This window comes from Gordonia sp. YY1, from assembly GCF_009872315.1.
In the GTDB taxonomy this organism is placed as follows: Bacteria; Actinomycetota; Actinomycetes; order Mycobacteriales; family Mycobacteriaceae; genus Gordonia; species Gordonia amicalis.
The window spans coordinates 83668-141116 of sequence record NZ_WXYI01000013.1 but is presented as its reverse complement, the minus strand read 5'-3'; the positions used below and the strand labels follow the sequence as shown (position 1 = coordinate 141116).

Sequence of the window (57449 nt, the reverse complement as noted above, 5' to 3'; positions counted from 1 at the left end):
AGACGTTTCCCGCGCCCGAAGTACAACGGGATCGCGGTGGCGTCTTTGAACACCGTCAGCCAGGGTTGGGCGTCGGCGGCCATCGTGATCAGGTCGGGGATGGGGATGAGGGTGCCGGTGGCGGTGGTGGCGAACCCGGCTTCACGTATCAGATCGGTCAGATCGGCCTTGACGATCATCTGCACAGGCAGCCCACGGTGACTCTTGCCGAGCATGCCGTCCTCGAACACCGCTGTCAGCAGCGCGTTGAACGCATCGTGGTTCAACTGCGCGGGGCTGCGGTCATCGCGCTCGGCCGCGGCGGCCACCTGGTCGGGGTCGGCGTTCTCGATCGAGCCGTGGGGTGAATCGGGATCGGTGGGGTTGTTCATGCCGGGTTTGGCCCACACCGCGAGGAACATGCTGATGCGCGCGAGGAGTTCGGGGGTGAGGGTGGCGGTGAGTTGGGCGGTGCCGTCGGCGCGTTGGCGGTTGACCCACAGTTGGCGGCGTCGCTGGCGATCCGAATCGTCGGTCAGGATGCCGTCGGGATCGAGTTGCGCCAGAAGCCGTGCGCCGAGCGCGGTGATGTCGGCGGGGGTGTGGTCGACAGCGATCTCGGCCATCTGGCGTTCGGCGGCGACCTGCATATCGTGTGGGGTGGCGTGGGGGATCTGGTCGAGGACCTCCATCACCGCGTGCACGTGCGCGGACCCGACGCGGCCGTCGGCGAAGGCCTTGGCCAGGGTGGGGTGGGCGGGTTCGAGGGGTTCGCCGGTGGTGAGGTCGGGAAAGGTTGCAGTGGCCCGAGTTTGTTTGAGTCGTTTGCCCGGGTAGGCGATGCGCAAGCGGTGGGTCATGAACTGGATGACACTGCGATGACCGGTCTTACGTGGCAGATCACGTTCGGTGGCTTCGACGACCTGACGGTCACCGGCGAAACTCAGTCGCGCGATCGCGCGTTCGGTCTCGGCGGCGACATCGACCAGCTCGGCATCCGGACACTGTGCCAGGCTCGCCGTCTGCAGTTGATCGATGAGGGTGTGGATCTGACCGATCAACGCGGCGGGGTTGGACGGTGGCGGTGTGGTGGTGCCATCGTGCAGTGCGTGATCGGCCATGGTCACCCCCCCGGAGACATTGACTCGAATGTGTGTTCGATAACTCGACAGTACCCGCAGTTCGACTACCTCGCAACGACTTTCGGTACTTGGCTTCGTCGCGTGACTTGTCGGTGGGGTCTGGTAGAGGGCGGTGGGCGGGGGCTTCGACGTGGTGCCTCGCTGCGCTCGGTACCGGCTCAGCCGGCGGGGTGGATGCCGGGGGCTTCGCTCGGTACCGGCTCAGCCGGCGGGGTAGATGCCGGGGGCTTCGCTCGGTACCGGCTCAGCCGGCGGGGTGGATGCCGGGGGCTTCGCTCGGTACCGGCTCAGCCGGCGGGGCGGGGTGGATGCCGGGGCTTCGACGCGGTGCCTCGCTGCGCTCGGTACCGGCTCAGCCGGCGGGGGCTGTCGACTCAGCCCGCCTCGAGCGCACCGGTGAACTGGCTCTCGTAGAGACGGCAGTACGCACCGCGGGCGGCGAGGAGTTCCTCGTGGTTGCCCTGCTCGACGATGTGGCCGTTCTCCATCACCACGATCACGTCGGCGTCGCGCACCGTCGAGAGTCGGTGTGCGATCACGAAACTCGTGCGATCGGTACGCAGGTTGGCCATCGCCTTCTGGATGAGCAGCTCGGTGCGGGTGTCGACGGAACTGGTCGCCTCGTCGAGGATGAGGATCGTGGGCTTGGCGAGGAACGCCCGGGCGATCGTGATGAGCTGCCGCTCACCGGCACTCACGCCGCCCCCCTCGTCGTCGAGGACGGTCTCGTAACCGTCTGGAAGGGTGCGGACGAAGTGGTCGACGTGGCTCATCCGCGCGGCCTCGAGCACCTCCTCGCGGGATGCCGAGGGGTCGCCGTAGGCGATGTTGTCGTAGATGGTCCCGCCGAACAGCCACGAGTCCTGCAACACCATGCCGGTGCGCTCCCGCAGGTCGTCGCGGGTCATCTCGGCCGAGTCCACACCGTCGACGCGGATGGTTCCGGAGTCGACGTCGTAGAACCGCATGATCAGGTTGACCAGGGTGGTCTTGCCGGCGCCGGTCGGCCCGACGATCGCGACCATGTGTCCGGGACGCGCTGTCAGGGTGAGGTTCTCGATCAGCGGCTTGTCCTCGACGTAGCGGAACGAGACGTCGTCGAACTCGATGAGACCGTTGTCGACCGCGGGGGTCTTCGGGTTCGCCGCGTCCGGGGTCTGCTCGTCGGCGTCGAGGATGTCGAAGATGCGCTCGGCCGAGGCGACACCGCTCTGCATCAGGTTGATCATCGACCCGATCTGGGTCAGCGGCTGAGTGAACTGGCGTGAGTACTGGATGAACGCCTGCACCTCGCCGAGGCTCAGGGAACCCGACGCCACCCGCAGGCCACCGACGACGGCGACGGCCACGTAGTTGAGGTTCCCGAGGAACATGATGGTCGGCATGATGACGCCGGAGATGAACTGCGCGCGCCAACTCGACTCGTACAGCTTCTCGTTGCGCTCGTCGAAGGTCGCCTCGATCTCGCGCTGACGCCCGAATGCAGTCACCAGCTCGTGACCGGTGAAGGCCTCCTCGACCTGGGCGTTCAGTGCCCCGGTCGATGCCCACTGCGCGGAGAAGTGCGGCTTGGAACGCTTCGCGATGACGGCGGTGGCGAGGACCGCCAGCGGGACCGTCGTCACCGCGATCAGCGCGAGCAACGGCGAGATCCAGATCATCATCACCAGCAGTGCGATCACCGTCAGCGCCGAGTTCACGAACTGGGCGATGGTCTGCTGCAGGCTCTGCGAGAGGTTGTCGAGGTCGTTGGTGACCCGGCTGAGCAGCTCACCGCGCGGCATCGTGTCGTAGTAGCGCAGGGGCAGACGGTGGACCTTCTCCTCGACCTGGGCACGGAGCTCCCGGATGGTCTCCACGACGACGATGTTCAGCAGATAGGCGGCCAGCCAGCCGAGTCCCGACGCCACGACGTACATCACGAAGGTGATGAAGAGGACTCGGCCGACGTCGCCGAAATCGACTCCGACGCCGGGTGTCACGTCCATCGACGACACCATGTCGGCGAACGTGTCGTCACCGCTTGCACGCAGGCCCGCGACCGCCTGGTCCTTCGTCTGGCCCGCGGGCAGCATCCGGCCGATGACCCCGTTGAAGACGAGGTCGGTGGCGTGCCCGAGGACGCGCGGGGCGATGGCCAGCAGGACGACCGAACCCACGATCGAGGAGAGCGTGACCGTCATCAGGCCCCGGTACGAACCGAGTTGGGCGACAACTCGTCTGATCGACGGCCAGAACGAGCGCGGCTTGGACTCGGGGCTGCCGGCCGCCGGTGGCCCACCTGGGCGGGTCATGCGCGCTCCTCCATGGCCATCTGCGATTCGGCGATCTCGGCGTAGGTGGGACACGAGGCCAGCAGGTCGTCGTGGGTGCCGATGCCCACGACGCGTCCGCGGTCGAGGACGACGATCTGCTCGGCGTCGACGATGGTCGAGACGCGTTGGGCGACGACGATCACCGAAGCGTCCCGGGTGGCCGGGCGCAGGGCCGCGCGCAGTCTGGCGTCAGTGGTGAGGTCGAGGGCCGAGAACGAGTCGTCGAACAGATAGATGGCGGGACGCCGGACGAGAGCTCGGGCGATCGCCAGCCGCTGCCGCTGCCCGCCGGAGACCGTGGTGCCGCCCTGCGAGACCTTCGTGTCGAGGCCGTCGGGCATCGCCGAGACGAACTCGTCGGCCTGCGCGATGCGCAGTGCCTCCCAGATCTCGTCGTCGGTCGCGTCGGCCTTGCCGTGCAGGATGTTGGACCGGATGGTTCCGGAGAACAGGTACGGCCGCTGGGGGACGAGACCGACCACCGCCCTCAGCTCGTCGGGATCGAGACGTTTGACGTCGGTGCCGCCGACCCTGACCTCCCCGGCGGTCGCGTCGATGAGTCGGGGGACGAGTCCCAGGAGCGTTGTCTTGCCCGAACCGGTCGAACCGACGATGGCGGTCGTGGTCCCGGGCGTCACGCCGAAGCTGATGCCGCTCAGCACCGGATCGTCGGCGCCGGGGTAGCGGAACTCGGCGTCGTCGAACTGCACGGTGCCCGGATGGCCGGCGAAACCGACCGGATCGGTCGTCGGATGCACCGAGGTCTCGGTGTCGAGGACCTCGGAGATGCGCTCGGCGCAGACCGCGGCGCGTGGCGCCATCATGGCCAGGAACGACGCCATCATCACCGACATCAGGATCTGCATGACGTAGGTCATCAGCGCGGTGAGCGCGCCGATCTCGACGGTGCCGTCGGCGACGGCGTGCCCGCCGAACCAGATGACCGCGACGACCGTGACATTGGTGATCACCATGACCAGCGGGAACATCAGGGCCATCAGCTTGCCGACCCGCAGGGTGGCGTCGGCGAGGCGGTCGTTGGCGACGCCGAAGCGCTGCCGCTCGTGGTCCTCGCGCACGAAGGCGCGCACGACGCGGATACCGGTGATCTGTTCGCGCAGAACCCGGTTCACCGCGTCGATGCGCTCCTGCATCGAGCGGAAACCGGGGATCATGCGGGCGATGACGAGCCCCATCGACAGGCCGAGGACCGGCACGGCCACCGCGATGACCCACCACAGTGCGGGGGCCTCGCGGATGCCCATGATGATCCCGCCGAAGCACATGATCGGCGCCATCACGAGGATCGCGCTGCTCATGACGATCAGCATCTGTACCTGCTGGACGTCGTTGGTCGTGCGCGTGATCAGTGACGGTGCGCCGAAGGTGCCGACCTCGCGGGCGGAGAACGAGTTCACCCGGTGCAGCAGGTCGCTGCGGATGTCGCGGCCCGCACCGAGGGCGGCGCGTGCGCCGAAGAACTGCGCGATGACCGTCGCGACGATCTGCACGATGCTCACGAGCAGCATCCAGCCGCCGATACGCAGGATGTAACCGGTGTCGCCGGTCGCCACGCCGTTGTCGATGATGTCGGCGTTGAGACTGGGCAGGTACAGCATCGCCGCGGTCGCCACGAGCTGCAGCGACACCACCATGACGATGTTGATGCGGTACCGCTGCAGGTACGTGCGGATGAGTCGGGTCAGCATCCCGGCGCCGGGAGCGTGGCGAGCGGGCCGAGGTCATGGCCCGGCGCCGGGAGCGTAGCCCGCGTGGCGAGCGGGGCGGAGGTCACTGCGATCACCTGCGTCAGACTAGTTGCCCCGGCTAAGTGAGGTGCGTCGGTCTCCGTCGATCAACCGCCGAACAGCGCGACGGCCGCCTCCCCGGTGTGGGTGAGGTAGGTGAACGACTCCTGGAAGTAGAGGTTCACGACGTCGGCGTCGTGGGAGTCGTAGCCGATCGAGACGTCCTGCCCGATCGTCAGCTCGAAGTCGCCACCACGGGTGCTCATGACGAACGCGCCACGGATGGCGGGCGCCCACACGATGTCGCCGGTGACCAGCCGCTTGATGTGGTCGCGGATCGGGTAGCCGTGGTTGGACGTCTCGTTGACCTGCGTGTACACCTCCGCCGACATGGCGACCGAGTACGGCCCGTCGACCGAGGCGAGTCGCAACGTGGTCAGTGCCTGGCTGACGGCCTCGGGGTAGTCGCGGACGTCCTCGGGCAGCTGGATCGGGGTCGCCGTGGCCTCGGAGCGGATACCGGCGATCGAGGCAGCCGCGTAGCCCTCGAAGATCGCCCGGTCCTCGGCGAGCGCGAGCTGGCGCGCGGCCTCGACGACCGGATCCCAGTCGGAGTCCTGGGCGCCGCGGTCCACATCGTCGATGGCCTCACGGGAGACGGTGAACGGCACCTTCAACTCGACCAGCGACTGTGTGCGCCGGATGAACGCCTGGATGCCGTCGGCCGGCGAGTCGATCTTGCTGCGATGGCCCAGGGTGACCGCCGCGGTGTCCTGACCCATCGGCCCCTTCACGTCGACGAGTCGACGGCCCGCGATGTTCCGCTTGAACGACCGGGTCGCCTCCTCCTCGATCTCCGCCCAGGCTGCCTCGGAGATGGGCGCGAGTTCGCGGTGCAGGTTGTTCATGGTGGCCTCCTGATGCGGTGGTGTCGGGCGGTGGGTCTGTCTGCAGGGACTGGTTCCCGGGGGGACTAGCGTAGGGAGCCGATCCCCAGGGAACCGTCGCCGCGGCGGGGCGGGACCTGGGCGGCGGGTTCGGATGTCTGGGGTGCGGGCGGCAGATCCTCGAGGAAGTCGATGGTCGGGGTGAAGAACTGCGCACCGGTGACGGCGGTGGTGAAGTCGAGAAGGCGGTCGTAGGTCCCCGGCGGATCGCCGATGAACATCTTGCGCAGCATCTCCTCGGTGACGTCGGGTCCGGCGGAGTAGGCGATGTAGAAGGTGCCGTTCTCGCCGGCCCCGGAGACGTCGCCGTAGGGCATGTTGTCGCGGACGACGTCGATCTCCTCGCCGTTCTCGTCCTCGACCTTGTTGAGCGCGATGTGGGAGTTCGCCGGCTTCACGTCGTCGGACATCTCCACGTTGTCGAGCTTGGTCCGCCCGATCGCGGCTTCCTGTTCACCCGTGCTCAGCCCGTTCCACGACGAGAGGTCATGGACATAGCGCTGGATCGCGACGTAACTGCCGCCGGCGAAGTCGGGGTCCTCGTCGCCGACGGTGATCGCCTCGACCGCGGCCTGCCCGACCGGATTCTCGGTGCCGTCGACGAAACCGATGAGGTCGCGCAGGTCGAAATAGCGGAAGCCGTGGACCTCGTCGACGACCGTCACCGCATCGCCGAGTGCGTCGGTGATCAGGCGGCCGAGTTCGAAGCACAGGTGCATCTGGTCGGACTTGATGTGCACCAGCAGATCGGCCGGGGTGGCCGGAGCCGTGTGGACGTCGCCCTCATAGGGCACGAACGGACGCAGCGCACGGGGACGGGGGCCGTCGAACAACCGGTCCCACGCGTCCGAACCGATCGAGACGATGCCGGCCAGCGCCGCCTCCGGGGCACGCGAGGACACCGCGTTGTTCAGTCCCGGGATCTCCGCCAGCACATCGCGGACCGTGTCCTCACCACCGTCGTCGATGGTGAGGACGAGAAAGATCGCCGACTTGGTCTTTCGCGTCAGGATCGTCTGCGGCACCGGCACGCCCATTACCCTAGCCCACGCATATCCGAAACGGGATCGCGGATGGGGTCGCGAAAAAGTAGGGCAGGCAGCCCTTTTCGTAGACGTGCCGCCACCCGGTCGAGGGCCGGGGTCAGCTGCGCGCGACGGCCCGTCCGGCCGCTCGTCCGGAGAAGATGCACCCGCCCAGGAAGGTGCCCTCGAGAGCGTTGTAACCGTGCACACCGCCGCCCCCGAAGCCGGCGACCTCGCCGGCGGCGAACAGACCGTCGAACGCGCTGCCGTCGGGTCGCAGCACCTGGGAGTCGAGGTTCGTCTCGAGGCCGCCGAGGGTCTTCCGGGTGAGGATGTTGAGCCGCACCGCGATCAACGGACCGTGTGCGGGATCGAGGATGCGGTGGGGCTTGGCCACACGAACCATCTTGTCGCCGATGAACTGTCGCGCGTTGTTGATCGCCATCAACTGGGCGTCCTTGGAGAACTTGTTGTCCACCTCGGCGTCGCGGGCGGAGATGACGCGTTCGATGTGGGCGAGATCGAGTTCGGGGCCGCGGGCGATCGCGTTCATGCCGCTGACCAATTCGGGCAGGTTGTCGGCGACCACGAAGTCGATACCGTTGCGCAGGAAGGCATCCACCGGACCGGCGGCGCCCTTGGCGAGGCGGCTCCTGGCGGCGAGCCGGAGATCCTTGGACGTGATGTCTGGGTTCTGCTCCGAACCCGACAGCATGAACTCCTTCTCGACGATGGACTGGGTGAGGATGAACCACGAGTAGTCGTGACCGGCGGCGACGATCGCCTTCATCGTCGAGTTCGTGTCGAAGCCCGGGAAGTTCGGCGGCGCGAGGCGGTTGCCGTTGGCGTCGAGCCACAACGACGACGGGCCCGGGATGATCCGGATGGCGTGGTCCGGCCAGATCGGGTCCCAGTTGTGGATGCCCTCGGTGTAGTGCCACATGCGGTCCCGGTTGACGATGCTCGCGCCGGCGTCCTCGCTGATCCCCAGCATGCGTCCGTCGACGTGGGCCGGGACGCCGGAGATCATCGTCTTCGGTGCCGGTCCGAGACGGTCGACCGGCCAGTTCTTGCGGATGAGGTCGTGGTTGTGGCCGATCCCGCCGGAGGTCACGATGACCGCGCCGGCGCGGACCTCGAACTCGCCCGTCACATCGCGGTTCGACGCCTTGCCGCGCCCGAGGTCGGTCGGTGCGAGGGTCGCGCCCCGCACGCCAACGGCGACACCGTCTTCGACGATGAGTTCGTCGACGCGATGGCGGAACCGGAACTCGACCAGCCCGCGCTTCTCGGCCTCGACGACCGGTTCGGCGAAGATCCGCACGACCTCCGGCCCGGTGCCCCAGGTCAGGTGGAAGCGTGGCACGGAATTCCCGTGCCCGTCGGCGAAACCGCCCCCGCGTTCGGCCCAGCCGACGATCGGGGTGATGCGCAGCCCGAGATCGTGCAGATACTGCCGCTTCTCGGTGGCCGCGAAGTCGACGTACGCCCGGGCCCACTGCCGCGGCCAGTAGTCCTCGTCGTCACGGTCGAATCCGGCTGACCCCATCCAGTCCTGCAGGGCGAGGTCCGCGGAGTCGGAGATGCCGAGTCGGCGCTGCTCGGGGGTGTCGACCATGAAGAGTCCGCCCAGCGACCAGAATGCCTGTCCCCCAAGATTGTTGCGGTTCTCCTGATCGACGACGACCACCCGCCGGCCGGCCTTGGTGAGCTCGTATGTCGCGACCAGACCCGCCAGACCCGCACCGACGACCACCGCGTCGGCCACCTGCTCAGTCACGACAACTCCTCACCTCGTTCGATGTGCCGCTCGTCCCCACGAGAACTCGCGATCTCGAGAAGACATTAGCGCCGCGTCACACGGTGATGTCGGCGTACCGGTGGAACCACGGCGCGGCATCTTCGAGCGATGCGGCGAGGGCGAGGAGATCGCCGTCGGCGCCCAGCTTGCCGACGAACTGCACCCCGAGCGGCAGGCCGGTGTCGGTCCAGTGCAGGGGAACGCTGATCGCCGGACGCCCGGTCAGGTTCGCCAGCTGGGTGTAGGGAACCCAGTCGAGGTTCTCCTCGATGAGCTGGTCGACGATTCCCATCCGCGACATCACCCGGCCGACGCGGGCGTGAGCCGCGAGACGCGCTGCCCGCTGGAGGAGGGGTGGGGTCGTCATGGACCCGATCCTCGGTGGCGGTACGGCGAGGGTCGGGGTCAGCAGCAGGTCGTAATTCTGGTGGAAGCGTTCGAGCGCGAGGACGTGGTCGTTGACGTGATCGAGTGCCCGGAAGAGCGGCACGACCCCGGCCGCACGGCCGATCTCGGCGAGGGCGAGAGTGTCCGCCTCGAACTCGGAGTCACCGGCGCCGGACAGGCGTCGCGCCTCGTCGACCTGGGCCGCCGCCTTCGCGAACCAGATCTCGAGGAAGTCGCGGGCCAGTTCCGCGTCGTCGTGCGGCGGGTCCACCTCCTCGACGTGGTGCCCGAGTCCGGTGAGCACGCGTGTGGCGTGCTCGACGGCGGCGACCGCCTCGGGGTGTGGTGCGGGGTTGATCGCCGAACGGGTGGTGAACCCGATCCGCAGCAGTCGCGGCGGCGTGGCGATGCGGGTGGTGAAGGACTCGGTGTGGAGGGGAGCGGGATAGGTCGACGACGAGGTGGGGCCGATGATCGCGTCGTAGAGGGCGGCCGCGTCGCGCACGGTCCGGGTCACGACGCCCTCGACTCCCATCCCGAAGAGCGGTTCACCGGTGGCGGGGCCGAACGGCATCAGACCGCGCGAGGCCTTCAGGCCGACCAGGCCGTTGCACGCCGCCGGGATGCGGATGGATCCGCCGCCGTCGTTGGCCCCGGCCGCGGGCACGATGCCGGCGGCGACGGCGGCCGCGCTGCCACCGGACGAGCCGCCGGGGGTCACGTCGGGGTTCCACGGATTGCGCGCCGGGCCCCAGAGGACGGATTCGGTCTGTGCCTTGGCACCGAACTCCGGGGTGTTGGTCTTACCGAAGATGACCAGCCCGGCGTCGAGGAAGCGTTGGACGACCGTCGCGTGTTCGGTGGCCACGTGCCGGGCGAGTGACCGGGAGCCGCGCGTCGTCGGGTAGCCGCGGTAGTCCTGGGCGAGGTCCTTGATCAGGAACGGGACGCCGGCGAACGGTCCGTCGAGCTCGGTGTGCACCCGGCGGTCGGCCTCGGCTTCCATCGGGATGACGATGGCGTTCAGGTGGGGGTTCACCGTGGCGGCACGTGTCCGTGCCAGATCGAGGAGTTCGACTGCCGTGACCTCGCCCGAGGCGACGAGTCCGGCGAGTGCGGTGGCGTCGGCGCCGAGGTATTCACCCATGTCCACCGCCCTGACCCTAGTGATCGAGGCGTCGAATCGCGGGTGGTTGATCGACATGGCCGGCCCCGAAGCTCGTGGCAGATCTCCGTATCACCGTTAACCACCCAAACGAATAACGGTGCGGTCGCGGCAATTTCATCCGTTCAGAGGGCAAAATCGGGCAAGGATGCCGCGTATGGGCCATATGGGCTGTTCAGATCGCGGCAGATGTGAGATGTGCCACTGCCATCCGGGGTCACGAAGCACGTTCCAGCCTTTGCCGCGACGTTATCGTGCCGTTACACTTCACGACGACGGGTACCGCGCCGGAGGGGGATCAATACAATCCCCCTCGTACCACTTCCGCAGTACCCGGTAGGCAAGACCCAGACAGCGGCCGACTCCGGCCGAGATCCAAAGGAAAACTGACGAATGCTGACTCGCGCCCGTAAGCGCCTCGTCGCCGGACTCGTGGCTCTCGTGGCCGTGTCAGGTGCCACGCTGGTCGCAGCTCCGCCGGCGTCCGCAGCCAATGGCTGCAACGTCGAGTATGTCCGCTCGAACGCCATGAACCGGACCGTGCCGGTGTGCATCGTCTCGGCGGGTGGCGGCGGACCGAAGCCGACGCTCTACCTCCTCGACGGACTCCGCGCCCCCAACAACAACAGCGGCTGGCTGATCAACACCGATGTCGCCCGCTACATGGCCGGCAAGGGCACCAACGTCGCCATCCCGTTCGGCGGCGGCGGCAGCTTCTACACCGACTGGCAGTCGGCCGACCCCAAGCTGGGCGTCAACAAGTGGGAGACCTTCCTGACCCGCGAATTGCCGGGCTACATGGCCGCAAACCATGGCAGCGACAACCGTCGCAACGGCATCGCCGGCCTGTCGATGTCGGGCACCTCGGCGCTCAACCTCGCGTCGCGTCACCCGAACTTCTACAAGGCGGTCGCGTCCTACAGCGGCTACCCGACGGTCACCATGCCGGGCTTCACCCAGGGCATCCAGGCCTCCGTCATCGAGATGGGCGGCAACCCCACCAACATGTGGGGCTTCTACCCGGCGGGTAGCTGGTTCCAGAACGATCCGTTCCTGAGCGCGGGCAACCTGGCCGGCAAGTACGTCTACGTGTCGTCCGGCAGCGGCGTCGGCAGCAAGTACGACTCGTCGGTCAACCCGACCAGCGGCAACTTCGACCCGGTCAAGTTCGCGCAGATGATCCCGCTCGAGGTCGCCGCCTCGACCAGCAGCCAGCTGTACGTCGGCCGCGTGGCGCTCGTCCCCGGCGTCAAGCTCACCACCCGGATCACCCCGGACGGTGCGCACTGGTGGGACTACTGGTCGAGCACCTTCAAGGAGTCGTGGGCCAAGACCTTCCGCCCGGCGTTCTTCTGAGCCGAGTGAACGGTCTCGCAACTCCATAGAGACAACAACGGCACGGGCCGGTGACCTTCGGGGTCACCGGCCCGTGTTGTGTGTGTGGCCCTGCCTGGCTACGGGAGCGGGGTGGCGCGGTCCTCGCATCTGAGGGGCGGGGTGGCGAGCCTCGCACCTGAGGGGCGGGGTGGCGAGCCCTCGCACCTGAGGGGGTGGCGCGGTCCTCGCACATCAAGTGGGCAGAGGAGCCTCGCGCCTCTGAGGGCCAGATTCAGCAGTTCGTGTCGCCGGCCGACACGTAGTGCTGCACCTGCCACAGACAAAACACCGCGGGCGCATCCGGTGGGTACCGGATGCGCCCGCGGGGGTCGCCGTGCAGCTGGGCCCTACTCGGGCGGCGGCTGCTTGCGGAAGGTGCGCGTCGACGAATCGTCGGCCGGGGGCTCGCCACCGTCGACCTTCGGGATCTGCTCGGTCGGCCGCTCCCACGGGTTACCCGCTGACGGTGCGGCACCGGCCGGAGGGACATCCCGCTTGATCAGTCGGGTGTCGCGGTCGTCCGCGGCGGGCGGGGCGCCGACCGGACCGGCGGTGGCCACGACGGCGTCGTCGCGACGTCCGCGGAGGAACAGCAGGACCGCGGCGGCCAGCAGGATGGCGCCGATGACGCCGAGGATGATCGGCACCCAGGTGCCGCCGACCTTCAGCTGGTTCAGGTAGCCGCTGGCCTTGTCGGCCTGGTTGGCGACGGTCTGGTCGGCCCACTTGAACGTGCCCTTGAGCGCGTCCATCCGGAATTCACGAACCGGCGCCGGAGTGGCCTCGCTCTGGTCGGGCGACTTGAAGTACTGGTGCTGGTCCTCGCGACCGTCGACGATGGTGCCGGTCTCGGGTTCGACCCACACGTGGCGGGTCGCCGCCGCGTAGCGGTGCATGGTGACCGGATCGTTCGGGCGGACGCCGCGGCCGGTGATGCCCCACCACCTGGCGGGCATGGTCAGCATGGTGCCGAGAGCGGCCTCACCCTGGGCGTTCGGCAGCGACGACAGATCGGTCTCGGGGACGTCGCACGCGAAGTGATACGTCTTGACCCCGTCGATCTCCTCCTCGCCCTGGAACTTGGCCGCGCAGTCCTGGCGGGTGTTCAGGTCGTAGTACGCGTAGTCGCGCTTCTGGACGTCGAAGCCGAACTTGTACTGGAAGCCGGTGCGGTTGTCGAGGGCGACCGACACGTCGTTGACGTTGCCGCCCGGCGGGACGGCCTCGAGCTGCAGCGAGCTCACGGCGCCGTTGGGAACCGAGGTCTTCCGGTTCACCGACACGCGGTCGATGGACGCGGCGAGCAAGCCGTCCTTGCAGGTGCGGGTCTCACCGGCAGCGGCGACGCTCGGCTCGGTCTCCTGACCGTCGGCGTCACGGAGCCGGTCGATCAGAACGGTCTGCGCGGACTGCAGGCTCGCCTGGCGGCTGTCCGACGGTTCGGTGATGATCGAGCGGCGTTGCTGGGTGAGGTGCGCCTCGAGTGTGCGGGCACGGTCCTCGGCCACCGAGCAACGGTCGAAGATGACGGCCGGGAACCGGTCGCCCGTCGAACCGTCGGCCGCCACCGTCGTCGCGTCGGAGGTGATGTCCAGGTCCAGCGGCACCACCTTCAGTTGCGGCACCAGGTAAAGCGGGATGGCGATGGCCGCCGCGATGAACGCGGCGCCAAAGAATGCCAGCAGTGCCGGCACGAAACGTCTCATGTGTGACTCCTGTGAATCAGCAGCTAATCGCTCTCACCCTAGCGGTCGATTCGCGCTCCGTACGCGTCAGTAGGCCCGACATGCCGCGATTTACCACCGTGCATCAGCTCATTCGTTCACGGTCGGCCCGGCGATCGCGCTCGGCCTCCTTCAGGATGCCGGCCATGTAGCCGTAGATCTCCTTGTCCGACATGGCCTTCCATCGTGGCGCCAACAGCTTCATGTACTTCTCGACGTACAGCAGCTGTTTGCCGACGAGAACCAGTTCGCGCGGCAGCCGGGCGTCGTGGGCCTTGGCCACGGCGGCGAGTTGTCGGCCCAGGTCGGTGTAGGACATCGAACCGAGATCGGTCGTCGACAGCGGGGTCGTCACCTTCTTGATGTCCTCGGCGCCCCTGGCGGTCGACCCCGGCTTGTGGACGGCGCCCAGCAGGAAGATCGCGCGGCCTGCGGATTCGTAGTCCGCCCGGACCACCAGATCGACGACGAGCTGGCGAAGGATCCGGCGCGTACGCGGGGTGAACCGGCCGACGATGCCGAAGTCGAGCAACACGATCTTCCCGGTTTCGTCGACGAGGACGTTGCCGGCGTGCAGATCGCCGTGGAAGAGGCCGCCGTGGAATGCCGAGTCGAGGAGCGACAGCAACAGGTTCCGGCACAGCGCGACGCCGTCGTGACCGGCCGCCCGAACCGCGGCGGCGTCGTCGATCCGGACCGCGTGGATGCGCTCCATGGTCAGGACGCGCGGCGTCGTGAACTCGTCGTACACGTGCGGGACGCGGACACGATCCCCGAAGGGGCCCGGTTGCAGGCACTCGAACCATTCCCGCATGGTGTCCGCCTCGATCCGGAAATCCAGTTCGGCATCGAGGCCGGCCGCGAAATCCTCGACGACGTGGCGCGCGCTGAGCATCCGGCCGTACTCGGAGACCTCGACGAGACCGGCGAGACGTTCGAGGATCGCGACGTCCGGGGCGAGCCGGTCGGCAATCCCGGGTCGCTGGATCTTGACGACCACTTCTTCGCCGCTGTGCAGGGTCGCGGTGTGGACCTGCGCGATCGACGCCGAGGCGATCGGCACCGGATCGAACTGCGCGAAGACCTCTTCGGGCGGGCGGCCGAGTTCGGCGACGAATTGTGCACGCATCTCGTCGGGGTCGGCCGGTTTCACGCGATCGAGCAGCGTCTCGAACTCCGAGGAGAGGGCGTCGGAGAAGACGCCGGGACTCGAGGCGATCAGCTGCCCGAGCTTCACGTAGGTCGGACCCAGATGCTCGAAGGTGGCCCGCAGTTCATGCGCCGCGCGCGCAGCATTGGGCGCGCGACCGCGAATCGCGTCGCCTGCCGTGTGGAGGACGAACCGCCCGAGGCCCGCAGCCGCGTGGGCGGTGGTTGCCCCGAATCGCGTGACCTCGGCGATGGGCGACACCGGATGCAACTGCGTGCGCCGGCCGTCGTCGACCGAGCTGTTGATCGTCACCGTCGTCCATTGTAACGATCTTCGAAGGCCGATCCAGTGTCCGTACGTGCTGCGTCGGCTCCCGACGTGCCGTTCTGGCGATGACGCACGCGCGACGGCAGACTTGTCACGTGCCGACCCATGCACACCTGCGCATCGGTCGCCCCGAACGCATCAGCACCCGAACACACATCAGCCCGCGAACACTTCAGTCCCTGAACATCCAGCCCTAGGAGTCCCCCGCATGCCCACGACGGTCAACGCGTACATCGCCCCGGCAGCAGATCGCCCGCTCGAGCCGACCACGATCGAACGGCGCGACCTCGGCCCGAACGACGTCGCGATCGCCATCGCCTACGCCGGGATCTGCCACTCCGATATCCACACCGCACGCGACGAATGGGGTGGCACCCGGTTCCCGGTGGTCCCGGGGCACGAGATCGCCGGTACGGTCTCCGCCGTCGGTGAGGGCGTCACCCGGTACGCGGTCGGGGATCGCGTGGGCGTGGGCTGTTTCGTCGACTCCTGCCGTGAATGCGAGCCGTGCAGACTCGGTGAGGAGCAGTACTGCGAGCGCGGCAGCACCGGGACGTACAACGCGCTCGGCCGGGACGGGCAACCCACGCACGGCGGCTACAGCACCTCGATCGTCGTCGACGAGAACTATGTCTGCCGCATCCCGGAGGGGATCGCGCTCGACGAGGCGGCTCCGCTGCTGTGCGCGGGGATCACGCTGTATTCGCCGTTGCGGCACTGGGGTGCGGGTCCCGGCAAGAAGGTGGCGATCGTCGGTCTCGGTGGCCTCGGACATGTCGGGGTCAAGATCGCCCACGCGCTCGGCGCCGAGGTGACGGTGCTGTCGCAGTCGCTGAAGAAGATGGAGGACGGCTTGCGTCTCGGGGCGGACCACTACCACGCGACGAGTGATCCGCAGACCTTCCGCGACCTGCGCAACTCCTTCGACCTGATCCTCAACACCGTGTCCGCGAACCTGCCGATCGGCAAGTACCTGGGCATGCTCGCCCTCGACGGCACCCTCGTCGAACTCGGTCTGCCCGAACATCCGATCGACGTCGCGGCCGGTGCGCTGATCGGCAAGCGGCGCAGCTTCTCCGGTTCGATGATCGGGGGGATCGCCCAAACCCAGGAGATGCTCGACTTCTGTGCCGAGCACGGCATCGGTGCGGAGATCGAGGTGATCTCGGCCGATCGGATCAACGAGGCATACGACCGCGTGGTCGCGTCGGACGTGCGCTACCGGTTCGTGATCGACGCCGCCACGCTCTGACCCCCGTCTGTTGCCCGGCACGCCGACCGGCGGCCGGGCCGGGATGTTTGAGGGCCTCCTCGCTGGGCACCCGTAGAGGGTCGACGTGCCCGAACAACCCGTGAGGAGACCGCGCATGAACTCGACCCGACTTCGAGCGCTGACGACCACGACAGGTCCGTTCGCCTCGGTCTACATCGACGATTCGCACAACACCGAAGATGCCGCGCACGCGATGGAATTGCGTTGGCGCGCATTGCGCGACGAACTGATCTCGGCCGGAGCGGAACCCGCTGTCGTCGATCCGATCGGCACCGCCCTCCTCGGCCAGGTGCCGTCGGTCGGTGTCAGTGGTCGAGCGGTGATCGCCGGTCCGGACGGAGTGATCCTCGACGAGCAGCTCATCCGTCCACCGGTGACCCCGACGGCCCGTTACTCGCCGGTGCCCTATCTGGTCCCGCTGATCGAGCACGGCACCGCGTCGCCCTGCCACGTGGTCGCCGCCGTCGACCACACCGGGGCCGACATCGAGGTCTTCGCTACCGGTGGGGTGTCCGTGAAGACCGAAACCGTTGAGGGCGAAGGGTATCCGGTGCATCACGCGGCAAGTGCCGAGTCCCCCGGATACGGCGACCCGCAGCAGCGCAGCGACGAAGAAAGACGCAAGAACATCCGGGCGGTGGCCGAGCGCCTGACCGCCATCGTCGACGCCGACGACCCCGAGATCGTCTTCGTCATCGGCGAGACATCCTCGACCGCCGATCTGACCGCCGCGGCTCCCGAGCGGCTGGCCACGCGACTCGTCGATCTGCACCTGGGCGCGCGGCGCGGCGGAGTGGCCGACGCCGACGTCCGCCGTGCTGTCGCCGAAGAATTCGCGCGGCGCCAGAACGAGCTGATCGCCGATGTGGCCGAACGTTTCGAGGCCGGGCTCGGTCATGATCCGGCACTCGCCGTCGAAGGTCTCACCGCCGTCTGCGGCGCGCTGCGGAACGGCGAGGTCGAAACGCTGATCATCGGTGACCTCGACGGCGCGACGGTCGTCGACGGCGGACCGGACGCGGGTGGGGTCGCAACTCTCGCACCGACTCCGGAGAATCTCTCGGAGCTCGGACTGGCACCCGAGCGGACGCTCCTGGCCGACGAGGCGCTGCCGCTCGCGGCGGTCATGATCGGCGCCGAGTTGGTGCGAGTGGACGAACGGATCGCCCCGCGTGACGGGGTGGGTGCGGTGTTGAGGTATTCGCCTCGTTCTCCGGCCCTGGGCTGAGGCCCGGCCGGCGTCGGTGATCGGAGAGGGGCCGGTTCTGATGATGCGCCGCGTCTTACGCGACAACGGGCTGTTCCTGGCCTGTTCGGCGCTGTTTCTCGTCTTCATGTTCGGGATGATCGTGTCCGGTTGGCATGCCTTCAACGCCGAGCAGATGTCCCACGGCGCCGCGTCGGTCTCGCTGTCGGGGTACCTGCGCACCGGCGAATTCGTCGAGGCGACGTTCGAGAACTGGGAATCCGAGTTCCTCCAGATGGGCATGTACGTCGTGTTGACGGCTTTTCTGTATCAACGGGGTTCGTCGGAGTCCAAACCCGTGGATTCCGAAGCGCCGCAGGACGTGGACCCTCGCGCGGAGAAGGACCAGGCCGGTGCCCCATGGCCGATCCGCCGCGGTGGGTGGGTTCTGGCGGTATACGAGAACTCGTTGTCGATAGCGTTTTTCGCGCTGTTCCTCGCCTCGTTCGTCCTGCACGCCGTCGGCGGCGCGCGTGCGTACAGCACCGAGCAGGAGCAACACGGTGAGGCCGCGGTAACGGTCTGGCAGTACCTCACCACATCGCAGTTCTGGTTCGAGTCGATGCAGAACTGGCAGAGCGAATTCGTGGCGGTGGCCGCGATCGTCGTATTGTCGGTCATACTGCGACAACGCAATTCGGCGGAATCCAAGCCCGTCGCCGATCCCCACCTGGCGACGGGGGCCTGATCAGGTCGTCACAGCACCATCACGATGAGCCCGACGATGATGACGAGCATCGCGATCACCAGGAGACCGACGCCGAGGAAGGCGCCGACCCCGCCGGCCGGAAAGTGTTTCGTCCGATTGGGTTGTTCGTGCGAGAGCCCCGACGTCTGGGGGGTGTCGGGTGGAGTGTCGCCGGGTGCCACACCGCCACCGGACTCCAGATCGGGTGTCTCCTCCGGCGCTGGGTCCATGGACTTGCGCTCTTCGTCAGACATGCTCGTGGCATACCCACGTCACGAAGGGCCTACACCTCGTGGGAGGCCGTCCTCACGGATTTCCGGTGTTTAGAAACCGAACACCCCGGGAAGTCGCACATGTCCGGATACCCGAAACGGATTGGCGGTGAACACACCTAGATGTCCGAAGAACTACCGATGGAGCCGGCCGAGACCGGTTCACCGGACCAGACCCCCGACGACGCCCGCCGCAAGGTGGACGAACTCGAGGAAGAACACGTCGACGAGCCTACGGAGAAGGAGAACGAGGCTCAGCCCACGTCGGGCGACGAGGAGGACCTCGAGTCGCCGGCCGCCGGCGAGCCCGAGCCGCCGGACTGACCCCGGCGGACCGACCGTCGGTGGATGAACAACCGTCGAGCGCCAGGAGGGCAGGAGAATCTCGAGTCTGCGAATGGTGGCCGAACACGGGTTGCCCGAGACGTTGATCACGAACGGCGAGGACCGGATTCGCGGGATCGCCGAGCGATTCGGGATGGATTACCGCGGAGTCACCGTCACCCGTGACACCACACTCCAGATGACCCCGCGCGGCGATCTGGAGACCGTCTGGGGTGCCGACCGGGTCCCGGACGAAGTCGTCGTGTTTGTGACCGAGATGCCTCGCCTGTTCACCGTCCGCGGGGGTCTCGGCAGTGACCGGCGTACCCGGGACAGTGTCGTGCTGGCCGAACTCGACCGGGAACGTGGGGCCGCGGTGATCTCCCTGCCGGCGCTCGGGCCATCCCCCCGCCGGCGGCTCGGCAACCTCATCGCGACGGTGGTGTCCTCTCTGAAGGACTCCTCGACCGAGTCGTTCGAGCGGTCCCGCGGACTGCTGGTCGAACGCGATGGTGAGACGGAATATGTTGTGGCCCCGGGTATCACCCCTCGGATGCGTTTGACGGCGGGGATGGTGCGCGGCAACCGGCCGTGGCGACTGATCCCGACGCTCACGGGCATGACGGCGGCCGCTGCCGCGGCGGCGTCGTTCGGTGTCTTCTTCTCCACCATCTGGTCGATGGCCAACGCGCTCAGTCCATGGCGTCTGGCCGCCATCTCCATACTGTCGATGGTCCTGGCAACGCTCTGGCTGATCGTCAACAACCGCCTCTGGGAACGGACGACCGACACCTACCGACCACGCGCCCGGCTCTACAACACGGCCACGGTCTGCACCGTCGCCTTCAGCGCGGTGGTCCTCTACGTGGGCCTGTTCGTCGCGGTCCTCGTCGCCGCCATGACCGTCATCGAGGAGACCTTTCTGTCCTCGCAACTCGGCTTCCGGGCCGGGCTGGTCAACTACGTCAACCTCGCATGGCTGGCGACGTCGATGGGGATCTTCGCCGGTGCGCTCGGTTCCAGCGCCGACAGTCACGACGACGTGCTCAGGGCGACATACGGCTATCGAGAACGCCTGCGACGCCGCGCCGCGAAGTCGTCACACAGCGGCGAGATGAGCGAAGCCCATTGACCCGCACCCCTGTTCCGTCATAAGACACGATCGGAGCCCCGACACGATGTCTCTGGATCAATCTCGAGCACCACTACTCGAAGCACTCGACGGGTACCGCCGCGAGAACCGGTACGGCTACACGCCGCCCGGCCACCGACAGGGTCGTGGCGTGGACGACCGCACGCGCTCGACCATCGGAGGGGCCGCCTTCGAATCGGATGTCCTCGCCTCGGGCGGTCTCGACGACCGGCGGATGACCAACGCCTACCTGTCCGACGCCGAGGAACTCATGGCGGACGCGGTGGGCGCCGAGCTCACGTTCTTCTCCACGTGCGGCAGTTCGCTGTCGGTGAAGGCCGCGATGATGGCCGTGGCCGGTGGCGAAGGTGGGGAACTCCTCATCACCCGGGATGCCCACAAGTCGATCGTGGCCGGGCTGATCTTCTCCGGACTACGTCCGCGATGGGACGAGACGCTCCACCTGACGCATCCGCCGTCGCCCGCGGAGGTACGCAAGGCGTGGGAGACGGATCCCCAGGCGTCGGGCCTGCTCATCGTGAGTCCGACTCCATATGGCACGTGTGCGGACATCCGGGCCATCGCCGACGTCTGCCACGAGTACGGCAAGCCGCTGATCGTCGACGAGGCGTGGGGCGCGCACCTGCCGTTCCACGACGAACTACCCACGTGGGCAATGGATGCCGGAGCCGATGTTTGCGTCGTCAGTGTCCACAAGATGGGCGCGGGCTTCGAGCAGGGGTCTGTCTTCCACGTCCAGGGCGACCTGATCGACCGCTCTCGGCTGTCACGGTGCGCGGACCTGCTGATGACCACCAGCCCGAGCGTGCCGATCTATGCCGCGTTGGACGGCTGGCGTCGATACATGGTGCGGTCTGGGCGAGAAGTGCTCGGCCGAGGACTCGAGTTGGCGCGCACCGTCCGTCGCAGCGTCGACGAGATCGACGGTCTGACGGTGACGCATGACGAACTGCTCCGTGAAGAGGCCAGCCATGATCTGGATGAGATGCAGGTCCTGATCGACGTGGACGGGCTGGGGGTCAGTTGCTATCAATGCGCCGACTGGCTCCGCGAACACCATTGCGTCGACCTCGGATTGAGCGACCATCGACGGATTCTCGCGACCATCTCGCATGCCGACGACGAGGACACCGCGGATCGGTTGCTGACAGCGCTGCGCGATCTCGCTTCCGCCGCAGACTCTTTCGATCCTCCTCGGGAGATCCGCCAGCCGTCTCCGGACGAGCTGCAGCTGGAGAACAGGGTGCTCCCCCGTGACGCCTTCTTCGGCGACACCGAGTCGGTCTCCCTCGACGAGGCTCCGGGACGTATTGCAGCCGAACAGATCACACCGTACCCGCCCGGTATCCCGGTGGTGGTACCCGGCGAGGTGCTGAACGAGCCGGTTGTCGAGTACCTACGGACCGGGAAGAACGCCGGGATGAACCTGCCAGACGCCGCAGACGACGCCCTGGACACCATCAAGGTGGTGTGCCGCCCTACGTGACGGCCCTCCGCATGCTCCGGCCTCCTCGCCCAAAGCGGGGCTACTCGTAAGCCGGGAACACTGGATGAATCCCGGCTCTCAGCCGGGCTGACGCTCGGCGAGCATCGCCAGTCGAGTCAGGCACTCGTTCAGTCGGGGTGACATGGCGGTCTGCTGGACCACCGGCGGAACCCACTTCAGCGGGGCCGTCTCGACGAACTCCTCCATGCCGATCAGGGAGCCGTTGCCGTCCTTCTCGATCGTCATCCGGATGCGGGCGCGACCGAACGGCCAGCCGGCTGCGGACATCTCCAACAATCCCGCCTTGGACTCCACCGACGTCGTCTCGTCGTTGAGCAGCACGGGCCAGACGCCCACCGAGTGGTGGATCTTCGCTCCCGCCTGCGGCCAGGTGGGGTCGACGTCGCGGATGCGTGATGCGCCCACCACCCAGGAGGAGTAGAGCCAGCCGTCGGACAACACCGACCAGACCTGCGCGGGGGTTGCGGATGTGTGGCGTTCGACGCGATTCATGAATGATCTCCGTTCCCTTGTGGTTTCCATGGTTTCGTGAGGTGTCTGGTGATGGTGCGGTTCAACGCTCTTCGCGGCGTTCCGCGTATACCGTCGGAGGCAAGGGCGGCGCGTGCGGCGTTGTTGCCGCAGGCCCCGTGTACCCCGCCGCCGGGATGTGCGGCCGATCCCGCGAGATAAAGGCGGTCCACGGGTGTCGTGGCGCCACCGAGACTCGGCGATGGACGGAAGATCAACTGCTGGAACAATTGTGCCGTTCCCCCGTTCACCGTCCCGTGGACGAGGTTGGCGTCTGCGGTCTGCAGGTCGTGCGGTGTCTGCACGTGGCGGCCGATGGTCATGTCCGAGACGCCCGGAGCGTGCTCTTCGAGTACTTCGTCCATCCGGGCGGCGAGAAGACGAGCGGCCTCGTCGTCGGTGACCCCGCGGGGCAGGTGGCTGTAGGACCATGCGCTCTCGGTGCCGGCGGGTGATCTTCCGGCGTCGGCCGTGGTCATCTGACCGAAGAGCAGGAAGGGGTGTTCGGGTATGTTCCCGGTCTCGATGTCGGCGGTGGAGTAGGCGATGTTGCGCGCGTCCGCGCCGAGGTGCACGGTACCCGCGCCGCCGAGATTGGCGCTGCGCCAAGGTATCTTCCCGTCGATCGCGTAGTTCACCTTCACCACCGGGGTGTCCCAGGTGAACTTCTGCAGATCGTCGAGTACGCGCCCGGGCACGTCGGCCGGAGAGAGCAGGTCCGTGTAGAGCGCAGGCGCCGAGACATCGGCGAGAACTGCCCGGTCGGCCCGCCAGCGGCGTCCGCCGCTGTCGACGACACCTACCGCACGTCCACCCCGGACCTCGATCTCGGTCACCCGGGTGTCGCAATGTACCTGTGCGCCAGCACTTTCCGCGCGGCGCCGCAGTGCGGCAGACAGCGCACCCGCACCACCCACCGGGACCGGATATCCGGTGTCCTGGCCCAGCATGGTCAGCAGGTACCCCATCATTCCGCTGCCGGGTGCATGGAGGGGGATGTCGGCGTGCAGCGCGTTGCCCAGGATGAGCAGTCCCGACTTCTCGCTGTGGAACAGTTCCCGCACCATCCGATCGGCGGGCAGGATCAAGAACCGGGCAAGGCGCAGAGCCTCTGCGGTGCCGACGGAACGCAGCAGGGACAACACCGCGCGGACCGGCGGGAAAGAGCCGAACAACGTGTCGAGGATGGCGGGCCGCAGCATTTCCCACTGCTCGACGAGATCGAGCCACGCCTGGCCGTCACGTCGGTCGAAGGCGGCGAGTTGGGCTGCGGTGTCGGCCGCGTCGGGGTGGACGACCGGTGCGTCGTCGTCCTCGGGCCCCGCCGGATGTCCGAATGCCAATGGCGCTCTGCTCCAGCTCAGGCCGTGGGCTTCGAGATCGAGGTCGGCGAACACCGGGGAGGCGACGGCGAGGGGATAGAAGGCGCTGAAGAGGTCGGTCACGTAACCGGGGGTGAGCTCGGCACTCTTGATCGCCCCGCCCACCTCGGGCGCTGCCTCGAGGACGGTGACGTCCCATCCGGCGTCGGCGAGCCGGATGGCGGAGATGAGCCCGTTGTGTCCGGCGCCCACCACGACTGCGTCTGACACTCGTTTCCCTCTCCGTGATGGCTGCGTTCGGGTGGGTCGAGCCCACGGTGAGAAGGGGTACCCGTGCAGGGGCCGGATAAACGCGGTGAAGGTGTAGGACGGGACGGGCGGGGTAGTCCGGTGAACGTGAAGGTTTCCCTGGGTCTCGGTCGGTTGTGGCATCCGCAGGTCACCGATGATCGTCTTCGGCGGTTGTGTGCCGGACGGCCTGCCGTCATCACCGGCGCCGCTTCGGGAATGGGCCGGTCTCTGGCGAACAGGCTGGTGGCCGCCGGGGTGCCGGTGCTGCTCAGTGACGTCGACACGCAGGCACTCGCCGAGACCGCGGACTCGGCTGCGGAGAACGGTGCGACGGTGCATGCCGCCGAGGTGGACGTCGCCGACACCGCGGCCGTCACGGCTTATGCGGATGAGGTGGTTCGACGGTACGGCGCGCCGGCGCTCGTGTTCAACAACGCGGGCATCACGATGGTCGCGTCCGTCCTCGACGAGGACGACGATTATGCGCGGCGGATCCTCGCGGTCAACTTCGGTGGGGTCGTCAACGGTACCGAGGCATTCCTCCGACACCTTCATACCGCGGGGGGAGGGCGCATCGTGAACACGTCGAGCGCGTTCGGGCTGATGGGATCGCCCGCCCAATCGGCGTACTCGGCGTCGAAGTTCGCGACCCGCGGATACTCGGAAACCGTTCAGAAACAGTTGCGAGACAATGACTCCGGTGTCCGGATCCACATCGTCTACCCTGGCGTGGTCCACACCGCCATCGCACGACGGGCCCGGTACGTGGATTCCGCTGTGCGTGACCGTGTCACCAAGGGTTTCGACCGCCGGTTGCCAGGTACCCGATCGGATGCCGCGGCGATCTCGATCCTCGCCGGTCTGCTCGGCAACCGTGACCGCATACTCGTCGGGTTCGACGCATACGCCCTGGATCTGGGTGTACGAATCCTGGCCGGGGCCCTGCAGCGCCCCGTGGCGACGGTGACGCGACCGGTGTTCCGGCGGATCCTGGGCGCGGGGTAGTCCTGCCGGGATCAGTCGTCGGATGCGTCCTGCGAGTACAGGTTTCGCGTTGCCGGTCCTTCGAGGACCACACCGGTGTGGCTGAAGCGCGACCCGTGCAGCGGACAGTCCCAGGACTGCTCGGCGTCGTTCCAGCGCAGCACGCCGTACAGATGGGTACACAGAGGCGCGACGGATCGGGTCTGGCCGGCCACCGTGCAGACGGCCTTGGGTGCCGCGCCGGAGTGCCCGACGCTGCCGTCGCCCTCGGCGGGTGAGGTGTCCGCGGGTTTCAGCAGGCCGAGGTAGCCGCCGGCCATATATGCCGCGACCTGCGCGTTGGCCGACACCGCCGACGCCAGCGAGCCGGGCTTGGTGACCTCCGAGGTGCGCCAGGGGCGAAGGGTCTTGGACCAGGGCGGCTCCGACCCCAGGATGCGTCCGGTCATCGACAGCGCGGCCGCGACACCGTTGGTGAGTCCCCACTTCGCGAATCCCGTGGCCACCTGAACGGTCTCCATGCCGGGCAGAAGTTGCCCGACGTAGGGCAATTCGTCGATCGTCGTATAGTCCTGCGCCGACCACCGCGCGACCATTCGCGCGGTCGGGAAGTGCTTCTCGGTCCAGGCGATCATGTCCAGCGCGTGTTGGCGTTCGGATTTGGTCCGGCCCACCTCGTGACCGAAACCGCCGACCAGTAGCAGTTCGCCGTCGTGATCGTGGCGCGGAGCGGTTCGCAGGGAGACCGACGGGTTGTCGGCGCCGAGGTACATCTCGCGGGGGATCTCCCCGTCGACGACGAACGCCGCCGCGTACGAACGCTGCGGGTGCACCCGGGCGAAGAACCCGGCGCGGTCGAGGAACGGGACGCCGGTCGCGAGGATCACCGACTCCGCGCGCAGGTCGCCGGCGTCGGTGGTGACGGTGTGCGGTGAGCCGTGGCGCAGGCCCTGCACGTGGACACCCTCGTAGAGGTGGCCGCCGTGCGCGCGGAAGTCGTCGGCGAGGGCGCGCAGCACCACCATCGGGTCGATCTGCGCCTGTCCCTCCAGGCGGATCGCGGTGTGGACGTCGAAGGGCAGCTCCGGACAGTCGACGTGCTCCACCGGGATGTCGTGCGCTCGGCAGGCCTCGAACTCCTTCTCCACCGTCTTCGCGCCCGACGCAGTGGCCGCGAACGTCAGCGCCGCCCGCTCGTCGACCCGTAGTCCCCGGTGGGCGAGGTAGTGGCGCAGCCATGCCTGGCCTTCGCGATTCGCCTCGACGTAGTCGTGGACCGCGGCCTTTCCGTGACGACTCGAGATCGACGACAATCGAGTGCCCTGCAGGAGGGAGAGCTTGCCCGTCGTGTGTCCGGTCGCCGCGGCGCCGATGTGGCGTCGCTCGAGAACAGTGACCTTCTGACCGGCTCGAGCCAGCAGGAGTCCGGTGGTCAGACCGGTGATCCCACCGCCCACGACGACCTGGTCGTAGGTGTCGACGGTCCCGAACGGTGTGGTTTCGGGACGCACGTCCGGGAGCCCTGCGTGGTCGGTCTCACTCGCCGGGTCGAACCAGAGGGTTTTCATGGAGCTCGGGTTGCCTCGATCCGGCGCGATCAAACATTTCGCGGAGGAGAGCTGCGGGGTAGGGTTTTCGACTGGGAATCGAATACCCCCCGCCGGGGTTGTCGAGAGTACGACCGGCGAAAGGCGGATGACATGACTACGTCCACACATGGACTGGTGCGGGACGCGGCTGCCGCGGACCGTGCCGATCTCGTCGTGGTCGGGGCCGGCATCGCCGGTCTGACCGCCGCGCTCTGCGCCGCGGAAGGCGGACTGTCGGTCGTCGTCGTGAACAAGGGGCCGAGCTGGCGTCCGGATCGCGGCGAGCAGCCGACCTCGACGTTCTACGCTCAGGGCGGCGTCGCGGTGGTCATGCCCGAGGTCCGTCCCACCGACTCGGACGACACCGACTCGATCGATCTGCACCTCGCCGACACCCTTGCCGCGGGTGGCGGCCTCAGCGACGCGGTCGCGTCGCGTCCGATCCTCGCCGACGGATGGTCGTCGGTGTCCGCGCTGATCGAGTGGGGTGCCGACTTCGACCGCGATGCCGACGGGGAGCTGCTGCGCACTCGTGAAGGCGGCCACTCGGTGCGGCGCATCATCCACGCCGGTGGTGACGCCACCGGTGCCGCGATCCAGCGGGCCCTCCACAACGCCGTCGCGCAGCGTGCCGGTGCCGGAGCGTCCATCCGCTTCCTCGACGACGCGATCGTCACCGAGGTGCGGGTGTGCGACGACCAGGTGTCCGGTGTCTCCTACCTGCGGAACGGGGGGTGGGGTGCAGTCGACGCGCCGACGGTCCTGCTCGCGACGGGTGGTGCCGGTCATCTCTACGCCGCAACGACCAATCCGGCGGGTGCCACCGGCGACGGCATCGCGCTGGCGCTCCAGGCGGGCGCGCAGGTGGCCGACCTCGAGTTCATCCAGTTCCACCCGACCATGCTCTACACACCCGGCGCCCGCGGGCGTCGGACGCTGATCAGTGAGGCGGTCCGGGGCGAGGGCGGCCGACTCGTCGATGTGTACGGACGGTCGGTGACCGAGGGCGTGCACCCGATGGGCGACCTCGCGCCTCGCGACGTGGTCGCCAACGCCGTCGAGACCGCGATCGAACTGACCGGGCATCCCTGCGTCTACCTCGACATCAGTGGGGTACACGATTTCGAGCGCCGATTCCCGACGGTCAGCGCCGGAATCCGAGCGGCCGGCCTCGACCCGGCCGACCACCGCATCCCCGTCGTGCCCGGCGCGCACTATCTCTGTGGCGGAGTGGTGACCGACGACGAGGCGCGCACCGCCGTCGACGGCCTCCTCGCCGCCGGCGAGGTCGCGCGGACCGGCCTGCACGGAGCCAACCGGCTGGCGTCCAACAGCCTGCTCGAGGGGCTCGTGATGGGTCGTCGTGCTGCCGCGGTCGCCCTCGGCCGGCGTGATCTGCGGCCGGCCACCGCGGCCGCCCCGCAGGTGCCCGGACCGATGCAGATCCTCGACCGCGACCTGCTGCAGGACGTGATGTCGCGCCGGGTCGCGCTCCGCCGGTCCGCCGACGGACTGGCGATCGCGGCCGAGGCGGTCGCGAACGCGCCGCGGCGTGTCCCCCGGACCGTGCGCGAGGTCGAGGATGCGGCGCTCACGATGACCGCGTCGGCGGTCATCGCGGCGGCCACCGCCCGGACCGAGTCGCGCGGCGCGCATGTGCGCACGGACTTCCCGCAGACCGCCGAGGTCGGGGAATCCCACACGTTCCGACTCGTCGGCGGCGAGATCCGCGAGACGGGGTTCGCCGGCATCGCGGTCTGACCTGATGCACGCGCGCAGCGATGCGTGCAAGTCGATGCGCTCGTCGGACCCGGGCGCTACATTGACGCCGATGACCCAGAGCTCACAACACCCACGCGACACCGAGCGCCGCGCCGCCGGTATCCCGGACGCTCCGCGACACGAGGCCATCGACCTCGGGCACATCACCCTCCGTGCACTGGTGTGGGGCCCGGTCGACGGACCGGTTGCGGTGTGTCTTCATGGTTTTCCCGACTCGGCGTGGACGTGGCGTCTGCTCGCGCCGGAACTCGTCGCCGCCGGCTATCGCGTCGTCGCGCCGTTCACCCGCGGATACTCGCCGTCGGACATACCGCTGGACAAGGACTTTCACGTCGCGGCCCTCGCCTACGACGCCCGGGCGATTCACCGGGCGGTCGGTGCCGGCCGGGGTGCGGTGCTCATCGGGCACGACTGGGGTGCGCTGACGGTCAACGCTCTCGCGCACCGCCCCGACAATCCGTACTCGGCTGTGGTCGCGATGTCGGTGCCGCCGATACCCGCGATCCGGCGCGCGGTCGCCGACGGCCCGGGTGCGGTGCGTCTGCTGGCGCGGCAGGCCACGATGAGCTGGTACATCGGGTTCAATCAGTTGCCGTGGCTGCCGGAGCGGAGTCTGGGCTGGTTGATCCCGTTGCTGTGGCGACGCTGGCGTCTGCGGCGTGCCGGCGACCCGCGGCCCGATTACGACGTCGACATCGATCATGCGCTCGCCGCGCTGCCGACCCGCGCGCATCGGTCCGCTGCCCTGGGCTACTACCGCGCGGTGCGCCGCCCACGCACCGATGCCCGCTACGCCGACCTCCGCGACGACTGGTTGGGTGAACCCCGTTGCCGCACCCTGTATCTACACGGCGCCGACGACGGGTGCATGCAGTCGAGGTTCACCGATCACGTGCGCGACGTGCTGCCCGACGGCAGTGCCACCGCGGTCGTCGCGGGTGCCGGACACTTCCTCCACCTCGATCGCCCGGAGGAGGTCAGTCGCCGGATCGTGATGTTTCTCGCCCGGACGCGCGGAGGCGGACAGGGTGGCACCGAACCGGCCTCCTTCGTAGACTGACGCCCGGGATCTTCACAGCACCGCGGGCATGGGGGACGCCGTGGCGCTTGCCGGGGGACGCGCCGAGGTAGGCACGAGCACTCGAGAATCGCTCCGAAGACCGGCGTGGCATGGCGGGATGGCGCGCAGAAAACGTGAAGTAGTGCAGGTATGAAGGGGAGTCCGTATGAACGGCGAAGGCTGTTGGTCGACGGTGGTGTGCCGGCCGACCGAACGGGCGGCGCTGGGACTGTCGGGTGAGTCCGATTGGTTGCTGCAGTGCCGTCTCGCGATCGGCCACCGTGGCAACCACGCGACGGATGCGAGCACGCATCCGAGGCATGACCGCCGCCTCTGGCTGGAGTGGAACGACTTCGACGATCGTGCCCAGTCCCTCATCGAACGCAACCCCTGTCCGGTCCCGTCGCCGGAAGGTGTGGGCTGTGTCTTCTTCGTCGGTCACGGCGGACCGCACTTCTATGCGCACTCGAACGGTCACGCCCCGTCGGTGATGTCGCGTGCCGGAAACCAGCAGCGTCCGACTCCCGGACCCGAGCGCACCTCGGGTTCACAGCCGCCCAACCCGCAATCGCAGCGGATGGGGTCTCACCGGTTACCCGACTCCCACCAGCCGGCCCCATCCCCGCCTCCGGCTGAGGCACCATCGCCAGAACCGGTGCACGGGTCCTCGCCAGCGTCGGCTCCGGGTCCGGCCTACCGGGGAGGTCGTCGTTCCACGAACGCCGAACCGCTCGTCTCCGAGGACTACCACGGTCGGCGGCACCGGTCCGGCGCACCGGATCAGGGCGGTCCCGCACGGGTGGCACCGAACCCCGCGGCCGCGAACCCGCCGGTACCGAACACCAAGACCCCGAACCCGCCGGCACCGAACCCCGTGGCCTCGACGCACGCCGCACCGGCACTTCCGGACATGCCGCAGATCGCACCGGCCAGGGCCGGGGAGGGCGGCGTCCCACCGCGAGCGGGGACCGTAGGCCCGAGTCCGCAGGTGGATGCCGCCGACGAACACTCGGAGTCCGAAGCCGCCCGCCGCGCTGCGATCAACGTGGCCCTCGACGAGGTCGCCGTCGCCCTCGCGCGTCTCGCGGCAGCTCTGCGGGCCTAGTACTCGCGGTTCACTCAGTTCGACGCGCGCTCACGTCGGTGCGTTCAGTGCCGCCCGACTCGTCTGCGGCTCGTCCCGCGCAAATACGGTAGGGGGGTACCGTTGGCGGGCGGATGGTGGTATACCTGAGTGACATACCCCTGAGGGGTATCCGTACAACAGGAGCGACATGGACGAGCACCAGCACGGCTACATCGGCCGCAAGGACGACTATCTCAAGCGACTCCGTCGCATCGAGGGCCAGGCACGTGGGTTGCAGCGCATGGTCGAGGAGGACTCGTACTGCATCGACATCCTCACCCAGGTGTCGGCCATGACCAAGGCTCTGCAGGCGGTCAGCCTCGGCCTGCTCGAGGAGCACATGGCCCACTGCGTCGTGCACGCGGCGCAGGAGAGCGACGCTGCGGGCAAGGAGAAGGTGGACGAGGCCATGGCCGCGATCGCCCGCCTGGTGAAGTCCTGACGTCGACCCACACGTCATCGCGCACGACATCAACCGACCACGAGGAGTACGCATGAGCACCACCAGCACCTACACCGTCACCGGCATGACCTGCGGCCACTGCGTCGCCTCCGTCCGCGAGGAGATCGCGGAGATCTCCGGTGTGACCAGCGTCGACGTGACCCTCGAAGACGGAGCCGTACGCGTCGTCGCCGACCGTGAGATCCCGCGGGAGGAGATCGCCGGAGCGGTCGCCGACGCCGGGTACTCACTGGTGTGACATGAGCATCCCCAAGGGTCCCCTGGCCTACGTCGTCGCGTTGATCGCCGCGTTCGTGATCGCCTTCGGCGTCGGCCGGGCATGGGGGCCGCAACCCGAACCGGTGACCCACGACGCGCCCTCGCACGGTGTCGTCGAGACGACCGACGGCAACACCCACGGTGACATGACGAATGGGGGCGATCACTGATGTCTGCGAGTCCTGGCCTGCAACTGGTCGACCTCGACATCTCCGGCATGACCTGCGCGTCCTGCGCGAACCGCATCGAGCGGAAGCTCAACAAACTCGACGGTGTCACCGCGTCGGTGAACTACGCGACCGAACGCGCCCACGTCGAGGTTCCCACCGGGCTCGCCGCCGACGACCTCATCGAGGTGGTCCGTGCCGCGGGCTATGACGCCTCCCCGATCCTCCCCGAACCGCCGGCCGCATCGGCGGACGCAAATGTGGCGGACGCGAACGTGGCGGGCACTGCGACGACCGTCGACCCGGAACTCGACGCGCTGCGTCAGCGGCTGATCGTGTCGGCGGTGCTGTCGGTCCCGGTGATCGCGCTCGCGATGATCCCGGCCTGGCAGTTCACCTACTGGCAGTGGCTGTCCCTGACGTTGGCCGCGCCGGTGGTCGTGTGGGGCGCCTATCCGTTCCACCGCGCGGCGTGGATCAATCTGCGTCACGGTGCGACGACCATGGACACCCTCGTGTCGGTCGGCACGCTCGCCGCGTTCGGCTGGTCGCTCTATGCCCTTTTCCTCGGTACGGCCGGCACGCCCGGACTCACTCACGGCTTCGACCTGCTGCCCCAACGCGCCGACGGGGCGTCGCACATTTATCTAGAGGCTGCCGCGGGCGTGACGACCTTCCTGCTGGCAGGCCGCTACTTCGAGAAGCGGGCCAAGCGTCGTGCCGGCGATGCGCTGCGTGCGCTGATGGACCTCGGCGCCAAGGACGTCGTCGTCCGACGAGACGGCACCGAGAGTCGGATTCCGATCGGTCAGTTGGCCGTCGGCGACGAGTTCGTGGTGCGCCCGGGTGAGAAGATCGCGACCGACGGGGTCGTGGTCGAGGGCGCGTCGGCGATCGACGCGTCGATGGTGTCCGGTGAATCGGTCCCGGTCGAGGTGACCGCAGGTGACGCGGTCATCGGAGCGACGGTCAACACCAGCGGACTGCTCGTCGTCCGGGCATCCGCGGTGGGTTCCGACACCGCGCTCGCGCAGATGGCGCGCATGGTGGCCGCCGCGCAGGAGGGCAAGGCCGACGCACAGCGCCTGGCCGACCGGATCTCCTCGGTGTTCGTCCCCGCGGTTATCGCGATCTCCGTTGCCACGCTGGGTTTCTGGCTCGGTGCGGCGTCGTTGGACGACTTCGCGGGCGGCGACGTGACCTTCGCGTTCACCGCGGCGGTCGCGGTGCTCATCATCGCCTGCCCGTGTGCACTCGGGCTCGCCACCCCGACCGCCCTCATGGTCGGCACCGGCCGTGGTGCGCGGCTGGGCATCCTGCTGAAGGGTCCAGAGGTGCTGGAGTCGACGCGGCGCGTCGACACCATCGTGCTGGACAAGACCGGCACCGTCACCACCGGCGACATGTCCGTGTCGACGGTGATCGCGGCCGACGGTCACGACGAGACGCAGGTCCTCGCATGGGCCGCTTCGGTGGAGGCCGGATCGGAGCACCCGATCGGACTCGCCGTCGTCGAGGCCGGACGTGAGCATGTGACGGAGAAGGCCCGGGACTTCGTGTCCACGCAGGGCGCCGGAGTCTCAGGAACGGTGGGAGACAGGCGAGTTCAGGTCCTCTCACCCAGCAAGGTCACCGTGCCGATGCCCGCCGAGCTCGCCGACGCGGTGGCGACCGCGGAATCGGGTGGTGCGACGGCCGTCGTCGTACTGGTCGGTGAAATCCCGGTCGGGCTGATAGTGGTGTCGGATCGGATCAAGACCTCGTCGGCCGCGGCCATCGCCGAGTTCCGACGCCTCGGGCTCACCCCCAAGCTGCTCACCGGCGACAACGACGGTGCGGCGCGTGCCGTGGCCGCGGAGGTCGGTATCGACGACGTCACCGCGGGGGTGAGCCCGCAGCGCAAGCTCGAGGTGATCGCCGAACTCCAGGAACGGGGCCACGTGGTCGCGATGGTCGGTGACGGCATCAACGACGCCGCCGCGCTGGCGCAGGCCGACCTTGGGCTCGCCATGGGCACCGGCACCGATGTCGCGATGGCGGCCAGCGACCTCACCGTCGTGAGTGGTGACCTCCGCGTCGTCGCCGACGCGATCCGGCTGGCGCGTCGAACCCTCGGCACGATCAAGGGAAATCTGTTCTGGGCGTTCGGCTACAACGTCGCCGCGATCCCGCTGGCCGCGGCCGGCATGCTGAACCCGATGATCGCCGGGGCCGCGATGGCGCTGTCGTCGGTGTTCGTCGTGGGCAACAGTTTGCGGTTGCGCCGGTTCCAGCCGGGTCGCTGATAGCCGCCCCTGAAAACCGCCCCCGAAAAGCACCCCGCAGAACCGCCCCCGAAAACCACCCTCCTGACGGGCCCCGGCGACATATCGTCGCCGGGTCCGCTGCACAGGGTGCTTTTCGGGGGCGGTTATCCGTCGGGGATGGGGCTCAGCTCGCGCTCGTCGTCACGCGTGCCGCGGCGTGGCGACCGGCGCGTCGGCCGAAGTAGGAACCCTCGCCCAATTGCGTTCCGCTGCAATACCCCTTGCAGTCCTGCGCGATGTTGGTGGCGCTCGCGCCGGCCGCATACAGGCCCTTGATGACCGACCCCGACTCGTCGAGCACCTCGCCGTCGAGGGAGGTGGCCATGCCGCCCATGGTGAAGCCGGCGTACATCGCCTTGCCCAGCGACAGGTCGTAGGCGGCCCAGGGTCCCTTGTCCTGGGGTTCGAGGAACTCGGCCGCCTTGTGGAAGTCGGGGTCCTCCTTCTTCGCGGCGTTCTCGTTGTACCGGGCCATGGTCCGCTGGAGGTTGCCCTCCGGAATCCCGAGGTCGCGTTCCATCTCCTCGATCGTCTCCCAGCCGTCGATGAGCGGGACCAGATAGTTCTGCTTCTCGTTCATGTGCGTCTCGTCGACGATGAGGTAGGCCGTCGAATCCGGTTGTTCCAGAATGAAACCCGAGGTGCGTGCGTGGTAGGAGTCCTCGGTGACGAAGCGCTCGCCGAACTTGTTGACGATGACGCCCATGACCATGCTGGCCGGAGGGTAGATCGGGGCGGTGATGAACGCCTTGTCCATGTACTTCAGCTCGGCACCCACCGATCGGCCCATGCGCAATCCGAGGCCGTCGTCGTAGGTGTTGCCCAGGACGAACGGCTTCTCCGCCAGATGCGGCGTGTGTTCGGCGACCATCTCGGGATTCATCACGAATCCGCCCGCGGCGATGATCACCGAGTTGGCCCGGATTACGCCCTCTTCGCCCGGCTTCTTCCACGCCACGCCTGCGACCGCGCCGTCGGAGTCGACGACGAGCTGACGTGCACCGGTCTCGTACCGGACCTCGACGCCGAGTTCGCCGAGGCGTTTGACGAGCAGGTCGATGACGAGTGAGGCGCCACCGGTCTCGCCGGGGACCGGCACCTTGTGGCCGCGCGGGGCGGGGACGGCCTGGTCCTTGAACGGCCAGACCTTCTCGTTGCCGGTGTACATCAGGCCCTCGGTGCCCGGCTGGATGACGGCCTTCTCCGGGTAGAAGCTGCGCTCGAAGGTGAAGCCGAGTCCCTCGAGCCAGTTGAAGTGGTCGACGCTGTCGACGCAGTAGGCGTGGATCTTGTCGGCCTCGGGGTCGATGGACACCGCGGTCAGGTACTTCTCCATCTCCTCGGCGGAGTCCTCCTGGCCCGTCGCCTTCTGGACGGCGGTGCCGCCGCCGAGATAGAAGAAGCCGCCCGAGAGCGAGGTGGTGCCACCGGCTGCGGCGGCGCGTTCGATGAGCAGGACGCGCGCCCCGTTCGCGGCGGCCTCCGCCGCGGCGCAACCGCCCGCGATGCCGAATCCGATCACGACGACGTCGACCTCGTCGGAGAATTCTTTCACCGATTCGAGGGCGACGGTCTCCGGGATCTCGGTACTGGTAGCCATGCGGTCAGATTAGCGGACAAACTAGAACCTGTTCTAGTCTTGGGCTCTATTCGCGAAGGCGCCCGCGGGGGCCGGTCGGCCGAACGCCCGTCGGACGAATGGTGGGCCTTCCATCGCGACCCGCCGCCACGGGCGCAGACTCCGGTATCAAGAAGTGTGGCCTTCTTGTCGACCCGTCGTGCGCACGCCGCAGCCCCGTGGCTGTCGGGCGTCGTCGCGGTGGGTGCCGGCCTGGCCGCGGGGGAGATCGCCGCGGTTCCGGTGTCGCCGGACGCCTCGCCGTACTTCGCGGTCGGCTCATCGGTGGTCGACCACTCGCCCGCGGCGGTCCGGGAATGGGCCATCGAGACCTTCGGTATCGCGGACAAGGTCGCACTGTTCGTCGGGATGGGCATCATCATCGCCGCGATCGCCGGCGCCTGCGGGTATCTCGAGCGTCGCCGGCCGGCGACGGGTTCGGCGATCATCGCGGTCTTCGCGGCCGTCGGCGTGCTGGCGGCGGTGAACCGGCCCGGTGCGACGTGGACGTATGCGCTGCCCTCGATCATCGCCGGCGTCGTGGGCATCGTCGTGCTGCGGCTGCTGCTCGCCCAGCTCGACGACGAACCGTCGCCGATCGATCCCGACGTCCACACGGAAGACGTTCGCCGCCAAGCGCTCTCGCGGCGGTTCGTTCTCGCCGCGGGTGGTGTTGCCGTGGCCGCCGTCGCGATCGGCGTCATCGGTCGCCGCATGCTCTCCGACGCCGCCGACACCCTGGCCGACCGCGCGCGGATCCTGCTCCCGAAGCCGGCCGTCCCGGCACCGCCGGTTCCGGCCGGCACCGAACTGAACCTCTCGGGCGCAACGTCTTTCATCACCGGTAACGACGACTTCTACCGGATCGACACCGCTCTCCAGGTGCCTACGCTCACCACGGTCGAATGGCGGCTGCGCATACACGGAGAGGTCGACAAGGAGGTGACGCTCACCTGGGATGACCTGGTGGCGATGCCGATGACCGAACGACTGGTGACGCTCGCGTGCGTGTCCAACGACGTCGGGGGAGACCTGATCGGCAACGCCAGATGGCTCGGCGTGCCGATGCAAAGGGTTCTCGACCTCGCCGGCGTGCGGCCCGGCGCCGACATGCTGCTGTCCACCAGCGTCGACGGGTGGACCTGTGGCACTCCGATCTCGACGATCACCGACGGCCGCGACGCACTGCTCGCGATCGGCATGAACGGCGGGCCGTTGCCGATCGAGCACGGTTATCCGGTCCGCCAGGTGGTCCCGGGTCTGTACGGCTATGTGTCGGCGACCAAATGGGTCGTCGACTGGGAGATCACCAGGTTCTCCGAGGCGAAGGCGTACTGGACCGACCGCGGATGGTCGGCCCTGGGACCGATCAAACTGGCCTCGCGCATCGACCGGCCCGCCAGGGGCACCTCACATCCGGCGGGCGAGGTCGTCATCGCCGGGACCGCGTGGGCGCAGCACATCGGCGTCGAGCGCGTAGAGGTCCGCATCGACGACGGTCCGTGGCAACCCGCGGAACTCGCGACCGAGTACAGCGTCGACACCTGGCGCCAGTGGAAGTTCGTATGGCAGGCGGACAAGGGAGATCACACCGTGACGTGCCGGGCGTTCGACAAGCAGGGGCGCCCTCAGGTCGAGAGGTACCAGTCACCCGCCCCGGACGGCGCGACCGGTCTGGACGAGCGCAGATACACCATCGCCTGATTGTCTCACCAGCGGATTCGGATGCGAACTCCCCTGTAGAAAGATCATGAGCAATGCTGTTGTCAAGAGGTGAGTGAGGTATCCGACTCTCCTGAGCTGACGCTGAGAGCCCGTGTTATGTTTTCCGCACCTCTGTATGTGAGCCGGGTGACAGTCATCGCTGTCGAAGCCCGAGCACTTCGTGACCTGCGTCAGGTCGTCCGCACCGCCGACACATGGCGGAGCTGCACGATTTGCACGCAGGTCACGGCGTTGTAGACATGTGCGCCGAGAACAGGCGCCGAAACAAGGCGGCGCCTACCGGGCGTCGCCGCCAGACAGGGTGAGTGAAATGACAGTGGGTGTCGTGCGCGAGACAGCCCCGGGGGAGCGTCGTGTGGCGCTGGTCCCGAAGGTGGCTGCCTCGCTGGTGGGCAAAGGTGTGCCCGTCGTGGTGGAGTCGGGGGCCGGTCTCGGCGCCCTGATCCCCGACGAGGCGTACACCGAGGCCGGGGCCACGATCGGAGATCCGTATTCGGCGGATGTGGTGCTGCGCGTGTCGCCGCCGTCGGACGATGAGATCGGCAAGCTGCGCAGCGGTCAGAAACTGATCGGTTTCCTGGCTCCGCGTAATGCCGACAACAAGATCGGTGCGCTGCGTGATGCGGGTGTCGAGGCGTATGCGGTGGAGGCGATCCCGCGTATCTCCCGTGCGCAGGTGATGGACGCGTTGAGTTCGCAGGCCAACGTCGCCGGCTACAAGGCCGTGGTCGTGGCTGCCGATCAGTCGACCCGGTTCTTCCCGATGCTGACGACTGCCGCGGGCACGGTGAAGCCGGCGACGGTGCTCGTGCTCGGCGTGGGTGTGGCCGGTCTGCAGGCCCTGGCCACGGCCAAGCGTCTGGGCGGACGGACCACCGGTTACGACGTGCGGCCCGAGGTGGCCGAGCAGGTGCGGTCGGTCGGTGCGCAGTGGCTCGACCTGGGTATCGACGCCGCCGGCGAGGGCGGGTACGCCCGCGAACTCACCGAGTCCGAACGCGCCCAGCAGCAGCAGGCTCTCGAGGACGCGATCAAGGGCTTCGACGTGGTGATCACCACCGCGCTGGTGCCGGGACGCCCGGCGCCGCGCCTGGTGACCGCCGCTGCGGTCGAGGGCATGAAGCCGGGCAGTGTCGTGGTCGACCTCGCCGGGGAGACCGGCGGCAACTGCGAGCTGACCGAGCCGGGGCAGACCGTCGTCCGCCACGACGTCACGATCACCGCGCCGCTGAATCTCCCCGCGACCATGCCCGAGCATGCCAGCGAGCTGTACTCGAAGAACCTGCTGGCGCTGATCGAGCTGATGCTCGACGAGAACGGCGCCATCACACCGGATTTCGGTGACGAAGTGGTGGCCGCTGCGTGCGTCACCCGTGCAACCTCTGAGGGGGTGTCTGCCTGATGTACGCCGGACTTCTCGCGAATCTCGCGATCCTGGTGTTGGCCGGATTCGTTGGCTTCGCGGTCATCTCGAAGGTTCCGAACACCCTGCACACCCCGCTGATGTCGGGTACCAACGCCATTCACGGCATCGTCGTGCTCGGCGCGCTGGTGGTCCTGGGCAAGTTGCCCGCCGACGCCGGATGGGGCGTGCGCATCATCGCGTTCGTCGCGCTGGTGTTCGGCACGCTCAACGTCATCGGTGGCTTCGCGGTCACCGACCGGATGCTGGGCATGTTCAAGGGTAAGAAGGAGGCCGCCAAGTGATCGGCGCCCAGGAATCATCGGTGTCACAGTTGGTGCTCGCGGCGGGCGAGCACACGCCCAGCGAGGGCGTCTCGTATCTGGTGATGGCCCTCTACATCGTGTCGTTCTCGCTGTTCATCTACGGTCTGATGGGTCTGACCGGACCCAAGACCGCGGTGCGCGGCAACTGGATCGCCGCGACCGGTATGGGTCTGGCCGTGGCGGCGACCCTGCTCTACATCTACAACTCGGGTGCGGTCGGCGAGGACGGTCATTCGACCGTCGGGGTGCCGACGATCAACTGGATCCTGATCGTCATCGGTCTGGTTCTCGGTGTCGTGCTGGGCATTCCGCCGGCGCTGAAGACCAAGATGACGGCCATGCCGCAGCTGGTGGCGCTGTTCAACGGTGTCGGCGGCGGCACGGTGGCCCTGATCGCATGGGTGGAGTTCATCGAGACCTCCGGGTTCTCGGTCTTCCACAACACCGAACCGGCCTCGCCGCTGGTGGTCGGCTCGCTGATCGCGGCGATCATCGGTTCGATCTCGTTCTGGGGTTCGCTGGTGGCGTTCGCCAAGCTGCAGGAGATCATGCCCAAGGGTCTGGAGAAGACCTTCGTGGCGAATGCGAAGCTGTTCCAGGCGGCCAACATCGTGCTGCTGCTGGTCGCGTTGGGACTGGCGATCTACCTGGGTGTCGACGCCGCCGACGGTGGCGGGGCGAGCGTCTGGTGGATGGTGGGGCTGCTGCTCGCCGCCGGTGTGATGGGTCTGTTCGTGGTGTTCCCGATCGGTGGCGCGGACATGCCGGTGGTCATCTCGCTGCTGAACGCGATGACCGGTCTGTCGGCCGCGGCTGCGGGTATCGCGCTGGACAACACGGCGCTGATCGTGGCCGGCATGATCGTCGGCGCGTCGGGTTCGATCCTGACCAACCTGATGGCCAAGGCGATGAACCGGTCGATCCCGGCGATCGTGTTCGGATCGTTCGGTGGTGGCGACGCCGCGGCTGCCGGTGGTCCCGGCGGTGAGGGCGGCACGGTCAAGGCCACCTCGGCCGCGGATGCCGCAATTCAGATGGCGTACGCGAATCAGGTCATCGTCGTGCCCGGTTACGGTCTGGCCGTCGCGCAGGCCCAGCATGCGGTCAAGGAGATGGCGAGCCTGCTCGAGGCCAAGGGGGTGGAGGTCAAGTATGCGATTCACCCGGTCGCCGGTCGTATGCCCGGTCACATGAACGTGCTGCTGGCCGAGGCCGACGTCGAATATGACGCGATGAAGGAGATGGATGACATCAACGGCGAGTTCGGCCGTACCGATGTCGCGATCGTCATCGGTGCCAACGACGTCACCAACCCCGCGGCGCGGAACGACCCGAGCAGCCCGATTCACGGCATGCCGATCCTCAACGTCGACGAGGCACGGTCGGTGATCGTGCTCAAGCGGTCGATGAGTTCGGGCTATGCCGGCATCGAGAACCCGCTGTTCTTCGCCGACGGCACCTCGATGCTCTTCGGCGACGCGAAGAAGAGCGTCGACAGCGTCATCGAGGAACTCAAGGCGCTGTAGAAGAGAACACACTCAGAAGACCCCCGGCAGTCCACGTTTCGTGCGGCTGCCGGGGGTCTTTTGTGTGCCGGGCGCGCATCGAGCAGGAATCGAGAAGCGGGCGCGCGTGTCTGGCGGTTAGCGTCTGGTCAGACGACAGGGTCAGAGAGCGAATCGAAGGAGAGTCATGTCTGTCTGGCAGTGGTATCAGCGGAAGATGAATGAGCGCACCGTCACCCGGATTCGCAACAAGAGCGGGACGATGTGGGGGATGGACATGGTCATCCTGCGCACCAAGGGGCGCAAGTCGGACCGACCACGAGAGACACCGCTGAGTTGGTTCCCCTACGACGGCGACTGGCTGGTCGTCGCTTCCGGTGGTGGAAAGGGCAATCCGGACTGGTATGCGAACCTCGCGGCGCATCCCGACGCCGTCGCCGTGGAACGGCACGGCGCACAACCGGTTCCGGTCACGCCGGTGGTGCTCACCGGCCCGGAACGAGAAGCCGCGTGGAATGCGGTCGTCAGTGCGCAACCCAGGTATGCGAAGTATCAGAAGAAGGCGACCCGCGAGTACCCGGTGGTGAAGCTGGCGACCGCCGGAGAGTGCGCCGGGTGATCCAACGATGAGTTTTCCGCACGAGCGGTGTGTATCCCTGCACGACAACCAGACCGCTCGTCCACAAGGGAGAACAACATGACCACCGACACCACCACCACAACGCGTTCGTCCGACACCAGCCGGGGCCGAAACCGGCGCCGCATCACCGGGATCGTGATCAGCGTGCTCGTCGGCGCATTCCTTGCGTTCGACGTCGTGGGCAAGCTGACCCGACCGCAGTCGGTGGTCGACGGCACGGAGAAGCTCGGCTTCGACTCCGACCAGGCCATCGTCATGGGCATCGTGTTGCTCATCTGCCTTGTCGTGTATGCGATCCCGCGGACCGCTGTGTTGGGCGCGCTCGGCATCACCGCCTACCTCGGTGGCGCGGTCACCGCGAACATGCGGATCGAGGAACCGCTCTTCAGTACGGTGTTGTTCGCGGTCTACCTCGGCGTCCTGATGTGGATCGGACTGGTCCTGCGTCGCCCGGAACTGCTGAAGGTCGCCGGCCTGCGCCGCTGATCGCCGACCGCGGCACGCTCCTGACCGGCCCCGCACCCGTTATCGATCTGGAATCGGACGGGTGCGGGGCCGTTGCGCATCTCTCGTACTGTTACGCGAGTGACTGGTGTTACCAGAGTGAAGCGCTTTCGGCTGGCGGCTGCCGCCACCATCGCGGTTGCCGCGCTCGGCGGTGTGGCCGTCGGGTCGCTCCCCGCCGACGGGGCGAGTGTGGTGACGGTGGCGGACGCCGTCGACCCGGCCGGGTTGTACAACGACGCGCAGTCGAAGTTCGCCAACGGGGACGTGGCCGGCGGGCTCGCGTCCCTGCAGCAGGCGCTGACGATTGCGCCCGCAGACACCGATGCGCTTGCACTGCAAGCGATCTGGGCCGATCAGATCGACGATGCCTCGGTCAGCAATGCCGCCCTGAGTCGCTTGCGTGTGCTGAATCCGCTCTTGGCCACCACGGCACGCAACGTGATCTCCGGGGTCGCCACGGCTGCGCGGATCGTGCCGGACACCACGCCCAAGCCGGTTGCCGGGCGGGTCGCGATCGTCGTTCTCGGATTCGGCCTGAATGCCAACGGAAAAATGGCTCCGGAGTTGGTGAATCGGGTGTCGGCGGGCAAGTCGCAGGCCGAGATCACCACGGCTGCACCGATCGTCGTGACCGGCGGGGTGCCCAAGAACGGCATCACCGAGGCCGCCGCCATGAAGACCTGGCTGATCGACAACGGCGTCGCCGCCACGCGCATCCTGACCGAGGACAAGTCGGGGTCGACCGTCGCCAACGCGCAGAACACGTCGGAGATCCTGCGTGCGAAAGGCATTCGCGACATCGTCCTGGTCACCTCGCCCAACCACATCCGCCGCGGAGCCGCGGACTTCGGGGCGACCGGACTGCGGGTCGTCGGAACCCTCACCACCGCCACCGATCTCAGCAAGTACCTCACTCCGCTGACCAAGGGTCAGACGCGGGGTATCCGGCTCGAAGCCACCCGGGCTGCGCGAATCCCCACGACCCACCAGCCCGGAGCGCTCCCGCAGAACCTCCCCGATCCCGGCCCCGGTCTGCTCGCCGACATCGGTGGCCAGGTCCTCAAGCAGTTGCTCGACGCCGGGTCGTCGGCCATCGGTTCGGGGACCGAGGGCTGAGTTCGGTCAGAACATCCCCGAACGGAGTTCGGTCAGAACATGACCGATCGGTAGTGGGTGACGAGTCGCCCCTTGTCGTAGATGTGGAAGGCGATACCGGGCGGCTGGCCGCGGTTGACGACCTCGTTGCCCTCGAACGGGAGGTTCAGCGTCGACGCGACGCCCGGAGCGACGCACAGTGGGCGGTCGGCGAATCGGGTCACCGCGGGCGTGTGTGCGTGGCCGCACAGGAACGCGACGATGTTCGGGTGGCGTTCGACGAGGGGGACCAGACGCTCCTCACCGGTCTGCCGGATCGAATCCATGAACGGCATGTGCAGCTCGACGGGCGGGTGATGGAAGGCGATGAAGACGGGCGTCTGCGGGTCCTCCGCCTCAAGTCGAGCCGACATCCAGGTGAGCGTCTGGTCGTCGATGTAGCCGTCGTTGCGTCCGGGGATCGAGCTGTCGCACATCAGGAACAACACGTCGCCGACGCGTCGGGCGTGGTTGATCGGTCCGGAGGTCTCGGCGCCGAGCAGTGTGGCACTGAACGGTTCGCGGACGTCGTGGTTGCCGGCGGTGATGAGCATCGGCAGGGGACTCTGGAGAACGCCGAAGGCCTCTCGGTACTCACTCGGCACACCTTCGTCGGCGATGTCACCGGTGACCAGCAGAGCGTCGATTCCGGCTGCCCGCGCGTTGATGTAGCTCAGCGTCGACTGGATGCGGCTTCGGTTGAACCGCGTCCCGTTGAAATGAAGGTCGCTGATGTGGGCGACAACGAACACGAAGAGCTCCTGTCACGGTCACTGACTCCCACGAGGCTAGTCCTAGGCCCGTCTGCGACGCGCACCACGGTGGCGCCACGAGTCGAAACACACTCCGCTCGCGTTGGTGTGGCTCATTCGTCTGACCGGCCGGTAGGTCTGATGGCGCACTGGTCCCGGCCGGCGTTCAGGTGGTGAGGGTTCGCCGGAACAGCGCCTCCAGCTCGGTGAAATGGTGTTCGCAGGCCTCGTGGTGGTAGGCGGGGATGTCGGACATCGTGTAGCCGTGTTCGGCCCCCGGGTAGACGGTCGCCGAATGGGTGACCCCACTCGAGATGAGTGCGTGCTCGAATCGGGCGATGGCGGTGCGGGGGAGCGAGCGATCCTTGTCGGCGTGGATGGCCAGCACGAAGGCGTCGATGTCGACGAGATGGAGGTGAGGGCTGTCGGAGTCCTCGGTCACGACGTTGCCGGTGTGGAAGATCCCGACGGCGGCGACCTCGGCGGGACGCGCGGCCGCCAGGTTCAGCGCCAACCGGCCGCCCATGCAGTAGCCGGTGACGCCGATCGGGCCGGACGAGACACCGCGCACCGAGCGCAGGGCCTCGAGGTAGGAGATGAGGTCGGCGCGGGCGACGTCGAATGTGAGAGTCGACGCGCGGGGCATCGCCGCCCGGAAGAATGCCCCGAGAGCCCCGGGCAGCAGCGGATCGTCGGCTGGGGCCCACTCGTCGGCGGTGCCGTACCGGTAGAAGAGATGCGGCACAGCGACGACGTGACCCCACGACGCGATGCGGTCGGCCATCGCGCGGGTGCGCGGGCGGAGTCCGATCACATCGGTGATGAACAGGACGCCGGGGAGCGGCGACTCGTCCGCGGCTGCCGGCCGGGTCACATACATCTCGGTGCTGCCGTAGGCCGCCTGGACCGCGATCGTCTCGCCGTGTACTGCGGATGACTCCATTGATCCTCCTGTGCTCGGCGGTGTGGGAGTCCGGGTCTTGGTTGGTTCTCGGAGGTGGGTGGTCACAGGTCCCCGGGTAGTTTGTCCCGGCGTATACCGCGCCAACTCGGGTGGCGCAGATGGCCGGCGGTGGTCCAGTCCATGAAGCGCACCTCGCCGACGATCTTGGGCAGAACCCAGACCGCGCTCGACGCGATGGGACGGTCGAGTTTCTCGAGAAACGGGGACCGCGAGATCTTCAGCGGTTCGAGTTCCTCGGCGAGAGAGCGCAACTGCGCGTCGGTGAATCCGGTTCCGACGCGGCCCACGTAGCGCAGTCCGGTCTCCTCGGGCAGGCCGAGCAGAAGCGATCCGATGGTGTGCGACCGGTTGCCGCGCCCGGGACGATATCCGCCGACCACCACCTCGATGTCGCTCCAGTTCTTGTGCTTGAGCCACTTGGTGGAGCGTCGGCCCTGTTGATAGACCGAGTCACGGCGTTTGGCGACAACGCCTTCCAGGTTGTGTTCGCGGCTGTACTCGATCGCCGCACTCGCGGGCGTCGGGAGCAGCGGCGGCACATCGATGTACGTCGAGCGACGAAAGGCCGGCGCGAGTTCCTCGAGGATCTCGCGCCGTACGGACCACGGTTTGCGTAGCAACGACGTCCCGTTCAGATACAGGATGTCGAACAGGTGCAGCTTGAGTGTGTACGGCTCCTCGGTGTGCCTACGTGAGGTGAACAGCGTGAAGTTGGTTCGGCCGGTGGAGTCGATGGCCACCGCCTCGCCGTCGAGCACCACATCCATGAGCCCGAGATCGTCGGTGATGCTTGCGAATTCGGGGAAATCGTTCGTCATGTCGATCCCCGAGCGGGACGTCAGCCGGAACTCGCCGCCGATCGAGCGCACCAGGAGTCGATAACCGTCCCATTTGCCCTCGAACGCCCAGTCGCGCCCGTTGAGCTTGTCGATCGGCTCGTCGGTGGCGAGCATCGGTCTCGGATCGGTGAGACTGTCGGGAACGATGGGGCGCGGCTCGTCGGTCATCAGGTGGGCGAGCCAGTTCTTGTCACCGGTGCGGATCAGTGCGTACCGGCCCTGGAGCCGCTCGCCGTGCAGGCGGACGATGACCTCTTTGTCCCGCCACTTCTCCAGCTCGAAAGTGCCCTTGTCCCAGATCGATACGTGTCCACCACCGTATTCTCCGGCCGGGATGTCGCCCTCGAAGTCGGCATAGTCCATCGGATGGTCCTCGGTCTGGACCGCGAGTCGGTTCTGGTCCGGATCGGTGGGGAGGTTCTTCGGTACCGCCCACGAGACCAGCACGCCGTCGTGTTCGAGACGGAAGTCGTAGTGGAGTCGCCGTGCGTGGTGCTCCTGGATGACGAAGATCGGTGCGCGGGGCGCGGATTCCGGATGATCCTCGTCCACCTCGTCCTCCGATTCCCGGAGGCGTTGCCGATGGTTCTCGTCGCCGAAGGGTTCCGGCGTCTTCGACTCGTCGCGTTTACGACGGTACTCACGCAGATTGATGATCTGACCCGACCGCGTCTCCTCCGCGTGGTCGTCGCCGGCGCCGTCCTGGTCGTCGGAGGTGATGTTCTCCCGCAACGTGTCCGGGTCGGCGAGATCGTCACCGGTGTCGGAGGAACCGACGACGTCGTCCGAGGTGGTGGCCGGATCGTCGTCGTACGGAGCGTCGAGACCCGCCAGGAGATCGCCGACGTCGGCCACCCGGTCGAGGACCTCGGTGTAGAGCAACTGGGCGATCGTGGGGTCCTCGATCTCATCCCAGGTACGGGGCGCGGCGACCCACGGTTGTTCGCGTCCGCGCAGCGAATACGGCGACAGGGTGGTCTTCGAGGCGTTGTTCTGGCTCCAGTCGATGAAGACCTTGTCGTCGCGGATCTTCTTCGACATGTTGGCGGTGATGAAATCACTGTGCTGCCGGGCGAACTCGTCGGCCACCTCACGGGCGACCTTCCGGGCGGCTTCCGAGCTCACCGGTTTGGGCAGCCGGGCGTAGATGTGAATACCCTTGCCGCCGCTGGTCACCGGGTACGTGGTGGTGCCGCCCAGCCAGTTCCGGATCTCCACCGCCACGGCCGCGGTCTCGTGCAGGGGGACACGCGGACCGGGGTCGAGGTCGAAGACGATCCGGTTGGCCATGCGTTCGCCGTCGGGGCCGATCGGCAGCCGCCACTGCGGGACGTGGATCTCGAGCGCAGCCATCTGGGCCAGCCAGACGAGCGTGGCGCGATCCTCGGCGAGCGCGTATTCGATGACCCGCTCGCTGTGCTGGATGCCATGGCGGCGAACCCAGTCGGGCGCGCTGTCGGGCAGATCCTTCTCGAAGAACGGCGTCGACTCGACACCGTTGGGCCAGCGTTTGCGGGTGACGATGCGGTTCCGCAGGTGCGGCAGCATCACCTCGGCGATGCGCGAGTAGTAGTCGATGACGTCGTATTTGCGTGTCCCGGTCGCCGGATAGAGCACCTTGGAGAGATTGGTGATCGAGATCCGGCGGCCGTCGACCTCCAGGATCTCTCCGCCTGCCATCACCCCATTGTCCACACCGCAGAGCCGAAGGCTCGTCGATCGGCGCGGGTGTCTCCACGGAGGCGTTTGCGTCTGGTTGCCGACGTCGCACACGAACTCCTGGCACAATGGCCGACATGCGCTCGATCTGGAAGGGCGATCTCAGCTTTGGCCTGGTGAATGTACCGGTCAAGGTCTATTCCGCGACGGAGAGTCACGACCGCAAGTCCTACCAGGTCGACTCCTCCGACGGCACCCGCATCCGATACCGGCGCGTGCGCGAGGGAACCGACACCGAGGTCGACTACTCCGACATCGCCAACGCCTACGAATCGGAATCGGGCGAGACGGTGATCCTGACCAAGGACGACCTGTCGACGCTGCCGGTGCAGAAGAGCCCGGAGATCTCGATCCTCGAGTTCGTGCCGGTCGAACAGGTCGATCCGATCTACTTCGACAAGCCCTATTACCTGGAGCCGTCGTCGAAGTCGCCCAAGGCCTACGTGCTGTTGGCCAAGGCGCTCGAGGAAACCGACCGCCTGGCGATCGCGACGTTCACCCTGCGGAACCGCACGCGGGTCGCGGCGCTGCGCGTCGTCGACGGCGTCATGACCCTGCAGACACTCCTGTGGCCGGATGAAGTTCGCAAACCCGACTTCGGTTTTCTCGACGAGGACACCGAGATCCGCGACCAGGAACTGAAGATGGCGGCGTCGCTGATCGAGTCGATGGCCTCCGACTACGATCCGTCCGAGTTCGAGGACACCTATCAGAACGAGCTGGCCAAACTCATCGAGGCGAAAGCCGAGGGCAGCGAGGCGTTCCCCGAGTCGGAGGAGGAGAAGCCCGGCGAGGAGGATTCCGAGGTCGCCGATCTGCTTGCCGCTCTGCGTGCCTCGGTGAAGGACCGCGGGGCTTCCGACGAGGACGAGGCCGAGAAGAAGGACACGGCCGCGAAGAAGGCTGCCAAGAAGGCACCCGCCAAGAAGGCCGCGGCGAAGAAGGCTCCCGCCAAGAAGGCGGCCTCGAAGAGCAGCTCTGGATCGTCGGGCTCCAAGAGCACGGCGAAGAAGGCGCCCGCCAAGAAGGCCTCCCGCCGGGCGAGCTGATCGCGCTCTCCGGCGGAAATTCGCTGGCCTGAGAACGTCGGCGTCCGGCAAGCTCGAGGGGTGAGCACCGACGACGACACCCGTCTGCCGCGCGCCTTGAAGCCCCTGGCGCGACGGCAGTACCGGCTGCTGGCGTCGGGTTTGATCCTGGCGATGTTCGGTGACGGGATCTGGACGATCGCGGTGATCTGGCAGGTCATCGCCCTCGGTGACGGACCGGGACAGGTGTCGCTGGCGACCGGGATAGCAGCGGTCGGGATGCTCGTCTCGACCCTCGCCGGCGGTGTGCTGGCCGACCGGATCTCGCAGCGCCACATCATGATCGGCCTCGAGGTCACCAAGATGGTGGCGTTCGGCGCCGTGGGTGTGGCGTCCGTGGCCGGCGTTCTCGATCTCTGGATGGTCGTGGTGGCATCGCTGCTCGCGGGCGCCACGATGGGCATGTACTACCCGGCATACTCGGCGCTGCTGCCCGGTGTGGTCTCGTCGTCGGAACTGCAGGCGGCGAACGGTATCGAGGGTTTCTTCCGCCCGGTGGTTTTCCAGGCGGTCGGCCCGACGGTGGCCGGGGCCGTCATCGGGGCCACCGCGCCGGGGCAGGCGGTCGTGCTGGCCGCGATCGCGTCCATCGCGTCGGGGTTCTGTTATCTGGTGATGGCTCCGGTGACGTCGCGACGACTGGGCGAACCGGCGAGTTCCGAGTCGGAGATCGTGCGCACCGGCGCAGGCGTTGGCGGTGTGGTCGTCGACCTCGTCGAGGGCTTCGTGTACATGATCCGCACGCCGTGGCTGTGGGGGACGCTGTTCTTCGCCTGTGTCCTGGTGCTGGCGACCCTGGGTCCGATCGAGGTGCTCGTGCCCTTTGCCCTGCGTGAGCGCGTCGAGGGTGGCGCTTCGCAGCATGCGTGGGTGCTGGCCGGGTTCGGTATCGGGGCGGCTGTCACGTCGTTGGTGTTCGCGTCGCTGCCGATGCCCCGGCGGTATCTGACGGTCATGTTCGGGGTGTGGTCGTTCTCGAGCGTGCCGCTCGTCCTGATGGGGGTCGCCGATTCGACCTGGCTGTTCGTCGCGGCCGGCTTCGGTATGGGAGTCCTGTTCGACGGCCCGATGGTGTTGTGGGGGACGCTGCTTCAGCGTCGTGCCCCGCCGGCACTGCTCGGCCGAATAGCAAGTCTCGACTTCTTCGTGTCGGTCGCGCTGATGCCGGTGTCGATGGCGATCGCCGCTCCGGTCTCGTCGGCGATCGGGTTGACCGCGACGTTCGTCCTGGCCGGTCTCCTGCCGGTGCCGATCGCGTGGGCGTTCTACTTCGCGGCCCGCATGTGGCGCGACGAGATCGAGCACCCGCTCGTCGACGAGACGCCGCCGAAGCTGGTGCCGGTCAACGACTGACCAGTCCGCCGACGTCGCGGGTCACCGCAGCACCTCCGCGGCGCCTGCGACCACCAGGTCCGTGAGATGGTGTAGCAGAGGGGAACTGAGTTTCCAGTACTGCCAGTAGAGCGGGACGTCGAGGTGATGGTCGGCGATCAGGCGCACCCGGCCGTCGTCGAGTGCGTCGCGGATCTGGACGACGGGGACTGCGCCCCAACCGATTCCGAGGGTCACCGCGCGGTGGTACTCGGTCGACGCCGGGATGTAGGCCGCCGGCGGGTCGACGGCGCGGCCGGCCAGCGCCGCGACCATGTTCAGCTGGATGTGGTCGTTGCGGTCGAACTGGACCATCGGGGCTCTGGACAACGCCTCGGCGTCGAGACCGTCCGGCAGCCAGGTCTCGATGAATTCTGGTGTCGCAACGGGCAGATACCGCATGCTGCCGAGCGGGTGGAGGGTGCAGCCGCGAATGGCGAGAGGGTCCGACGTCACCGCGGCGAGTACGTCACCCGACTTCAGCAGAGCGCCGCTGCGCGTCTCGTCGTCGCGGAACACCTCAACCGCCACCGCGTGCTGCCGGTGGAACCGGGCAAGAACCGGAAGCAGCCAGGTCGCCAGCGAGTCCGCATTCGTCGCGATGGGGAGGTGAACCCGGGGCCGTGCGGTGATCGGGGCATCGTCGTGGTCGGGTTCGCCGACGAACTCGGCGCGCGTCTCGGCGAGCAACAGTTCCCACTGCCTGGCCAACCGGACCAGCACCTCGCCGTCGGGGGTCGCCGACGCCGGTTTGGTCCGGCGCAGCACCACCCGGCCGACCGTGGATTCCAGCGTCTTGATCCGCTGACTGACCGCCGAGGGCGTGATGTGCAGCGACGACGCCGCCGCGTCGAAGGTCCCTTCACGCAGGACTGCGGCCAGCGTGCGCAGACCTTCCTGGCTGATGTCCATGCGACCACGCTAGATGAAGATCAGCTGATGATTCTTTAGAAACATTCGCTGTTCTGATCCGGTCGACGGTCCTAGCGTTCCTTTCGTGTCCACCTACCTGCTTCCCGCGATCGCCGGGCTGCTCACCGGCGCGGGCCTGATCGTGGCGATCGGTCCGCAGAACGTCTTCGTCCTCCGGCAGGGCGTCGCACGTCGGCACACGGGTGCGATCGTGGCCGTGTGCGCGATCTCCGACGTCGCGCTGATCGTCGCGGGCGTGGCCGGTCTCGGCGCGATCGTCGCCGCCCACCCGCAGTTCGTCGCCGTCGCCAAGATCGTCGGCGGTCTCTATGTGCTCGTGCTCGGACTGCTCGCCGCGAAACGCTGCCTCCGCAGCAACGAGGCCATCTCCGCCAACGCCGAAGAGGCCGAATCGGCCGGCCGGTGGGTCGCCGTCGGCACCGCGCTGGCGCTCACGTGGCTCAATCCACACGTCTACCTCGACACCGTCCTGACCATGGGTGCGATCGCCAACGGTCACGGAAACGGCAAGTGGGCCTTCGCCATCGGCGCGTGTCTGGCCAGCATCCTGTGGTTCACCGCGCTCGGGGGAGGGGCCCGGCGCCTGTCGCGCTTCTTCGCCAGCCCGCGCGCGTGGAAGATCCTCGACGCCGTCGTGGCGGTCATCATGATCGGGATGGCGATCGCGCTCTTCGCGTCGGTGTGACCTCGCTGTGACATCGGTGCCGGTGATTGGGCATCCGCAACATGCCTAGTCGAGACCTTTGTCCGGTACACCGGAGAGGGTGACCCTCAGTTCCTCCGCCCCGCCGGCGACTCGCGTGCCGGGGCCGCGGTCGTTCGATGTGCGTGCGGTGGTGTCCGACACGCGGGCCATCCTCGCCCGCGGCGACCTCGCGGCCGCCGCGGCGGCACTGACCTACTACGCCGCGATCGCCGTGGTGCCCTGGGTGTTGCTGGCCATCTGGTCGACGACGTGGATTCGCGGGGCGTCGTCGGCGGAGAGCACATGGCTGGGTCTCGACGTGCTCATCCCACCCGACATGGGCGGTCGCGCGGTCTTCGACGAGGCGGTCGTGATCGGCACCGGACTGTCCGTGCTGAGCGCCCTCGTACTCCTCTTCCCGGCATCGTTCTACGGAGAAGGCCTACGCCGGGCCTGCCTGACCTTCTATCCGAAACGGGATCGCTTCACGGGTTGGCGGTCCCGGTTGTCGGTCCTCGCGCTGTTCGCCCTGGTCCCGACGCTGGCGCACATCGCGGTCACGGTCGGCGGGTCGATCACGGGACTGGCGCCCGACGGCGGCGGCTCCGGAGGTTTCTGGGACCTCGCGACCCGCGTGGTCGTCGGATTCGTCACCGTCTGGCTGAGCCTCGCGGTGGCATTGACGTGGGTGTACTGGAAAGTGACCCCAGGCCGTCCGAGCCTGGCGATCGCCGGGGTCACCGCGCTCGTCACGGCGTCGTTCATCGCCGGATTCGCGCAGGGATTCCTGCTGTTCCTGTCCCTGCCGATCGATGTCGGTATCCCCTACGGCGGCCTGCGCGTCATCGGCGGAGTGGTGGCGGTCGGACTCTGGCTCTACGTCCTGCACGTGCTCGTGATCGTCGGATGGGCTCTCGGGCACGCCCTCGACGGCGCCCGGGTCGACGACCGTGTCGGCTGAACCGCGTCGCCTCGCCGGTGACCGACGACTCGCACGCCGGTCTCAACGGGACACCGTGCTCGACGCGTGGTCGGAGCTGCACGGCGGAATCGATCCCCGTGAATCCTTCTGGGTCGAACGGTGGGTCCTCCTCAGCAACGCGTGTGCGCGGCCGCTCGCGCGCCTCGGCATCTCCCCGAACGCGATCACCGTCTGCGGGGCCCTGGCCACCGCGATCGCTTTCGCGGTGACCTTCGCCGGACACGGATGGTTCGCAGTGGCCGCCGTCGTCATCCTCCTCGCCGCGGTCCTCGACGGCGTGGACGGCGCCATCGCCGCCCAGACCGGTTCGGCGACCCAATGGGGCCGGGTTCTCGACACCATGGCCGATCGCTGGTCGGACATCTTCCTCGCGGGAATCGTGGTGATGGCCGGTGCGCCGCCGTGGATGGGGGTGGTGATCGCGGTGCTGACCCTGTTCCTCGAGGGGACCCGGGCGACGGCCCAGGCGGCCGGGATGGCGGGCCCGGGCAGGGTCACGGTCTGGGAGCGGCCGTCGCGCGTCATCCTCGCCTTCATCGCGATGGTCGCGGCCACCGTCGTGTGGCAGATCGGTCTGTCCGACAGCGATGCCGACGCGCTGGCGGCGACCATCGCCGCGACCGGTGCGATCCTGGCGATGATCGGCCTTCTCCAGCTGTTCGTCGCCGTGTTCCGGCAGACCCGCGGGCGTCCGCCCGAGTCAGACTCGTCGCTGCCGTAGGGCGGAGAGCGCGAGCAGGACCGCGCCGGCGGCGATCCAGCCGAGCAGGATCCACATCGGACCGGCGGTCGAGGCGTCCGGGAAGTAGGCGACCGACCGGGTGAGGGTGCCGCCCGCTCCAGTCGGCAGCCACTGGCCGAGCGTTCCCCACGGCGCGGGGAGCAGGTATGGCGAGGATGCGAGCCCGGAGAGCGGGTTGGAGATCAGCATCATCAGGATCGCCGCGACACCGACGCCGGGTGTCCCGAGGAGTGCGCCGGCACCGGCGGTGAACCAGGAGATGGCGCCGATCAGAAGCGCCAGCGCCATGGCGACCGGCACCACGCGTCCGTCGATCACGCCCAGCCACGACCAGACCGCCGCGAAACCGAGTCCGGCGACCAGTGGGCCGATCAGGACGACGGTGGCCTGCATCCACACCTGCCCGGCGAGAGCGATCGCGGCCGATGCGCCGAGTGCGATACCCGCGATGAGCAGCGGGAGCAGACCGGCCGCGAATCCGGTGCCGCGTGCATCGGTCGACGGCGGTGCGACCACCGATTCGGTGGTGACCGGCAACGACTGCGCGGTGGCGATGCCCGTCCCGACCCCGGCCACGATCTGCGCCAGCGCCGGCGATCCCGCCTCGGCCGTCAGGACGGTGACGCCCTGCGGGCCGACGGTCACGGCACCGACGATGTCGCGGGTCTCGATCGCACTCCGGGCGGCGGCGGCGTCGGCGAACTGCTCGACGACGAAGGCGTCGTCTCCGGCCCGGTCGGCCAGAGCGGACTCGATGGCCTGTGCGGCGCGTGCCGGCGCGACCACGCCGAGCGGGACGTCGTGCGGCTCGGGGTCCACCGCGAGGGAGACGAACATGGCGGCGATCGTGCTGACCACGATCGGGATGGCGAGGACGAGCACGGCGACAAGTCGCCAGGACGGTCCGTGAGGCGCGGGCTTCGGCCCCTTCTCGGTGAGGGGCAGTTGATCTGACGGATCGATGTACGTGGTCATCGCGACCTCCCAAAAAGAACGAACTCTCGTTTTAAGAATTATGCACCGCGGGTTGAGGATCAATCAAGAACGAAGATTCGTTTTATACTCGTCGAATGCCGAAGATCAGCGAGGAACGCAAGCTCGAGCGGAGCCGGCAGATCCTCGACGCCGCGCGCAGCTGCTTCGCCGAGAAGGGTTTCCATCGCGCGTCGATGTCCGACGTCATCCGGGAGTCGGGCCTGAGCGCCGGGGCGGTCTACTCGTACTACTCGTCGAAGGAGCAACTGATCGCCGCGGTGGCACGGTCGGTCTTCCAGGCATACGAAGCGGGCCTCGGCGACCTCGCCGACGGTGACGGCGCTCCCGCGTCGCCCGAGGACGCCGTCCGGGTGCTCGCGGCGCACGTGATGGCCGAGATCGCGCCGCTGACCGACGACTTCCGGATGGTGATGACCATCTGGGGTGAGGCGGCCAACAACCCCGAGCTGCGCGAGATCGTCCGCGAGATCGTCCTGGGGCTGCGCGCGGTCTTCGAGCGCGTTCTGATCAGGTGGCGCGACGCCGGTCACGAACTTCCTGGTGAACCGGCAGATCTGGCCTTGCCGATGGTGTCGGTGATGCAGGGCATCGTCGTGCAGCAGTCACTCGTCGGGGACGTCGACCTCGATGCCTATGTGGACACGTGGTGTGCGCTGATGCGTGCCGCCGGTTTCGGCGACCGGGACTGATCGGCCGGACCTGCCTACCATCGAGGCGAGTGCGCCGAGGCTCCGATCGCCCGCCCGCCGGCCCGAGCCGCGGCCCATCCGATCGGAGCCTCGGTGCCGAACATCGGGTGAGCCTGTGCTCGCCCCCCGATCTCGACTTGTGATGAGGAACAGATGACCAACGACTCGGTGGTTCTCGCCGATGCCGACGGCCGACCGTGTGGTACCGCCGACCGCGAAGGCGTGCACGGCGTCGACACCCCGTTGCACTTCGCGTTCTCGTGCCACCTGGTCGACGGCAACCGGATCCTCATGACCCGTCGGGCCCTGTCCAAGCGCAGCTGGCCGGGAGTGTGGACCAATTCGTTCTGTGGCCATCCGCGTCCGGGTGAGTCCGTCGTCGACGCCGTGCACCGGTATGCGCAGCGTGAGCTCGGGATCGACGTCGACGAGGTGCGCTGCATCCTGCCCGACTTCCGGTACCGCGCCGTCGATGCGAGCGGCATCGTCGAGAACGAGATCTGCCCCGTGTTCGTCGCACGGCCGGTGGGATCGCTCGAGCCGAATCCGGATGAGGTCGCCGAGTACGCCTGGGCCGAGGTCCCGGATGTGTGGGACCTGGTGGCACGCACTCCCTGGGCGGTGAGTCCCTGGTTCGCCGACCAGGTGCGGCAGCTCCCGGGTCCCGATCCCCACGGGTTCGTCGACGGCGCGCTTGTGGATTCGACCCATCCGATGACGGCACGGGCGTCGAATCCATGATGTCGGGACCAGCGGACACGGCGTACCCGCCGTCGTCGCCCCGTCGTTCACATACCCATCGTCACACCGCAGGAGCCATCGGATGATGCATCTACCCGGTCATACCGAAGTGGTCCCGCCACATCGTCGGTACGACGCCGTGGCCGAGGCGAGCGCGGCGCTGGTGATCAGGTCGTACTCGAGTTCTTTCGGGCTCGCCTCCCGGCTGCTCACCCCCGCGATCCGCCGCGACGTCCGCAACATCTACGCGCTCGTCCGCGTCGCCGACGAGATCGTCGACGCACCGCGGCCCGAGCAGGGTCTGGTGGACCGGCGCAACGAACTCGATCAGCTCGAGGAACAGACCGCCGCGGCGATGATCACCGGGTCGAGCAGCAACCTGGTCGTGCACGCCTTTGCGCGGACCGCGCGCCGCGCCGGGATCGACCTGGACCTCGTGACGCCGTTCTTCTCGTCGATGCGTGCGGATCTCACTCAGGTCGAGCATGACTTCGAGAGCCTCGCCGCCTACATCTACGGCTCCGCCGAGGTCGTCGGACTGATGTGCCTGCGGGCGTTCCTGGCCGAGGAGCCCAAGGCCGCCGCACGCTACGACCACCTCGCGCCCGGTGCGCGTCGTCTCGGCGCCGCGTTCCAGAAGATCAACTTCCTACGGGACTTCGGTGAGGACAGTGACGGACTGGGTCGTCGATACCTCGTCGGCCTGGACCCCGATCGTCCCGATGACGGGGCGTGGTCGCTGTGGCTCGACGACATCGATCTCGATCTCACCGCCGCCGCGGCGGCGATCCCGTACCTTCCGGCGAACAGCCGGGTCGCCGTCTGCACCGCACACGACCTCTTCGCCGAACTGACCGCACGCCTACGGGAGTCCTCGGCCGCCGAGGCCAGGAGGCAACGCGTCCGAGTTCCCAACGCCGGCAAGGCGAAGATCGCGGCCGCCGCCGTCGCCCGCCGCGGTATGCCGCGCACACCGAGGGGATTGACCTCATGAACGCACGCAAACGAATCGTCGTCATCGGTGGCGGTGTCGCCGGACTGGCCACCGCCGCACTGCTCGCCCACGACGGGCACGACGTCGAGGTGATCGAGAAGAACGACGACCTCGGTGGACGCGCCGGGCTGTGGAGCGCCGACGGGTTCCGGTTCGACACCGGGCCGTCGTGGTGGCTGATGCCGGAGGTCTTCGACCATTACTTTGAGATGCTCGGTACCTCGACACAGGAACAGCTCGACCTCGTCCGGCTCGACCCGGGGTACCGAGTCTTCTTCGGGGACAACGAATCCGACGAACCACCGATCGACATCTTCGGCGACTTCGAGCGCAACCGCGAGGTGTTCGAGCAGATCGAACCGGGCGCCGGAGCGGCTCTCGAGTCCTACCTCCGGACCGCGCGACAGGCGTATGACCTCGCCGTCGAACGGTTCCTGTACACCAGCTTCGACTCCGTACGCGCGTTCCTGAGCCTGCCGGTACTGCGGCATGCGCCGACCCTCGCGTCACTGCTGACCCGCTCGTTGCAGTCCTTCATCTCCGCGCGCTTCAGCGATCGGCGCCTGCAGCAGGTGCTCGGGTACCCGGCGGTGTTCCTCGGTTCGTCACCGGAGCGGACACCGTCGATGTACCACCTGATGAGCTGGCTCGATCTCGCCGACGGAGTCCGATATCCGCAGGGCGGCTTCACGACTCTCGTCGACGCACTCGAACGCGTCGCACGCGAACGCGGCGTGGTGATCCACACCGGTACGGCGGCGACCGCCGTGCTGACGCGGAAGCGACCAGGTCGGCTACGCCGGCGCCGCGCCGAGGTCGTCGGGGTTCGCGTTCAGGGGGCTGACGGTTCCACGCGAGATGTGCCCGCCGACATCGTGGTCGGAGCGGCCGACCTGCACCACCTCGAGACGAAGCTGCTGCCCGACGACCTGCAGACCTTCCCGCAGCGGTACTGGGAGCGTGCGACCTCGGGGCCGGGTGCGGTGCTGGCCTATCTCGGCGTGAGCGGTGAGCTGCCCGAACTGGCCCACCACTCGCTGTTCTTCACCGAGGACTGGAAGACCAACTTCGACGCCATCTTCGAAACACCCACGCGGGTACCCGATCCCGCATCGCTGTACGTGTGCAAGCCGTCGGCGACCGACGAGTCGGTTGCCCCCGACGGTCACGAGAACGTCTTCATCCTCGTCCCGGTCCCGCCCGATCCGGGTCTGGGACACGGTGGGGTCGACGGTGGCGGCGACCCCGACATCGAGAAGGTCGCCGACCGCGCCATCGCGATGATCGGACAGTGGTCCGGTGTCCCCGATCTCGCCGACCGCGTCGTCGTACGACGCACCGTCGGCCCCGCGGACTTCGTCGACAACGTGAACTCGTGGTGCGGTGGGGCTCTGGGGCCGGCACACACGTTGCGCCAGAGCGCATTCCTGCGTTCGACGAACCGCTCGCGCAAGGTCGAGGGGTTGTACTACGCGGGGTCGAGCACCCGGCCGGGCATCGGCTTGCCGATGTGCCTGATCAGTGCCGAACTGATCCGCAAGCGGCTCAACGGAGATCACTCCGTAGGGCCCACGCCGACGCGCTGACCCCGCTGCCTGAGGTGTGCGGAGCGCAAGCCGCCGGGCTGAGTAGCGACGAAGGAGCGTATCGAAGTCGACGGCCCCCTGCCGCCTGAGGTGTGAGGAGCGC

General features: G+C 67.8%; 50 protein-coding genes (1 of these 50 running past the window's edge). 31 read left to right on the top strand and 19 right to left on the bottom strand.

Going from position 1 to position 57449, the window contains the following annotated elements; genetic code table 11:
* The 7 genes from BPODLACK_RS16880 to BPODLACK_RS16850 all read right to left on the bottom strand — a co-directional run.
* Positions 1–1100: the 5' portion of an HNH endonuclease signature motif containing protein gene (locus BPODLACK_RS16880; RefSeq protein WP_159405757.1), read on the bottom strand. The gene continues 292 nt to the left of window position 1, outside the view; only the first 1100 of its 1392 coding nucleotides appear in the window; it begins with the start codon at positions 1098–1100; its stop codon lies off the left edge, out of view.
* Between the two features lie 395 nt (positions 1101–1495).
* Positions 1496–3415 (bottom strand): ABC transporter ATP-binding protein, encoded by a 1920-nt coding sequence (locus BPODLACK_RS16875; RefSeq protein WP_159405756.1) that lies wholly within the window; start codon positions 3413–3415, stop codon positions 1496–1498.
* The gene (locus tag BPODLACK_RS16870; RefSeq protein WP_159405755.1) at positions 3412–5145 is read right to left on the bottom strand and encodes an ABC transporter ATP-binding protein; all 1734 of its coding nucleotides are present in this window, start codon (positions 5143–5145) and stop codon (positions 3412–3414) included. Before BPODLACK_RS16870 ends, BPODLACK_RS16875 begins: the two co-directional genes overlap by 4 nt.
* A 146-nt stretch (positions 5146–5291) precedes the next feature.
* Positions 5292–6092, bottom strand: a complete 801-nt coding sequence (locus BPODLACK_RS16865) for a family 1 encapsulin nanocompartment shell protein (protein WP_006436573.1) — start codon at positions 6090–6092, stop codon at positions 5292–5294.
* Positions 6093–6157: 65 nt separating this feature from the next.
* Positions 6158–7162: a Dyp-type peroxidase gene (locus BPODLACK_RS16860; RefSeq protein WP_096275047.1), complete on the bottom strand. Its 1005-nt coding sequence runs from the start codon at positions 7160–7162 to the stop codon at positions 6158–6160.
* Between the two features lie 112 nt (positions 7163–7274).
* On the bottom strand, positions 7275–8936 hold the full coding sequence (locus BPODLACK_RS16855) for an FAD-binding dehydrogenase (protein ID WP_159405754.1): 1662 nt from the start codon (positions 8934–8936) through the stop codon (positions 7275–7277).
* Between the two features lie 76 nt (positions 8937–9012).
* Positions 9013–10491 (bottom strand): amidase, encoded by a 1479-nt coding sequence (locus BPODLACK_RS16850; RefSeq protein WP_159405753.1) that lies wholly within the window; start codon positions 10489–10491, stop codon positions 9013–9015.
* Between the two features lie 411 nt (positions 10492–10902).
* Between BPODLACK_RS16850 and BPODLACK_RS16845 the strand changes: the two genes are divergently transcribed.
* Complete coding sequence (locus BPODLACK_RS16845) at positions 10903–11865, top strand: alpha/beta hydrolase (RefSeq protein WP_006436577.1); 963 nt, start codon at positions 10903–10905, stop codon at positions 11863–11865.
* A gap of 368 nt (positions 11866–12233) precedes the next feature.
* Here BPODLACK_RS16845 and BPODLACK_RS16840 read toward each other — a convergent pair whose 3' ends face one another.
* Together BPODLACK_RS16840 and BPODLACK_RS16835 are read right to left on the bottom strand one after the other, a co-directional pair.
* Positions 12234–13592 (bottom strand): DUF3068 domain-containing protein, encoded by a 1359-nt coding sequence (locus BPODLACK_RS16840; protein WP_159405752.1) that lies wholly within the window; start codon positions 13590–13592, stop codon positions 12234–12236.
* A 103-nt stretch (positions 13593–13695) separates the two neighbouring features.
* Positions 13696–15072 (bottom strand): ABC1 kinase family protein, encoded by a 1377-nt coding sequence (locus BPODLACK_RS16835; RefSeq protein ID WP_159405751.1) that lies wholly within the window; start codon positions 15070–15072, stop codon positions 13696–13698.
* 223 nt (positions 15073–15295) lie between these two features.
* Here BPODLACK_RS16835 and BPODLACK_RS16830 point away from each other — a divergent pair, with 223 nt between their 5' ends.
* The 3 genes from BPODLACK_RS16830 (at position 15296) to BPODLACK_RS16820 (ending at position 18294) form a co-directional block, all read left to right on the top strand.
* Positions 15296–16339 carry an NAD(P)-dependent alcohol dehydrogenase gene (locus tag BPODLACK_RS16830; RefSeq protein WP_159405750.1) on the top strand — a complete coding sequence of 348 codons (1044 nt, stop codon included), beginning with the start codon at positions 15296–15298 and terminating at the stop codon, positions 16337–16339.
* A gap of 115 nt (positions 16340–16454) precedes the next feature.
* Positions 16455–17588, top strand: coding sequence for an Rv2629 family ribosome hibernation factor (locus tag BPODLACK_RS16825; protein WP_159405749.1), 1134 nt, complete (start codon positions 16455–16457; stop codon positions 17586–17588).
* Positions 17589–17628: 40 nt separating this feature from the next.
* The gene (locus BPODLACK_RS16820; RefSeq protein ID WP_096275046.1) at positions 17629–18294 is read left to right on the top strand and encodes a DUF6766 family protein; all 666 of its coding nucleotides are present in this window, start codon (positions 17629–17631) and stop codon (positions 18292–18294) included.
* 8 nt (positions 18295–18302) lie between these two features.
* On the opposite strand, the gene BPODLACK_RS16815 is transcribed toward BPODLACK_RS16820, so the two are convergent.
* Positions 18303–18548, bottom strand: coding sequence for a DUF6480 family protein (locus BPODLACK_RS16815; RefSeq protein ID WP_096274821.1), 246 nt, complete (start codon positions 18546–18548; stop codon positions 18303–18305).
* Between the two features lie 141 nt (positions 18549–18689).
* Between BPODLACK_RS16815 and BPODLACK_RS16810 the strand changes: the two genes are divergently transcribed.
* From BPODLACK_RS16810 to BPODLACK_RS16800, 3 genes are all read left to right on the top strand, one after another.
* Positions 18690–18890, top strand: coding sequence for a hypothetical protein (locus BPODLACK_RS16810; RefSeq protein ID WP_096274820.1), 201 nt, complete (start codon positions 18690–18692; stop codon positions 18888–18890).
* 73 nt (positions 18891–18963) lie between these two features.
* Positions 18964–20022, top strand: coding sequence for a hypothetical protein (locus BPODLACK_RS16805; RefSeq protein ID WP_159405748.1), 1059 nt, complete (start codon positions 18964–18966; stop codon positions 20020–20022).
* Between the two features lie 46 nt (positions 20023–20068).
* Complete coding sequence (locus BPODLACK_RS16800; protein WP_201450628.1) at positions 20069–21529, top strand: aminotransferase class I/II-fold pyridoxal phosphate-dependent enzyme; 1461 nt, start codon at positions 20069–20071, stop codon at positions 21527–21529.
* A gap of 78 nt (positions 21530–21607) precedes the next feature.
* Here the strand turns inward: BPODLACK_RS16800 and BPODLACK_RS16795 are convergent, their stop codons facing one another.
* A complete protein-coding gene (locus tag BPODLACK_RS16795; protein WP_006436587.1) occupies positions 21608–22042 on the bottom strand; it encodes an SRPBCC family protein in 435 nt (144 codons plus the stop codon).
* Positions 22039–23652 (bottom strand): phytoene desaturase family protein, encoded by a 1614-nt coding sequence (locus BPODLACK_RS16790; RefSeq protein ID WP_159405747.1) that lies wholly within the window; start codon positions 23650–23652, stop codon positions 22039–22041. The genes BPODLACK_RS16795 and BPODLACK_RS16790 overlap by 4 nt, the downstream gene beginning before the upstream one ends.
* A gap of 126 nt (positions 23653–23778) precedes the next feature.
* Between BPODLACK_RS16790 and BPODLACK_RS16785 the strand changes: the two genes are divergently transcribed.
* Entirely contained in the window at positions 23779–24678 is a 900-nt protein-coding gene (locus tag BPODLACK_RS16785; RefSeq protein WP_051995403.1) for an SDR family NAD(P)-dependent oxidoreductase, read from the top strand.
* An 11-nt stretch (positions 24679–24689) separates the two neighbouring features.
* Here BPODLACK_RS16785 and BPODLACK_RS16780 read toward each other — a convergent pair whose 3' ends face one another.
* Positions 24690–26225, bottom strand: coding sequence for an FAD-dependent oxidoreductase (locus BPODLACK_RS16780; protein WP_159405746.1), 1536 nt, complete (start codon positions 26223–26225; stop codon positions 24690–24692).
* 132 nt (positions 26226–26357) lie between these two features.
* On the opposite strand from BPODLACK_RS16780, the gene nadB reads away from it, so the two are divergent.
* The 7 genes from nadB (at position 26358) to BPODLACK_RS16745 (ending at position 33387) form a co-directional block, all read left to right on the top strand.
* A complete protein-coding gene (gene nadB, locus BPODLACK_RS16775; RefSeq protein WP_159405745.1) occupies positions 26358–28007 on the top strand; it encodes an L-aspartate oxidase in 1650 nt (549 codons plus the stop codon).
* 70 nt (positions 28008–28077) lie between these two features.
* Positions 28078–29088, top strand: a complete 1011-nt coding sequence (locus tag BPODLACK_RS16770; RefSeq protein ID WP_201450627.1) for an alpha/beta fold hydrolase — start codon at positions 28078–28080, stop codon at positions 29086–29088.
* Between the two features lie 166 nt (positions 29089–29254).
* Positions 29255–30193, top strand: coding sequence for a hypothetical protein (locus tag BPODLACK_RS16765; protein ID WP_159405744.1), 939 nt, complete (start codon positions 29255–29257; stop codon positions 30191–30193).
* Between the two features lie 169 nt (positions 30194–30362).
* A complete protein-coding gene (locus BPODLACK_RS16760) occupies positions 30363–30656 on the top strand; it encodes a metal-sensitive transcriptional regulator (protein ID WP_005196646.1) in 294 nt (97 codons plus the stop codon).
* A 52-nt stretch (positions 30657–30708) separates the two neighbouring features.
* The gene (locus BPODLACK_RS16755; RefSeq protein ID WP_006436596.1) at positions 30709–30915 is read left to right on the top strand and encodes a heavy-metal-associated domain-containing protein; all 207 of its coding nucleotides are present in this window, start codon (positions 30709–30711) and stop codon (positions 30913–30915) included.
* Position 30916: 1 nt separating this feature from the next.
* Positions 30917–31105, top strand: a complete 189-nt coding sequence (locus BPODLACK_RS16750) for a hypothetical protein (RefSeq protein WP_006436597.1) — start codon at positions 30917–30919, stop codon at positions 31103–31105.
* Positions 31105–33387 (top strand): heavy metal translocating P-type ATPase, encoded by a 2283-nt coding sequence (locus tag BPODLACK_RS16745; protein ID WP_159405743.1) that lies wholly within the window; start codon positions 31105–31107, stop codon positions 33385–33387. Before BPODLACK_RS16750 ends, BPODLACK_RS16745 begins: the two co-directional genes overlap by 1 nt.
* Before the next feature lie 145 nt (positions 33388–33532).
* On the opposite strand, the gene BPODLACK_RS16740 is transcribed toward BPODLACK_RS16745, so the two are convergent.
* Positions 33533–35008, bottom strand: a complete 1476-nt coding sequence (locus tag BPODLACK_RS16740; RefSeq protein WP_006436599.1) for an FAD-binding protein — start codon at positions 35006–35008, stop codon at positions 33533–33535.
* A 165-nt stretch (positions 35009–35173) separates the two neighbouring features.
* Between BPODLACK_RS16740 and BPODLACK_RS16735 the strand changes: the two genes are divergently transcribed.
* The 7 genes from BPODLACK_RS16735 (at position 35174) to BPODLACK_RS16705 (ending at position 42247) form a co-directional block, all read left to right on the top strand.
* Positions 35174–36730: a molybdopterin-dependent oxidoreductase gene (locus tag BPODLACK_RS16735; RefSeq protein WP_442903276.1), complete on the top strand. Its 1557-nt coding sequence runs from the start codon at positions 35174–35176 to the stop codon at positions 36728–36730.
* A gap of 331 nt (positions 36731–37061) precedes the next feature.
* Positions 37062–38153 (top strand): Re/Si-specific NAD(P)(+) transhydrogenase subunit alpha, encoded by a 1092-nt coding sequence (locus BPODLACK_RS16730; protein ID WP_006436601.1) that lies wholly within the window; start codon positions 37062–37064, stop codon positions 38151–38153.
* The gene (locus tag BPODLACK_RS16725; RefSeq protein WP_004020381.1) at positions 38153–38458 is read left to right on the top strand and encodes an NAD(P) transhydrogenase subunit alpha; all 306 of its coding nucleotides are present in this window, start codon (positions 38153–38155) and stop codon (positions 38456–38458) included. Before BPODLACK_RS16730 ends, BPODLACK_RS16725 begins: the two co-directional genes overlap by 1 nt.
* A 20-nt stretch (positions 38459–38478) precedes the next feature.
* The gene (locus tag BPODLACK_RS16720) at positions 38479–40005 is read left to right on the top strand and encodes an NAD(P)(+) transhydrogenase (Re/Si-specific) subunit beta (protein WP_096275044.1); all 1527 of its coding nucleotides are present in this window, start codon (positions 38479–38481) and stop codon (positions 40003–40005) included.
* A 166-nt stretch (positions 40006–40171) separates the two neighbouring features.
* Positions 40172–40603, top strand: coding sequence for a nitroreductase family deazaflavin-dependent oxidoreductase (locus BPODLACK_RS16715; protein WP_096274816.1), 432 nt, complete (start codon positions 40172–40174; stop codon positions 40601–40603).
* A gap of 78 nt (positions 40604–40681) precedes the next feature.
* On the top strand, positions 40682–41110 hold the full coding sequence (locus BPODLACK_RS16710) for a DoxX family protein (RefSeq protein WP_159405741.1): 429 nt from the start codon (positions 40682–40684) through the stop codon (positions 41108–41110).
* 117 nt (positions 41111–41227) lie between these two features.
* Positions 41228–42247, top strand: coding sequence for a YdcF family protein (locus tag BPODLACK_RS16705; protein WP_198362479.1), 1020 nt, complete (start codon positions 41228–41230; stop codon positions 42245–42247).
* A gap of 32 nt (positions 42248–42279) precedes the next feature.
* Here the strand turns inward: BPODLACK_RS16705 and BPODLACK_RS16700 are convergent, their stop codons facing one another.
* The 3 genes from BPODLACK_RS16700 to BPODLACK_RS16690 form a co-directional block, all read right to left on the bottom strand.
* The gene (locus BPODLACK_RS16700) at positions 42280–43017 is read right to left on the bottom strand and encodes a metallophosphoesterase family protein (RefSeq protein WP_006436606.1); all 738 of its coding nucleotides are present in this window, start codon (positions 43015–43017) and stop codon (positions 42280–42282) included.
* A gap of 166 nt (positions 43018–43183) precedes the next feature.
* Positions 43184–43960 (bottom strand): dienelactone hydrolase family protein, encoded by a 777-nt coding sequence (locus BPODLACK_RS16695; protein ID WP_159405740.1) that lies wholly within the window; start codon positions 43958–43960, stop codon positions 43184–43186.
* 62 nt (positions 43961–44022) lie between these two features.
* The gene (locus tag BPODLACK_RS16690; protein ID WP_096274813.1) at positions 44023–46500 is read right to left on the bottom strand and encodes an ATP-dependent DNA ligase; all 2478 of its coding nucleotides are present in this window, start codon (positions 46498–46500) and stop codon (positions 44023–44025) included.
* Between the two features lie 116 nt (positions 46501–46616).
* Between BPODLACK_RS16690 and ku the strand changes: the two genes are divergently transcribed.
* Positions 46617–47588, top strand: a complete 972-nt coding sequence (gene ku / locus BPODLACK_RS16685) for a non-homologous end joining protein Ku (RefSeq protein WP_442903130.1) — start codon at positions 46617–46619, stop codon at positions 47586–47588.
* Between the two features lie 60 nt (positions 47589–47648).
* Positions 47649–48980, top strand: a complete 1332-nt coding sequence (locus tag BPODLACK_RS16680; protein ID WP_159405739.1) for an MFS transporter — start codon at positions 47649–47651, stop codon at positions 48978–48980.
* Between the two features lie 21 nt (positions 48981–49001).
* Here the strand turns inward: BPODLACK_RS16680 and BPODLACK_RS16675 are convergent, their stop codons facing one another.
* The gene (locus BPODLACK_RS16675; protein WP_096274810.1) at positions 49002–49910 is read right to left on the bottom strand and encodes a LysR family transcriptional regulator ArgP; all 909 of its coding nucleotides are present in this window, start codon (positions 49908–49910) and stop codon (positions 49002–49004) included.
* An 85-nt stretch (positions 49911–49995) separates the two neighbouring features.
* Between BPODLACK_RS16675 and BPODLACK_RS16670 the strand changes: the two genes are divergently transcribed.
* From BPODLACK_RS16670 to BPODLACK_RS16660, 3 genes are all read left to right on the top strand, one after another.
* Positions 49996–50616, top strand: a complete 621-nt coding sequence (locus tag BPODLACK_RS16670) for a LysE/ArgO family amino acid transporter (protein WP_159405738.1) — start codon at positions 49996–49998, stop codon at positions 50614–50616.
* Positions 50617–50695: 79 nt separating this feature from the next.
* Positions 50696–51577: a YhjD/YihY/BrkB family envelope integrity protein gene (locus tag BPODLACK_RS16665; RefSeq protein WP_096274808.1), complete on the top strand. Its 882-nt coding sequence runs from the start codon at positions 50696–50698 to the stop codon at positions 51575–51577.
* A gap of 55 nt (positions 51578–51632) precedes the next feature.
* Positions 51633–52319, top strand: a complete 687-nt coding sequence (locus BPODLACK_RS16660) for a CDP-alcohol phosphatidyltransferase family protein (RefSeq protein ID WP_096275043.1) — start codon at positions 51633–51635, stop codon at positions 52317–52319.
* Here BPODLACK_RS16660 and BPODLACK_RS16655 read toward each other — a convergent pair.
* Positions 52299–53315: a hypothetical protein gene (locus tag BPODLACK_RS16655; protein WP_006436615.1), complete on the bottom strand. Its 1017-nt coding sequence runs from the start codon at positions 53313–53315 to the stop codon at positions 52299–52301. The two genes, BPODLACK_RS16660 and BPODLACK_RS16655, sit on opposite strands and share 21 nt — an antisense overlap.
* A gap of 95 nt (positions 53316–53410) precedes the next feature.
* Between BPODLACK_RS16655 and BPODLACK_RS16650 the strand changes: the two genes are divergently transcribed.
* From BPODLACK_RS16650 to crtI, 4 genes are all read left to right on the top strand, one after another.
* Positions 53411–54025 carry a TetR/AcrR family transcriptional regulator gene (locus BPODLACK_RS16650; RefSeq protein ID WP_006436616.1) on the top strand — a complete coding sequence of 205 codons (615 nt, stop codon included), beginning with the start codon at positions 53411–53413 and terminating at the stop codon, positions 54023–54025.
* Positions 54026–54178: 153 nt separating this feature from the next.
* Entirely contained in the window at positions 54179–54766 is a 588-nt protein-coding gene (idi, locus tag BPODLACK_RS16645) for an isopentenyl-diphosphate Delta-isomerase (RefSeq protein WP_006436617.1), read from the top strand.
* Positions 54767–54848: 82 nt separating this feature from the next.
* Positions 54849–55760 (top strand): phytoene/squalene synthase family protein, encoded by a 912-nt coding sequence (locus BPODLACK_RS16640; RefSeq protein ID WP_006436618.1) that lies wholly within the window; start codon positions 54849–54851, stop codon positions 55758–55760.
* Positions 55757–57346 carry a phytoene desaturase family protein gene (gene crtI / locus BPODLACK_RS16635; protein ID WP_159405737.1) on the top strand — a complete coding sequence of 530 codons (1590 nt, stop codon included), beginning with the start codon at positions 55757–55759 and terminating at the stop codon, positions 57344–57346. The genes BPODLACK_RS16640 and crtI overlap by 4 nt, the downstream gene beginning before the upstream one ends.
* Positions 57347–57449: the final 103 nt, after the last annotated feature.

What these genes read in the sequence shown, in the direction of transcription:
- BPODLACK_RS16875 (WP_159405756.1), bottom strand. Translation starts at nt 3,415, where the DNA reads ATGACCCGCCCAGGTGGGCCACCGGCGGCCGGCAGCCCCGAGTCCAAG.
- BPODLACK_RS16870 (WP_159405755.1), bottom strand. Translation starts at nt 5,145, where the DNA reads ATGCTGACCCGACTCATCCGCACGTACCTGCAGCGGTACCGCATCAAC.
- BPODLACK_RS16865 (WP_006436573.1), bottom strand. Translation starts at nt 6,092, where the DNA reads ATGAACAACCTGCACCGCGAACTCGCGCCCATCTCCGAGGCAGCCTGG.
- BPODLACK_RS16850 (WP_159405753.1), bottom strand. Translation starts at nt 10,491, where the DNA reads ATGGGTGAATACCTCGGCGCCGACGCCACCGCACTCGCCGGACTCGTC.
- BPODLACK_RS16845 (WP_006436577.1), top strand. Translation starts at nt 10,903, where the DNA reads ATGCTGACTCGCGCCCGTAAGCGCCTCGTCGCCGGACTCGTGGCTCTC.
- BPODLACK_RS16840 (WP_159405752.1), bottom strand. Translation starts at nt 13,592, where the DNA reads ATGAGACGTTTCGTGCCGGCACTGCTGGCATTCTTTGGCGCCGCGTTC.
- BPODLACK_RS16830 (WP_159405750.1), top strand. Translation starts at nt 15,296, where the DNA reads ATGCCCACGACGGTCAACGCGTACATCGCCCCGGCAGCAGATCGCCCG.
- BPODLACK_RS16825 (WP_159405749.1), top strand. Translation starts at nt 16,455, where the DNA reads ATGAACTCGACCCGACTTCGAGCGCTGACGACCACGACAGGTCCGTTC.
- BPODLACK_RS16820 (WP_096275046.1), top strand. Translation starts at nt 17,629, where the DNA reads ATGATGCGCCGCGTCTTACGCGACAACGGGCTGTTCCTGGCCTGTTCG.
- BPODLACK_RS16815 (WP_096274821.1), bottom strand. Translation starts at nt 18,548, where the DNA reads ATGTCTGACGAAGAGCGCAAGTCCATGGACCCAGCGCCGGAGGAGACA.
- BPODLACK_RS16810 (WP_096274820.1), top strand. Translation starts at nt 18,690, where the DNA reads ATGTCCGAAGAACTACCGATGGAGCCGGCCGAGACCGGTTCACCGGAC.
- BPODLACK_RS16805 (WP_159405748.1), top strand. Translation starts at nt 18,964, where the DNA reads ATGGTGGCCGAACACGGGTTGCCCGAGACGTTGATCACGAACGGCGAG.
- BPODLACK_RS16800 (WP_201450628.1), top strand. Translation starts at nt 20,069, where the DNA reads ATGTCTCTGGATCAATCTCGAGCACCACTACTCGAAGCACTCGACGGG.
- BPODLACK_RS16795 (WP_006436587.1), bottom strand. Translation starts at nt 22,042, where the DNA reads ATGAATCGCGTCGAACGCCACACATCCGCAACCCCCGCGCAGGTCTGG.
- BPODLACK_RS16780 (WP_159405746.1), bottom strand. Translation starts at nt 26,225, where the DNA reads ATGAAAACCCTCTGGTTCGACCCGGCGAGTGAGACCGACCACGCAGGG.
- nadB (WP_159405745.1), top strand. Translation starts at nt 26,358, where the DNA reads ATGACTACGTCCACACATGGACTGGTGCGGGACGCGGCTGCCGCGGAC.
- BPODLACK_RS16770 (WP_201450627.1), top strand. Translation starts at nt 28,078, where the DNA reads ATGACCCAGAGCTCACAACACCCACGCGACACCGAGCGCCGCGCCGCC.
- BPODLACK_RS16765 (WP_159405744.1), top strand. Translation starts at nt 29,255, where the DNA reads ATGAACGGCGAAGGCTGTTGGTCGACGGTGGTGTGCCGGCCGACCGAA.
- BPODLACK_RS16760 (WP_005196646.1), top strand. Translation starts at nt 30,363, where the DNA reads ATGGACGAGCACCAGCACGGCTACATCGGCCGCAAGGACGACTATCTC.
- BPODLACK_RS16755 (WP_006436596.1), top strand. Translation starts at nt 30,709, where the DNA reads ATGAGCACCACCAGCACCTACACCGTCACCGGCATGACCTGCGGCCAC.
- BPODLACK_RS16750 (WP_006436597.1), top strand. Translation starts at nt 30,917, where the DNA reads ATGAGCATCCCCAAGGGTCCCCTGGCCTACGTCGTCGCGTTGATCGCC.
- BPODLACK_RS16745 (WP_159405743.1), top strand. Translation starts at nt 31,105, where the DNA reads ATGTCTGCGAGTCCTGGCCTGCAACTGGTCGACCTCGACATCTCCGGC.
- BPODLACK_RS16740 (WP_006436599.1), bottom strand. Translation starts at nt 35,008, where the DNA reads ATGGCTACCAGTACCGAGATCCCGGAGACCGTCGCCCTCGAATCGGTG.
- BPODLACK_RS16730 (WP_006436601.1), top strand. Translation starts at nt 37,062, where the DNA reads ATGACAGTGGGTGTCGTGCGCGAGACAGCCCCGGGGGAGCGTCGTGTG.
- BPODLACK_RS16725 (WP_004020381.1), top strand. Translation starts at nt 38,153, where the DNA reads ATGTACGCCGGACTTCTCGCGAATCTCGCGATCCTGGTGTTGGCCGGA.
- BPODLACK_RS16715 (WP_096274816.1), top strand. Translation starts at nt 40,172, where the DNA reads ATGTCTGTCTGGCAGTGGTATCAGCGGAAGATGAATGAGCGCACCGTC.
- BPODLACK_RS16710 (WP_159405741.1), top strand. Translation starts at nt 40,682, where the DNA reads ATGACCACCGACACCACCACCACAACGCGTTCGTCCGACACCAGCCGG.
- BPODLACK_RS16695 (WP_159405740.1), bottom strand. Translation starts at nt 43,960, where the DNA reads ATGGAGTCATCCGCAGTACACGGCGAGACGATCGCGGTCCAGGCGGCC.
- BPODLACK_RS16690 (WP_096274813.1), bottom strand. Translation starts at nt 46,500, where the DNA reads ATGGCAGGCGGAGAGATCCTGGAGGTCGACGGCCGCCGGATCTCGATC.
- ku (WP_442903130.1), top strand. Translation starts at nt 46,617, where the DNA reads ATGCGCTCGATCTGGAAGGGCGATCTCAGCTTTGGCCTGGTGAATGTA.
- BPODLACK_RS16675 (WP_096274810.1), bottom strand. Translation starts at nt 49,910, where the DNA reads ATGGACATCAGCCAGGAAGGTCTGCGCACGCTGGCCGCAGTCCTGCGT.
- BPODLACK_RS16655 (WP_006436615.1), bottom strand. Translation starts at nt 53,315, where the DNA reads ATGACCACGTACATCGATCCGTCAGATCAACTGCCCCTCACCGAGAAG.
- BPODLACK_RS16650 (WP_006436616.1), top strand. Translation starts at nt 53,411, where the DNA reads ATGCCGAAGATCAGCGAGGAACGCAAGCTCGAGCGGAGCCGGCAGATC.
- idi (WP_006436617.1), top strand. Translation starts at nt 54,179, where the DNA reads ATGACCAACGACTCGGTGGTTCTCGCCGATGCCGACGGCCGACCGTGT.
- BPODLACK_RS16640 (WP_006436618.1), top strand. Translation starts at nt 54,849, where the DNA reads ATGATGCATCTACCCGGTCATACCGAAGTGGTCCCGCCACATCGTCGG.
- crtI (WP_159405737.1), top strand. Translation starts at nt 55,757, where the DNA reads ATGAACGCACGCAAACGAATCGTCGTCATCGGTGGCGGTGTCGCCGGA.